Origin of the sequence: Pseudoalteromonas sp. CH_XMU1449-3 (assembly GCF_037027245.1) — a bacterium.
In the GTDB taxonomy this organism is placed as follows: Bacteria; Pseudomonadota; Gammaproteobacteria; order Enterobacterales; family Alteromonadaceae; genus Pseudoalteromonas; species Pseudoalteromonas shioyasakiensis.
The window spans coordinates 57,672-115,342 of sequence record NZ_JAYMDY010000011.1; the positions used below are offsets into that span (position 1 = coordinate 57,672).

The 57,671-nt window shown below is 39.9% G+C and carries 56 protein-coding genes and 2 pseudogenes (2 of these 58 cut by a window edge); 36 read left to right on the plus strand and 22 right to left on the minus strand.

Translation table 11 applies throughout. The annotated features are described in order from the left end of the window. The 16 genes from WA256_RS14275 to WA256_RS14350 form a co-directional block, all read left to right on the plus strand. Window positions 1-550, plus strand: partial view of a 2Fe-2S iron-sulfur cluster-binding protein gene (locus tag WA256_RS14275; RefSeq protein ID WP_045979604.1) — the end only. Its footprint begins 1,283 nt before the window's first position; the window shows 550 of its 1,833 coding nt (coding positions 1,284-1,833); the start codon falls outside the window, past its left edge; it ends in the stop codon at window positions 548-550. 24 nt (window positions 551-574) lie between these two features. Continuing rightward, window positions 575-922 carry a copper resistance CopC family protein gene (locus WA256_RS14280; protein WP_016708251.1) on the plus strand — a complete coding sequence of 116 codons (348 nt, stop codon included), beginning with the start codon at window positions 575-577 and terminating at the stop codon, window positions 920-922. 18 nt (window positions 923-940) lie between these two features. Beyond that, window positions 941-1,828 (plus strand): copper resistance D family protein, encoded by an 888-nt coding sequence (locus WA256_RS14285; protein WP_045979603.1) that lies wholly within the window; start codon window positions 941-943, stop codon window positions 1,826-1,828. 15 nt (window positions 1,829-1,843) lie between these two features. Further along, complete coding sequence (locus tag WA256_RS14290) at window positions 1,844-2,314, plus strand: YybH family protein (protein WP_008467847.1); 471 nt, start codon at window positions 1,844-1,846, stop codon at window positions 2,312-2,314. Between the two features lie 27 nt (window positions 2,315-2,341). Further along, complete coding sequence (locus WA256_RS14295) at window positions 2,342-4,165, plus strand: copper resistance system multicopper oxidase (protein ID WP_193522133.1); 1,824 nt, start codon at window positions 2,342-2,344, stop codon at window positions 4,163-4,165. Next, the gene (locus tag WA256_RS14300) at window positions 4,162-5,022 is read left to right on the plus strand and encodes a copper resistance protein B (RefSeq protein ID WP_016708246.1); all 861 of its coding nucleotides are present in this window, start codon (window positions 4,162-4,164) and stop codon (window positions 5,020-5,022) included. Before WA256_RS14295 ends, WA256_RS14300 begins: the two co-directional genes overlap by 4 nt. Before the next feature lie 673 nt (window positions 5,023-5,695). Then, window positions 5,696-6,118, plus strand: coding sequence for a hypothetical protein (locus WA256_RS14305; protein ID WP_004589264.1), 423 nt, complete (start codon window positions 5,696-5,698; stop codon window positions 6,116-6,118). A gap of 306 nt (window positions 6,119-6,424) precedes the next feature. After that, window positions 6,425-6,838: a MerR family transcriptional regulator gene (locus WA256_RS14310; RefSeq protein WP_335992464.1), complete on the plus strand. Its 414-nt coding sequence runs from the start codon at window positions 6,425-6,427 to the stop codon at window positions 6,836-6,838. Between the two features lie 101 nt (window positions 6,839-6,939). Beyond that, complete coding sequence (locus WA256_RS14315; RefSeq protein ID WP_193522135.1) at window positions 6,940-9,183, plus strand: heavy metal translocating P-type ATPase; 2,244 nt, start codon at window positions 6,940-6,942, stop codon at window positions 9,181-9,183. An 11-nt stretch (window positions 9,184-9,194) separates the two neighbouring features. After that, entirely contained in the window at window positions 9,195-9,548 is a 354-nt protein-coding gene (locus tag WA256_RS14320) for a cupredoxin domain-containing protein (protein ID WP_138627005.1), read from the plus strand. 4 nt (window positions 9,549-9,552) lie between these two features. Beyond that, window positions 9,553-9,900, plus strand: a complete 348-nt coding sequence (locus WA256_RS14325; RefSeq protein ID WP_138627004.1) for a P-II family nitrogen regulator — start codon at window positions 9,553-9,555, stop codon at window positions 9,898-9,900. Next, window positions 9,890-10,225, plus strand: a complete 336-nt coding sequence (locus WA256_RS14330; protein WP_063529849.1) for a DUF2933 domain-containing protein — start codon at window positions 9,890-9,892, stop codon at window positions 10,223-10,225. The genes WA256_RS14325 and WA256_RS14330 overlap by 11 nt, the downstream gene beginning before the upstream one ends. Next, complete coding sequence (locus WA256_RS14335; RefSeq protein WP_193522136.1) at window positions 10,218-10,883, plus strand: methyltransferase family protein; 666 nt, start codon at window positions 10,218-10,220, stop codon at window positions 10,881-10,883. Before WA256_RS14330 ends, WA256_RS14335 begins: the two co-directional genes overlap by 8 nt. Further along, window positions 10,867-11,289, plus strand: coding sequence for a hypothetical protein (locus WA256_RS14340; RefSeq protein WP_062566152.1), 423 nt, complete (start codon window positions 10,867-10,869; stop codon window positions 11,287-11,289). The genes WA256_RS14335 and WA256_RS14340 overlap by 17 nt, the downstream gene beginning before the upstream one ends. Window positions 11,290-11,299: 10 nt before the next feature. After that, window positions 11,300-11,671 (plus strand): hypothetical protein, encoded by a 372-nt coding sequence (locus tag WA256_RS14345; RefSeq protein ID WP_019677951.1) that lies wholly within the window; start codon window positions 11,300-11,302, stop codon window positions 11,669-11,671. Between the two features lie 50 nt (window positions 11,672-11,721). Then, on the plus strand, window positions 11,722-12,072 hold the full coding sequence (locus WA256_RS14350) for a hypothetical protein (protein ID WP_062566151.1): 351 nt from the start codon (window positions 11,722-11,724) through the stop codon (window positions 12,070-12,072). Window positions 12,073-12,288: 216 nt separating this feature from the next. Here WA256_RS14350 and WA256_RS14355 read toward each other — a convergent pair whose 3' ends face one another. Both WA256_RS14355 and WA256_RS14360 read right to left on the minus strand, forming a co-directional pair. Further along, a complete protein-coding gene (locus WA256_RS14355; RefSeq protein ID WP_016708238.1) occupies window positions 12,289-13,020 on the minus strand; it encodes a MauE/DoxX family redox-associated membrane protein in 732 nt (243 codons plus the stop codon). A gap of 1 nt (window position 13,021) precedes the next feature. Further along, a complete protein-coding gene (locus WA256_RS14360) occupies window positions 13,022-13,543 on the minus strand; it encodes a DUF305 domain-containing protein (RefSeq protein ID WP_008109672.1) in 522 nt (173 codons plus the stop codon). Between the two features lie 698 nt (window positions 13,544-14,241). On the opposite strand from WA256_RS14360, the gene WA256_RS21060 reads away from it, so the two are divergent. Together WA256_RS21060 and WA256_RS14365 are read left to right on the plus strand one after the other, a co-directional pair. Further along, a complete protein-coding gene (locus WA256_RS21060; RefSeq protein ID WP_353683143.1) occupies window positions 14,242-14,361 on the plus strand; it encodes a hypothetical protein in 120 nt (39 codons plus the stop codon). A 56-nt stretch (window positions 14,362-14,417) separates the two neighbouring features. Beyond that, window positions 14,418-14,558 carry a cupredoxin domain-containing protein gene (locus WA256_RS14365; RefSeq protein WP_229677580.1) on the plus strand — a complete coding sequence of 47 codons (141 nt, stop codon included), beginning with the start codon at window positions 14,418-14,420 and terminating at the stop codon, window positions 14,556-14,558. Window positions 14,559-14,649: 91 nt separating this feature from the next. Here the strand turns inward: WA256_RS14365 and WA256_RS14370 are convergent, their stop codons facing one another. The 7 genes from WA256_RS14370 to WA256_RS14400 all read right to left on the minus strand — a co-directional run bounded on the left by WA256_RS14370 (window position 14,650) and on the right by WA256_RS14400 (window position 22,824). Beyond that, entirely contained in the window at window positions 14,650-17,760 is a 3,111-nt protein-coding gene (locus WA256_RS14370; protein ID WP_016708236.1) for an efflux RND transporter permease subunit, read from the minus strand. A 54-nt stretch (window positions 17,761-17,814) separates the two neighbouring features. Then, complete coding sequence (locus WA256_RS14375; protein ID WP_016708235.1) at window positions 17,815-18,729, minus strand: efflux RND transporter periplasmic adaptor subunit; 915 nt, start codon at window positions 18,727-18,729, stop codon at window positions 17,815-17,817. A 2-nt stretch (window positions 18,730-18,731) separates the two neighbouring features. Beyond that, window positions 18,732-20,060 (minus strand): TolC family protein, encoded by a 1,329-nt coding sequence (locus WA256_RS14380; RefSeq protein ID WP_029216105.1) that lies wholly within the window; start codon window positions 20,058-20,060, stop codon window positions 18,732-18,734. 69 nt (window positions 20,061-20,129) lie between these two features. Then, window positions 20,130-20,492, minus strand: a complete 363-nt coding sequence (locus WA256_RS14385) for a hypothetical protein (RefSeq protein WP_016708233.1) — start codon at window positions 20,490-20,492, stop codon at window positions 20,130-20,132. Window positions 20,493-20,537: 45 nt separating this feature from the next. Beyond that, window positions 20,538-21,437, minus strand: a complete 900-nt coding sequence (locus tag WA256_RS14390) for a cation diffusion facilitator family transporter (RefSeq protein ID WP_016708232.1) — start codon at window positions 21,435-21,437, stop codon at window positions 20,538-20,540. Continuing rightward, window positions 21,430-22,158, minus strand: coding sequence for a transglutaminase-like domain-containing protein (locus WA256_RS14395; protein ID WP_016708231.1), 729 nt, complete (start codon window positions 22,156-22,158; stop codon window positions 21,430-21,432). Before WA256_RS14395 ends, WA256_RS14390 begins: the two co-directional genes overlap by 8 nt. Window positions 22,159-22,170: 12 nt before the next feature. After that, complete coding sequence (locus WA256_RS14400; RefSeq protein WP_016708230.1) at window positions 22,171-22,824, minus strand: cation transporter; 654 nt, start codon at window positions 22,822-22,824, stop codon at window positions 22,171-22,173. 82 nt (window positions 22,825-22,906) lie between these two features. Here WA256_RS14400 and cadR point away from each other — a divergent pair, with 82 nt between their 5' ends. From cadR to WA256_RS14435, 7 genes and pseudogenes are all read left to right on the plus strand, one after another. After that, a complete protein-coding gene (gene cadR / locus WA256_RS14405; RefSeq protein ID WP_016708229.1) occupies window positions 22,907-23,296 on the plus strand; it encodes a Cd(II)/Pb(II)-responsive transcriptional regulator in 390 nt (129 codons plus the stop codon). A 131-nt stretch (window positions 23,297-23,427) separates the two neighbouring features. Next, on the plus strand, window positions 23,428-24,003 hold the full coding sequence (locus WA256_RS14410; protein ID WP_062566150.1) for a recombinase family protein: 576 nt from the start codon (window positions 23,428-23,430) through the stop codon (window positions 24,001-24,003). 11 nt (window positions 24,004-24,014) lie between these two features. Then, complete coding sequence (locus tag WA256_RS14415) at window positions 24,015-25,775, plus strand: KAP family P-loop NTPase fold protein (RefSeq protein WP_075594017.1); 1,761 nt, start codon at window positions 24,015-24,017, stop codon at window positions 25,773-25,775. A 1-nt stretch (window position 25,776) separates the two neighbouring features. After that, on the plus strand, window positions 25,777-26,664 hold the full coding sequence (locus WA256_RS14420; RefSeq protein WP_075594018.1) for a hypothetical protein: 888 nt from the start codon (window positions 25,777-25,779) through the stop codon (window positions 26,662-26,664). Beyond that, a complete protein-coding gene (gene qatC, locus WA256_RS14425; RefSeq protein WP_100912783.1) occupies window positions 26,657-27,991 on the plus strand; it encodes a Qat anti-phage system QueC-like protein QatC in 1,335 nt (444 codons plus the stop codon). Before WA256_RS14420 ends, qatC begins: the two co-directional genes overlap by 8 nt. Continuing rightward, a complete protein-coding gene (qatD, locus tag WA256_RS14430) occupies window positions 27,988-28,719 on the plus strand; it encodes a Qat anti-phage system TatD family nuclease QatD (RefSeq protein WP_062566148.1) in 732 nt (243 codons plus the stop codon). Before qatC ends, qatD begins: the two co-directional genes overlap by 4 nt. Before the next feature lie 51 nt (window positions 28,720-28,770). Further along, window positions 28,771-29,332, plus strand: a pseudogene (locus WA256_RS14435) (manganese efflux pump MntP). Window position 29,333: 1 nt separating this feature from the next. Here WA256_RS14435 and WA256_RS14440 read toward each other — a convergent pair. From WA256_RS14440 to WA256_RS14470, 7 genes are all read right to left on the minus strand, one after another. Next, a complete protein-coding gene (locus WA256_RS14440; RefSeq protein WP_062566147.1) occupies window positions 29,334-29,552 on the minus strand; it encodes a GDCCVxC domain-containing (seleno)protein in 219 nt (72 codons plus the stop codon). Next, window positions 29,540-29,929, minus strand: coding sequence for an organomercurial transporter MerC (merC, locus tag WA256_RS14445; RefSeq protein ID WP_016708222.1), 390 nt, complete (start codon window positions 29,927-29,929; stop codon window positions 29,540-29,542). The genes WA256_RS14440 and merC overlap by 13 nt, the downstream gene beginning before the upstream one ends. 60 nt (window positions 29,930-29,989) lie before the next feature. Beyond that, window positions 29,990-30,367 carry a MerR family transcriptional regulator gene (locus tag WA256_RS14450; protein WP_016708221.1) on the minus strand — a complete coding sequence of 126 codons (378 nt, stop codon included), beginning with the start codon at window positions 30,365-30,367 and terminating at the stop codon, window positions 29,990-29,992. Between the two features lie 239 nt (window positions 30,368-30,606). Beyond that, the gene (locus WA256_RS14455; RefSeq protein ID WP_016708220.1) at window positions 30,607-31,071 is read right to left on the minus strand and encodes a hypothetical protein; all 465 of its coding nucleotides are present in this window, start codon (window positions 31,069-31,071) and stop codon (window positions 30,607-30,609) included. Continuing rightward, window positions 31,068-33,152 carry a hypothetical protein gene (locus tag WA256_RS14460; RefSeq protein ID WP_045979590.1) on the minus strand — a complete coding sequence of 695 codons (2,085 nt, stop codon included), beginning with the start codon at window positions 33,150-33,152 and terminating at the stop codon, window positions 31,068-31,070. The genes WA256_RS14455 and WA256_RS14460 overlap by 4 nt, the downstream gene beginning before the upstream one ends. Beyond that, entirely contained in the window at window positions 33,149-35,920 is a 2,772-nt protein-coding gene (locus WA256_RS14465; RefSeq protein WP_062566146.1) for a hypothetical protein, read from the minus strand. Before WA256_RS14465 ends, WA256_RS14460 begins: the two co-directional genes overlap by 4 nt. Further along, window positions 35,904-37,394, minus strand: a complete 1,491-nt coding sequence (locus tag WA256_RS14470; protein ID WP_075594024.1) for a tyrosine-type recombinase/integrase — start codon at window positions 37,392-37,394, stop codon at window positions 35,904-35,906. Before WA256_RS14470 ends, WA256_RS14465 begins: the two co-directional genes overlap by 17 nt. A gap of 85 nt (window positions 37,395-37,479) precedes the next feature. Here WA256_RS14470 and WA256_RS14475 point away from each other — a divergent pair. From WA256_RS14475 to WA256_RS14485, 3 genes and pseudogenes are all read left to right on the plus strand, one after another. After that, a pseudogene (locus tag WA256_RS14475) lies at window positions 37,480-37,737 on the plus strand (PhoH family protein); the annotation flags it as partial. 62 nt (window positions 37,738-37,799) lie between these two features. After that, complete coding sequence (locus WA256_RS14480; protein WP_335992480.1) at window positions 37,800-41,228, plus strand: response regulator; 3,429 nt, start codon at window positions 37,800-37,802, stop codon at window positions 41,226-41,228. Continuing rightward, window positions 41,197-42,120, plus strand: coding sequence for a diguanylate cyclase (locus WA256_RS14485; protein ID WP_063527271.1), 924 nt, complete (start codon window positions 41,197-41,199; stop codon window positions 42,118-42,120). The genes WA256_RS14480 and WA256_RS14485 overlap by 32 nt, the downstream gene beginning before the upstream one ends. A gap of 32 nt (window positions 42,121-42,152) precedes the next feature. Here the strand turns inward: WA256_RS14485 and WA256_RS14490 are convergent, their stop codons facing one another. Together WA256_RS14490 and WA256_RS14495 are read right to left on the minus strand one after the other, a co-directional pair. Then, complete coding sequence (locus WA256_RS14490; protein WP_054562759.1) at window positions 42,153-42,533, minus strand: DUF3192 domain-containing protein; 381 nt, start codon at window positions 42,531-42,533, stop codon at window positions 42,153-42,155. A 163-nt stretch (window positions 42,534-42,696) separates the two neighbouring features. Further along, window positions 42,697-43,641: a D-2-hydroxyacid dehydrogenase gene (locus WA256_RS14495; RefSeq protein WP_335992482.1), complete on the minus strand. Its 945-nt coding sequence runs from the start codon at window positions 43,639-43,641 to the stop codon at window positions 42,697-42,699. 94 nt (window positions 43,642-43,735) lie between these two features. Between WA256_RS14495 and zntR the strand changes: the two genes are divergently transcribed. The 4 genes from zntR (at window position 43,736) to WA256_RS14515 (ending at window position 47,044) form a co-directional block, all read left to right on the plus strand. Next, a complete protein-coding gene (gene zntR, locus WA256_RS14500) occupies window positions 43,736-44,149 on the plus strand; it encodes a Zn(2+)-responsive transcriptional regulator (protein ID WP_082401639.1) in 414 nt (137 codons plus the stop codon). Then, complete coding sequence (locus tag WA256_RS14505; protein WP_335992484.1) at window positions 44,133-45,413, plus strand: SO_0444 family Cu/Zn efflux transporter; 1,281 nt, start codon at window positions 44,133-44,135, stop codon at window positions 45,411-45,413. Before zntR ends, WA256_RS14505 begins: the two co-directional genes overlap by 17 nt. A gap of 155 nt (window positions 45,414-45,568) precedes the next feature. Beyond that, window positions 45,569-46,699: a 1-acyl-sn-glycerol-3-phosphate acyltransferase gene (locus WA256_RS14510; protein WP_054562756.1), complete on the plus strand. Its 1,131-nt coding sequence runs from the start codon at window positions 45,569-45,571 to the stop codon at window positions 46,697-46,699. A gap of 99 nt (window positions 46,700-46,798) precedes the next feature. Further along, window positions 46,799-47,044 carry a DUF1289 domain-containing protein gene (locus tag WA256_RS14515; protein ID WP_055021180.1) on the plus strand — a complete coding sequence of 82 codons (246 nt, stop codon included), beginning with the start codon at window positions 46,799-46,801 and terminating at the stop codon, window positions 47,042-47,044. Here WA256_RS14515 and WA256_RS14520 read toward each other — a convergent pair. After that, the gene (locus tag WA256_RS14520) at window positions 47,041-47,742 is read right to left on the minus strand and encodes a transporter substrate-binding domain-containing protein (RefSeq protein ID WP_244269405.1); all 702 of its coding nucleotides are present in this window, start codon (window positions 47,740-47,742) and stop codon (window positions 47,041-47,043) included. The genes WA256_RS14515 and WA256_RS14520 overlap by 4 nt on opposite strands. A 153-nt stretch (window positions 47,743-47,895) precedes the next feature. Between WA256_RS14520 and WA256_RS14525 the strand changes: the two genes are divergently transcribed. From WA256_RS14525 to WA256_RS14535, 3 genes are read left to right on the plus strand one after another with little or no spacing between them, the layout of a single operon-like run. Next, complete coding sequence (locus WA256_RS14525; protein WP_036966037.1) at window positions 47,896-48,096, plus strand: DUF3283 family protein; 201 nt, start codon at window positions 47,896-47,898, stop codon at window positions 48,094-48,096. A gap of 2 nt (window positions 48,097-48,098) precedes the next feature. Next, window positions 48,099-48,524 (plus strand): GNAT family N-acetyltransferase, encoded by a 426-nt coding sequence (locus WA256_RS14530; RefSeq protein WP_063527268.1) that lies wholly within the window; start codon window positions 48,099-48,101, stop codon window positions 48,522-48,524. Window positions 48,525-48,539: 15 nt separating this feature from the next. Beyond that, entirely contained in the window at window positions 48,540-53,045 is a 4,506-nt protein-coding gene (locus tag WA256_RS14535; protein WP_335992491.1) for an EAL domain-containing protein, read from the plus strand. Between the two features lie 22 nt (window positions 53,046-53,067). On the opposite strand, the gene WA256_RS14540 is transcribed toward WA256_RS14535, so the two are convergent. Together WA256_RS14540 and WA256_RS14545 are read right to left on the minus strand one after the other, a co-directional pair. Beyond that, window positions 53,068-54,021 carry an ion transporter gene (locus tag WA256_RS14540; protein ID WP_062566139.1) on the minus strand — a complete coding sequence of 318 codons (954 nt, stop codon included), beginning with the start codon at window positions 54,019-54,021 and terminating at the stop codon, window positions 53,068-53,070. 9 nt (window positions 54,022-54,030) lie between these two features. After that, window positions 54,031-56,700: a bifunctional acetate--CoA ligase family protein/GNAT family N-acetyltransferase gene (locus WA256_RS14545; RefSeq protein ID WP_274167466.1), complete on the minus strand. Its 2,670-nt coding sequence runs from the start codon at window positions 56,698-56,700 to the stop codon at window positions 54,031-54,033. A gap of 169 nt (window positions 56,701-56,869) precedes the next feature. Here WA256_RS14545 and WA256_RS14550 point away from each other — a divergent pair, with 169 nt between their 5' ends. Beyond that, window positions 56,870-57,586, plus strand: a complete 717-nt coding sequence (locus WA256_RS14550) for an SIMPL domain-containing protein (protein WP_335992493.1) — start codon at window positions 56,870-56,872, stop codon at window positions 57,584-57,586. Here the strand turns inward: WA256_RS14550 and WA256_RS14555 are convergent. Then, window positions 57,575-57,671 carry the final stretch of a lipopolysaccharide biosynthesis protein gene (locus tag WA256_RS14555; RefSeq protein WP_335992494.1) on the minus strand. Its footprint extends 1,160 nt past the window's final position, so 97 of the gene's 1,257 nt are visible here — the last part of the coding sequence; the start codon falls outside the window, past its right edge; it ends in the stop codon at window positions 57,575-57,577. The genes WA256_RS14550 and WA256_RS14555 overlap by 12 nt on opposite strands.

Sequence of the window (57,671 nt, forward strand, 5' to 3'; positions counted from 1 at the left end):
TGATGAGTTAATGTTTAATATCCGTTGGCAGACCGCAAAGAATGGTTTTAAAGCAGGAATAGGTTCAAGTTATTTAGGTTCACTCCAAGTAGGTGAAACGATAACTGCAAGAGGCCCTTTTTCTGATTTTTATGCCACTTCAAATAAAAAAGTTAGTCGCGTGTTTATAGGTGCGGGTTCAGGACTTGCACCACTGAGGTCTATTATTTTTGAACAGTTGAAAAAGCATAAAGATAAAAGTGGTTTGACTCTTATCTATGGTGCGCGAACTGAAGATGACTTGCTATACCATAATGAATTGAAGTCACTGAGTGAGAAGCATAAAAACTTCTCTTATATTCCTACTCTTTCTAATCCTTCAGAAGAATGGCAAGGGCACTCAGGCTATGTTCAAAAAGTACTTCTGCCGTATATGAACCAAAAAGCAGAACTGCATTTGGCTGAGTTTTACTTGTGCGGTCCAGAAGCAATGATGAGTGAAGTGGAAAAAATAATTACAGATGCTGGGATTCCAAGTAATCAAATTTTCAAAGATAAATTTAGTCGTTAATCCATTAAATAAATAGAGGTATATATGAAAACATTAATTAAACTTTTAACCATAATCAGTGTTGTTTTTAGTAGTGCAGTATTTGCACATGTGCATCTTGAAAAAAGCGTGCCTGCTGATAATGCAATGCTAATGAATACTCCAGAAAAATTGACATTGGGATTTAGCAAAGAGGTACGTGTAGTTAAAGTTACGTTGAAAAATAAAAAAGGTGAAAATATTAAATTTGACTTTAAACCATCAAAAGAAGCTTCCAGAGAGTTTTCATGGGAACTACCTAAATTAGCTCCAACAAACTATATCGTTGATGTGACCTATTTAGGTAAAGATGGACATAAAATGAAAGATAGCTTCGGCTTTATGGTTCATTAGTAAGGCTGTGTGATTGATATGGAAATGTATATCTGGAATACAGTCATTGTACTGTCAAAAATTGTATTTTACGTCGGCTTTGCCTGTATTGCCGGCTATACATTTTTCAGACAAATTTTTGAGCATAATGAATCTCATAGTAATGCTGTAATAGCGAATTTAACGTGGACAAGAACTTATATAGTTATGGCTTTGATCGCTAATATTACTTGGTTCTTTGCCAGTACTGGTGCAATGGCAGAAGAGGGAATTCAGGGGGCGATAGACGCTGATATATTGGCTATTATGTGGGACTCCTCTGTCGGCACTGGAGCTTTGCTTCGAGCGCTTGGGCTAGTTACCGCAATAATCGCTTTAGCTTTAAGGTTCAAACTCGCTGTGAACTCGTACTTAAAACAAAGCGCTTTAATGTTGAGTTTATTAATCCTTGCATACTCATTCACGTTACTGGGTCATATTTCTGAGTTAGGCACAATTGAAAAAGGCTTGCTTATTTTGCATGTGCTCGTTATGGCATGGTGGTTTGGGGCGTTATTGCCACTAAAACAGGCTTGCCATCAGCTAAGTTATGCAGAACTTCATTTGCTGATGGAAAGCTTTGGCAAACAAGCAAGTTTTACATTGAGCCTATTGTTGGTAGCAGGCCTCTGGCTCGTGATTCAATTGGTCGGAAGTCTTGATGCACTAATAAGCTCAAGTTACGGACAAACACTGTTGTTTAAATTGGCCCTTGTAGTGTCTATTTTGGCACTTGCTGCTAAACATAAACTAATACTCGTTCCACAACTTAAAAATAGTCAAGGCAGAGAGGCTTTATCTAAATCTATCTCGATAGAAATGGTAGTAGCTTTTGCCATTTTATCTGTAACGGCTGGGCTTACTAGTGTTGTTGGCCCTGCAAATTAAAACCTAAAAGAGAGAATGAAAATGAAAACAATAAATATATTACTCGTTTTATTAATGACGTTTAGTTTCGCAGCAAACGCTCATGGTGATAAGAACAAAGACAAAGGTTTGTTTAAAGGTATAGATACCCCAGCCGCAAAAGTTGTTTTGGCATTTCATCAAGCACTTGAAACTGGCAATCAAAAACAGGCTAGAGCGCAGTTAGCGGATGATGTCACCATTTTCGAGGGAGGCCGCGTTGAAAGGAGCGCTGATGAATATGCTCATCATCATATGTTGTCGGATATGAAGTATTTAGCAGCGATGAAGAGCGACACACTTGAACATCAAGTGACGATACTTGGAAATACCGCTATCTCTGCGTCGCGCAGTCAAACTACAGGTACTCATAAAGGTGTTGAACGCGATTATCAAGGCATGGAAACGATGGTGCTGGAAAAACAAAATGGTGAATGGAAGATTAAGCACATTCATTGGTCACATTAATTTATTGTTCAAACAACGGAGAGTAAAATGAGAAATAACAATCCATTACATCAAGTTTCTACGCCACGTAGACGCTTTGTACAAGGATTAGCTGCTGGCGGTGTATTAGCTGCTTTTCCAAGTGTTCTTCATGCAGCTTCATCTTTGCTTGCTGGAACTTCAACAGGTACTGCGCCCGAACTAAGTGGGGAAGTCATAGATCTGGTGATAGATGAGTCACCAGTAAACTTCACAGGTGTTGTAAGAATGGCTACAACAATCAATGGCTCAATACCAGCTCCTACCTTGCGCCTCAGAGAAGGTGATGACGTTACTATCAGGGTAACGAATAAATTATCAGTGCCGAGTTCAATTCATTGGCATGGGATCATTCTTCCGTATCAAATGGATGGCGTACCGGGTATTAGCTTTAAAGGTATAATGCCGGGTGAAACCTTTGTTTATAAATTTAAGCTGCAACAAAGCGGCACATATTGGTATCACTCACACAGTGGTTTTCAAGAAATGACAGGTATGTACGGCGCATTAATTATTGAGCCAAGAGAAAAGGATATTATTAGTGCTGACAATGAGCATGTCATCCAATTGTCTGATTGGACTGATGATGACCCAATGGATTTGTTTCGCAAGTTAAAAGTACAGAGCGATGTATTTAACTTTAATCAACCTACTGTTCCAGAGTTTTTTGATGACATTTCAAATAGCAGCGTTTCAAATGCGCTACAACGCCGGGAAATGTGGAATAAAATGAGAATGAACCCTACAGATCTTGCAGACTTATCAGCATCTGCAATGACTTTTTTAATGAATGGTTGTGCGCCTTTGACAAATTGGCGTGGAATGTTTAAAGCTGGCGAAAAGGTTAGGCTTAGATTTATTAACGGTTCTAGCAATACGTTTTTTGATGTAAGAATACCTGAGCTGAAGTTAACAGTTGTACAAGCTGATGGACAAAATGTTGAACCTGTGACAGTAGATGAATTTAGATTTGGTCCCGGTGAAACTTATGATGTACTTGTCGAGCCAAAAAATGACGCATATACGATTTTTGCACAAAGCATGGATCGCTCAGGTTATGCTAAAGGTACTTTATCAATGGCACCTAACGTTGATGCACCAGTACCTTCTTTAGACCCCGTTGAGTGGTTAACGATGACAGATATGATGGGCAATATGACCCATGATAGTGTGCATTCTACAATGGCTGATACGGCAGGTATGTGGGGCATGAATTCTAATAAAATGGATCATAGTGCAATGGGTCATGGAGCGATGGCAATGGATCATAGTAAACATGGAATGACTAAAAACCCATTAGCTGTTGCTAGCACTAAAGTGCGTCATGCAAAAACAGAGTATGGAGCTTCTGTTGATATGCGTGTTGATATGCCTAGAACAAACCTTGATGATCCCGGTATAGGTTTACGTAAAAATGGACGCCGTGTTTTAACACTTGCAGATTTACATTCTCTTGAGGGAATTACAAGCCAGCAAGAGCCTGAGGCTGAAATTGAATTACATTTAACTGGAAACATGGAGCGTTATAGCTGGTCATTTGATGGCTTGGAATTTGGAAAAAGCACGCCAGTTCACATGAAGCATAATCAACGTTTAAGAGTTATTTTACAAAACGATACAATGATGACACATCCAATGCACCTGCATGGTATGTGGAGCGATTTGGAGAATGAAAAAGGTGATGTACAGGTTCGTCGCCATACTATCCCTGTACAACCAGCGCAAAGAATTAGTTTTTTAACAACACCTCATGACGTAGGTCGCTGGGCATGGCATTGCCATTTATTATTCCACATGGATGCAGGTATGTTTAGAGAGGTAGTTGTATCATGAGAAAATTAATACTAACCAATACGTTAAAACTATTATTAATAGGTTTGCCCCTTATAAGTGTATCTGTATCTGCAAAAGATGAGATGACTGAGATGGGTGATTCTAAAATGCAAGCACAAGGTGGAGATGCACCTAAAGATGCTAGAGACCCTCATGCTTATGCCGCAGGTACAACATTGACTGAAGGTCCTTATGCACTCAATAGCGACAAACGACTGACTTTGGCAGATGAGCATTCATTTTACGCGCTACTAGGGGATCGTCTTGAATATAATGAGCAAACAAACGCAGGTGTTTTTGACTTTCAGGCATGGTATGGCACTACTTTTGATAGATTAGTCATCAAAACTGAAGGAGATTTTAGCGAAGGTAATTTAGAGGAGAACCAAACAGATTTTCTATGGGGCCACGCAATATCTGCTTATTGGGATACACAAGTCGGTATTCGACTTGATTACAATAACGAAGGTGAAAACCGCAAATGGCTAGCTTTTGGTTTACAAGGTCTAGCCCCCTACTGGTTTGAAATTGATATGACTGCGTATTTAGGAGAGCAAGGTAATAGTGCATTTTCGATCGAAGCTGAGTATGAGCTATTACTTACTCAAAAGTTAATTGTTCAACCACGAGCAGAGTTGACGCTTTACGGTAAGGATGACGTCCAAAATAACCTTGGTAGTGGCTTGTCTAGCAGTGCTATTGGTTTTCGGGTTCGTTATGAGTTTACCCGCCAGTTTGCTCCCTATGTTGGCGTTGAGTGGACAAATAAATTTGGTAATACAGCCGACTTTGCGAAGTTAAATGGGCAAAGTACTCGTGATACTGCTTTTGTTGCAGGTATCAAGTTCTGGCTCTGATGTGAAGAAATACTATATTGACTTGATGAGAGCTACCGCAACTATATTGATGGTAGCTTTCGTTTTTTGGGATTTAAACCATTTTAGTTATGTTAGGAAAGGCCTAGCTAATAGTTTTTTTGGAAAGAACTAAGAGCAGTAATAGTAAGCTACTTCTTGTTTTCAGTCGGTGCCAGTCTGGTGTATACCTATCAAGGTGGAATATCAGCTAAGAAGTAAAGTTGGCGAATGGTTAAGGTTAAAGAGTCAAGGCAAAAAACATCGCCATTGAAAGACCTACAATAGGCCATTTTATCACTTTTGATGAACGGGAATTGGATGTGCCCGGGATAGAACCGATTGTTGCAAAGTACAGCGCTTAAAGCTGAACAATTGGAAAAATGATCCCTTACTCAATACCTAATTATGAGCGTAGGGTTTTTATTTCTTTTAATGGTGCTCATGCTTGGCTTCAATCTCATGAGTATAAATTAGACACCCCTTTTATACTTGTGAAGTTTAAGCTGTTTAAAAAAGTAAAAAGTAAAAAGTAAAAAGTAAAAAGTAAAAAGTAAAAAGTAAAAAGTAAAAAGTAAAAAGTAAAAAGTTTAGGTTTTAGTTCAAAGGTTGATCAAGATCATAAAATTATTTTTATAAAGTGGCTAATATTGTAGGTGCTAAAGAAGGAATGATAATGTTTGGACTTTTCAGGTGGTTTAAAATAGTAATAATAACTGTGTTGCTTACGCAGCATGGCTTTGCTATTGCTAAACCAATGAATTGTGAAGAGCATCATAATGGCTCATCCGACACGCATATTATACAACCAAGCAAAAATATGCATCATCAATCAATGATTGACAATAGTCACTATCACACTGAAAATTCGCAAGATTCTAAAAACCGTCATGGTGATGAAGACTGTGAAAAATGTAAAGCTGGTGATTGTGTTTGTTGTGAAGGCGGTTTTTGTACAAGCTTTCATTTAAATGCCTATCTTGTGGAAGCGCAAGACGAAGGTATTTGCAATATTCATTCTGAGCTAATTCTACAGCGTACACCCCTACCAAAATCTGGTATCCATCTCTTACTTTATCGTCCACCAATTATTGGCTAATCACAGGATCAGTGCGTCTTTTTTTCGCCACTCCCATCAAAAATAGAATGACTTATTCATTGATTTAAATAATCAATTGTTTTGAACGATTAGTACGATATTTGGAAAGGCATTATGAAAATGCTCAAGTTATTGCCATTTACAGTAATTAATACTGTCGATTTTGGCCGAGATTCCTCTTTTTACCAAAAATTAGTTTTTAGCTTTTGCATTATTAATCACGAATAATCACTTGACCTGTGTCTTAGACACAGGTCTAAGCTGTAGGTGAGATTACAAACTTAGGTGAAGAACTAAGGAGTGAACATGAAAGTTGCAGAGCTGGCAAAAAGCCTTGGAACGACTGCTGATACGGTGCGCTATTACTCGCGATTGGGATTGTTAAAACCTGCTAAGTCAGTGAACGGCTACAAGTCATACTCGAATAAAGAAGTATCGAGACTTAAATTCATTTTAAGTGCCAGAAACCTTGGTTTTTCTGTTGCAGATATCAAGCAAATTCTTAATGAATCTGAAGATGGTAAAAGTGCGTGCCCATTAGTCAGAAGCCTGATCAAAGAGAGGCTTGAAGAAACAGAAAAACAGTTTCAAGCAATGTTGGCACTTCGAGGAAAAATGTCTTCAGCTCTTTCTCAATGGGAAGAAATGGAAGACAAAGCGCCGACTGCAAACATGGTTTGTCATCTCATCGAAAACTTTGAGCAAATTGAAAAGGCATAGGAGGAAAAATGGTGACTACTAATACAAATATAGAAACCGAATCAGGCTGTTGCTGTCAGGCAAAAGCTCAATCCTCTTCGTGTAAAAGTAAGGAGAATACGTTGGAGAAAGTATCACATAACCAACAGCTCATCATTGAAGGAGCTGGGTGTGCTAGCTGTGTAGGCAAAATTGAAGGGGCGTTAAAGGCAACTCTTGGTGTAGTCAGTGCGGAAATGAATTTTGCTGATAGGACTGTAACAGTTTCTGGGACAGCTAAGACAGAAGAATTGATCAAAGCTGTTGAGTCTGTGGGGTATAACGCGAAGCCAATTGATGATAGCTCGGCAGCAGATGCGCTTGACGAGAAAGAAGCGGCTGATTGGGCATATTATAAAAAACTAATGCGCGATACGTTTATTGCCCTTTCACTCGGTGTTCCTTTGATGATCTACAGCATTGTGGTTGGAGAAATGACGGTTGAAACAAACCTTGAACGCATGTCTTGGCTGGTTGTAGGCATTTTAACTTTTGGTGTTATGTATTTTTCAGGTAAGCATTTTTATGTTGGCGCTTGGAAAAGCTTTAAAAACCACTCCGCTAATATGGACACTTTAATAGCTTTAGGAACAGGTACAGCTTGGGTGTATTCGATGGTTGTCGTGTTTGCACCTGACGCCGTTCCATTAATGGCACGGCATGTTTATTTTGAAGCTACCGCCATGATCATTGGCTTAATTGATTTAGGTCTGGCATTAGAAATAAAAGCCAGAGGTAAAACCTCTGAGGCCATTAAGCGTCTTATCGGCTTGCAGGCCAAAACGGCAACCGTAGTTCGTGATAGCAAAGAAGTTCAGATTGGTATTGAGCAGGTTTTACTTAACGATATTGTAAAGGTAAAACCGGGCGAAAAAATTCCCGTCGATGGTGTGGTATTGGAAGGGCACACCTCTATTGATGAGTCCATGCTGACAGGCGAGCCTATGCCTGTTGAAAAAGCCGAAGAAGATGAGGTTGTCGCTGGTACTTTGAACAAATCAGGCATGATTATGTTTAAAGCCACACGTGTTGGAAAAGACACGGCGCTTGCGCAAATCATCAATATGGTGAAACGAGCACAAAATTCTAAACCGCCGATTGGCCGCTTGGCTGATGTTATTTCAGCTTTTTTCGTTCCTGTTGTCATGATCATCTCTGTGTTAAGTGCGCTAGCATGGCTTAACTTTGGACCTGAGCCAGCAATTGCTTTTGCCATCGTATCAGCAACTACTGTACTCATTATTGCCTGCCCATGTGCTTTGGGCTTGGCAACGCCCATGTCTGTCATGGTCGGAGTAGGAAAGGCCGCAGAAGCAGGCGTGCTAATTCGCAACGGTGAAGCACTGCAAACCGCCTCTAAAATCACTGCCATGATTTTAGATAAAACGGGCACTATTACTGAAGGGGCACCTAAGGTAACCGATATTGTTTTAGCAAAAGCTACGGACGAAAAAGACGTACTACAGCTTGCTGCAAGTTTAGAGAGCGGCTCAGAGCACCCTTTAGCGCAAGCGATTGTTGAAAGTGCGTTAGATAAGGATATTGAGTTACTAAAAATTGAAGCGTTTAACGCCATTACGGGTTTTGGTGTAGAAGCAAACTGCAACAATAAAGCCCTGCTTTTCGGAAACGATAAACTAATGAAGTTAAAAGGCATAGACCTCACAGGCTTTGTTGAACAAGCGCAGTCTTTAGCCAAAGAAGCCAAAACACCTATGTACTTTGCTGTAGATGGTGAACTTGCAGCAATCATTGCTGTTGCAGATCCTATCAAGTCAGACTCAATCTCTGCTATCAAACGACTTCAGGCTAATGGTATACGCGTCATCATGTTAACGGGTGATAACAAGGAAACCGCTGCTGCTGTTGCCAAAAAAGCGGGTATTAGTGAGTTTCTTGCTGAAGTGCTGCCAGAAGATAAAGCCAACAAGGTGAAAGAGCTACAAGAAGGCGGCGAAATTGTTGGTATGACAGGAGATGGCATCAACGATGCTCCTGCGCTAGCGTTAGCCGATGTTGGCTTCGCCATAGGCACAGGGACTGATGTAGCTATCGAAAGTGCTGACATTACCCTAATGCGTGGTTCACTTCATGGCCTAGCTGATGCCATAGCGGTAAGCAAAGCTACTTTACGAAATATAAAACAAAACTTGTTTGGCGCGTTTGTCTATAACGTAGCCGGGATTCCTTTTGCTGCGGGGGTTCTATATCCCTTCTTTGGCATTCTGCTTAGCCCTGTAATTGCAGGTGCTGCAATGGCGTTTTCGTCATTGACTGTAGTGTCAAATGCAAATCGACTTCGCTTGTTTAAAGCAAAAGAGCATTAAGGAGAAACACGATGATGTTAATTAACTTATTAGGCTTAGTGTTAATCGCACTGATTGTTTGGTGGTTTTGGCTATACAAACCCAATAAAACAATTGTTCAAGGTAATGAAGTACTCATTGAAGTGAGGGATGGCGTGTATTCACCATCCTCAATCCAAGTGTCTGCTAGTCAACCTGTCACTCTGAAGTTTATGCGCAAAGATCAATCACCCTGCGCTGAAACAATGCTTATTCCATCATTGGAGGTAAGCGAGCAGCTTAAATTAAATGAAATTACTCAAATTACCTTATTGAACTTATCACCGGGAGAGCATGAGTTTCATTGTCAGATGCAAATGTATCGCGGTGTCTTAAAGGTTGTTTAGGAGGATGAAAAAAGTGACCGCCATTTTCGATGAAATGGTGTTAACACGAGTAGAAGAGGCACTACTTTCACATGGCTATAAAGGCTTTACCATTCATAAAGCAACGGGCAGAGGTGCATATGCTGATACTTACAACAGAAATCACTTATCAGCACATATAGTTATGACAATTTATGTTGCTTTTGATGATGCAGAACATGTTGCTAAAGTTTTGCTTGATGCAGCGTATACCAACGTTGAAGGAGAAGGACTAGTTAGTATCTCCCCTGTGGATAATCTCTTCTGGATAAATTCTAAGTCTGAAGCTTCAGCGGAAAATTTAAGGTCAATAGGAGGCCAATATGAAAAATGAGCACCCTAAATTTTGGTCAACACCCACGGGTTGGGCTGCATTGGTGCTTATTGCCGCAGCCACCTATTTTTTAATCTTTGAACATGGACAGCATGTACTGCAATTTCTTCCTTATTTGATTTTATTGCTATGCCCGTTGATGCACGTATTTATGCATGGCAGTCATGGCAAACATGGCCACGATCATTCACATGCGCCTGATGAGAAAAAGGAAGAGAGCTTTCAAGAACTCACGGATAAAAATGCTGCCTATCGTGACGGCTACATACAAGGTTTAGAAGAAGGACGTAAGGAATCACATAAAAAGGAGAACAGTGATGAATGAGACATATGATTATGGCTTATGGTCAATGGTGATACTGAACTCAGCAATTTTTATCTTTTTTGCCTTTAGTTTTGTCAAACCAAAAACATCTACTGATTGGCGAAGCCTTGGAGCGTTCTCCGCCTTTATTGTTGCCCTATTTACTGAAATGTATGGCTTTCCTTTAACTATCTATTTTCTGTCGGGGTGGCTGACGGAGACCTATCCAGAAGTAAATTTCTTTGCGCATGAGAATGGGCATTTATTACATACTTTCTTTGGATTTCAAGGTGATGCCCATTGGGACCCATTTCATATAGTGAGTATGGTGTTTATTGTTGCAGGTTTCTTTATGTTGTCTTCAGCATGGAATGTATTGCATCACGCGCAAAAGCATCATCAATTGGCTACAACTGGATGGTATGCAAGGTGTCGCCACCCACAGTATGTAGCTTTCATTCTAATCATGTTCGGCTTTTTATTGCAGTGGCCGACAATCCCAACACTTGCGATGTTTCCGATCTTAGTCGTTGTTTACGTCAAGCTAGCGAAACGCGAAGAAGCACAGGCGATTGCTGAATTTGGTTCGGAGTACCACAGGTATATGGAATCGACACCAAGTTGGATCCCAAGTTTTAATAAAAGTGTAGAAGGTAAAAATCATGAAAACGTTAACTAAATCAATTTTATTTATTAGTTCACTACTGATAACCACTAGCTCATTTGCCCAAAACAATGAGCATAAACATGAAGGTGCGAACAAAGCTGATATGCATCAAGGCATGACAATACCACATGAGAACATGGGAGAAATGCATAAAAAAATGATGGAAATGAAAAAGGAAGTCCATGCCATTAAAACTGAAAAAGATCCTGACAAGCAACAGCAGATGATGGTTGAACATCACCGTTCAATGATGAAGATGATGCAATCCATGCACAAAAATATGGAAGAAATGCCAATGCATCAACAAATCAAGATGACTGAACATCATTTAGAAATGATGGAGAACATGATGCCGCAGATGAACCGGAAAATGGAAGAAATGAAAGATAGCAATCAACAGCATTCACACAAACATTAGGAGAAAAATTATGAGCGATTTAGATCATAGAGTTGGCGTTAGAGAGCAAAATTTAGTTGTTCGAAATCTAAAGCTTAGCAATGTCACAGAAGAAAGCTGTGACGAGTTAGTAAAAGAAATAGATCAGCTTTTTGGTATAGATGAAGTTAGTTACAACATCAAAGAAGGTGAAATACACCTTGCCTATGATGCCGCAAACGTAAGCCTTGATGGGATTGAGGAGGTAATCCGTAAGTATGGCGCAGATGTTCATGATGATTGGTGGACACATACTAAAGAAAGTTACTATAAATTTGTTGATCAGAACATCAAAGATAACTCTGTTCATAAGCCTTGGAGTTGTCATCAAGCACCTTCGGGGGCTGGCCGGAAAAACAAATGAATTCATAAAAAAGTGTATAGATAATTAGTTAGTCAAATGAGGTAACAGTGATGAAAACACCCTATATAAAAGCTCTTTTATTGCTTACATTCGGTTTATATTTAGTGGGTTGTTCTAATACCACTTTTTATCATAAATACATGATGAGAGGTCAGGTAGTAGAAAGTTCTGATAATCGAACTCTAATCTGTATTGGTGCTAAGCATGGCGCAGAGGTTGGGCAAAAATACAGTGTTATTAGATTCCATGAAAGAATAGTATTGAGTGAAGGTGACGATCCCTACACTATCGAAAAGGTAGGAACGGTACAAATTACTAAAATTGTGAATGATCATTTCGCAACTGTAAAGCTAGTGTCTGGTGACATTGCAGCGAAAGATATGGTGGAACTTGAAAACTAATAAAGTGGTGGCGAAAGCCACCACAAGAGCATAACAATAAAACTTAATGAAAAAGCTTTAGTGTTATTTTGTACAACCTTTGAGATTGTTTGCTCAGTTCTGGTTATCTTGATGCCAGTACGACAGAAAAAATGTTACATATGGATTAGAAAGGTGTGGGCTGGCATCCTAGGTCTAATCTTAACAGTTAAGGAGCCGCCGAATAGAGCTATACCTTTACATCAGCAGCATAATCAATGCTCCCGCGATCATAAATAAGTTTTCAGATAGCGATACAAATCCAAGTGGCACACTACTATCGCCGCCTACACAGGCACACTTTAACTGGCGTTTGTCAATGTAAACGGCTTTGAAAACTGAAATTGCTCCAACTGTGCCGATAAACAATGAAAATGGTGCCACTGCGAGAGGCTGTAGTTGGGCAACCATACCAATACCTGCATATGCTTCAATGAAGGGATAAATATAACCATATCTTATCCATCTCATCGCTAGTAAATCATAAGTAATAAACGAATTTGTGAAACTGTATAGGTCTTTCAGTTTTTGCACCGCTAAGAGCGTCATTGAAAAAGCTATAAATAGCATCAGTGTTCTGATGGAGATAAATGAGCCGGAAGCAAAATGTTGAGATGCGACAGCAAGAAGTGCAGCTATCGAGAAAATGGCTACAACTGGCGTGTAGGTTGTGCCAGTTTGACCTGCTTCATCTTTACCAAAATACTCTCTTAAGTCATCGTATCCTCCGACACGCTTTCCTTCAATAAAGGTTTGTGGCGTAGTTTTGACATCATGCTTATCTTTGAAGTCATCAGCTTGTTGTCTTGACGTGAGCTTATGATCTTCTACATCATACCCTTGCCTCTCCAGCAAATCTTTCGACCTTAAACCATAGGGGCAGATATGTTCGTCAGTGACCATTCTGTACAGGGTAGCTGTCTTAGTCATCTTAGTCTCCTTTGTTCAGTGTGCCTTCAAACTTTGGGAGCGGTCGTTGCTCAGCCTGAGCTTGTGAGCTGACCTTTCCATTTTCAGAAATATCCTTAATCAGCCATTCCATTTCTTTTATTTCTTTTCGTTGGGCTTTAATAATACCATTTGCCAATTCACGCACGCGTACATCCTCCAAAGTTGAATGCTCACTAGTAAGAATAGCAATGGAGTGATGAGGAATCATCGCTTTCATGTAGGCAGTGTCAGAAATTGTGCTTTGAGAGCGAACAAGATAAAGACATATGGCGAACAGTATTGTCGCCAATAGAAAAATAGCCATGTTGAGCTTCTTGTTACTGTACATGCCAAGCATAAAGGCCAGCATGATCATTGCCATACCTGCTCCCATATACAACGCCATATAGATACGCGTTTCACTAAACCATATATGTGATACTGCGTAAGTGTTGAGATACATCATGACAAACATAGCAATGGTTGAGGTGATGATCATTGCAGCAAATCTTGAGTATTTCATAAGTAATCCTTACATTGATAGTGTAAATATTTCCCACTGTTAGCCTATTATTCTCTACATGTGGTCATGTTCTCGAAAAATTGCAAGTAATGAGCCAGTATCAATAAGAGTATTTGTAATACGATTGACTCAATTTCAGCGCAATTATTGTGAATCAGTACTAATCTACACATTTCGGTGTAAGAGTTTATGGGCAAAAAATCTTCTTTGAAGGAGATCAAATCAGCTTATATTTAGAGTTTGAGTTTTGAACTTGTGATAGACACAGGCGGAATTGGCTTTAGTTAACAATCTAATGTGGGAACTCAAAGTACTACAAGCTGAGCTTCAACAAATGTAAGCTCGTGTACAAGTGAAGACACAGTTAAAGCATGTGGAAGAATTAATCTTGATAGTTAGAGTTGTCATTTATTTCACTTTTTAAATGAACGAATATTGATCTTTTATCTCGTTCATGTCCGAAAGCTAAAAGTTTCCTACACATGAAAGTGGTTTTGCAAGAGTATCTACTAGAGAACAAGATTTGAATGCTCAACTGTTCAGTTGGGCTATTATGGTTGTAAAAAAATATTATAAGGCAATGTGTCTGGTACTTCGGTTAGAAATGAAAAAAGTTAAAGAAGCTAATCGATTTCATCAGGTAGGGTGATGAGGTAATAGTTACTCGCCTTGATCGGCTAGGCCGATCATTAAAGTCTATTCTTGAGGACATTGAAAGTACTCACAAACGGGGCGATTGTTCAAAGATTATTAATGGTTCTGTCAGTACAAAAAATGATAATCCGTTTACCAGTTTCATTCATAATCTGCGCAATTAGCAATAATGACGTGCGTTCATAACGGTCATAAAGAGCAATCCCCCTGCGCTGAAATAATGCTTATTCCTTCATTGGATATAAGCGAACAGCTTAAGTTAAATGAAATTACTCAAATTACCTTATTAAACTTGTCACAGGGAGAGCATGAGTTTCATTGTCAGATACAAATGTATCGCGGCGTCTTAAAAGTAATTTAGTTTTAAATAGGTCTTTTTACACACCTGAACGAGCAAAAGTAACTTAACAAAAGGCTTCTCGAAAACATTACGAGAAGCCTCTAAATTAAAGTTAAGATTTGTATTTACTGTAAACAATTCTATATAGAACAGGCAAAACAACTAAAGTAAGTAAAGTAGAGGAAATAATCCCTCCAATTACCACCGTTGCTAATGGCCTCTGAACTTCAGCCCCAGTTCCGACGTTTAATGCCATAGGAATGAAACCTAAGCTAGCAACCAAAGCGGTCATTAATACAGGGCGAAGCCTGATAGTTGCACCTTCGATAATTGAGTTTATTAGCTCTCCTGTTTCAAGTAATCGCTGTTTAATGAATGACAGCATCACCAGTCCATTTAATACAGCTATCCCTGAAAGAGCGATAAATCCAACAGCAGCAGAAATTGAAAGAGGCATGTCTCTTAACCACAAAGCCAATACGCCGCCTGTAAGTGCTAAAGGCACACCACTAAATATGATCAGGGCATCTTTTATTGAACTAAATGCTATGACAAGCAGTGTCAAAATTACAAACAATGTGGCAGGTACTACGATGGATAATCTTTGCGTTGCACTCTCAAGTTGCTCAAATGTTCCGCCGTACTCAAGCCAATAACCAGCAGGCAATTCAACATTTTGTTGAATTTTTTGCTGTGCCTCTTGTACGAATGAGCCTAGATCTCGGTTTCTAACATTTGCTGTAATTACAATTCGTCGCTTACCATTTTCTCGGCTTATTTGACTTGGAACTGTCGTATAATTTAACTCTGCAACTTCGCTTACAGGTACAAACTCACCACTTTCTGTCGCGATTGGCAAATTACCTAGCTGATCAAGGTTGGCTCTCAACAGCTCAGGATATCTAACTACAATTTCAAATCGACGATCACCTTCGAATATTAACCCTGCGCCTTCACCTGACACGACTGTTTTTAACCAAGACTGTAAGTCGCTTGCATCCAACCCGTATAGCGCTAATGCTTCAGGCTTGGGGTTAACGGTAAAGATAGGCACGTCATCAACTTGTTCGAGCCGCGCATCAGCAACACCTGAAATTGTATTGAGTGTAGCCAAAACTTCTTGTGCAGAAATGACAAGTTGGGATAGATCATCACCGTAGAGCTTAATCCCTAAATCAGCTCTTACTCCGCTAATTAATTCGTTAAATCGCATCTGAATTGGTTGAGTAAACTCATAATTATTGCCGGGAATAGAGCTGAGATCTTTTTCCAGCCTTTCAACAAAATCCTCTTTCGTTAAATTAGGGTCGGGCCATTGCTCTCTCGGCTTTAATATCAGAAAAGTATCAGTCACATTTGGCGGCATCGCGTCTGTCGCAACTTCTGCTGTGCCCGTTTTTGAAAACACCGTAACAACTTCATCATATTTCATAATTTGTTGTTCAAGTACCTTCTGCATTTCTACAGCTTGGTCAATACCCGTGCCCGGAATACGCATCGCGTGCAGTGCAATGTCACCTTCATTAAGTTGAGGAACAAATTCAGATCCTAATTTACTACCAAGTAATATGCTAAATGTCACAAGTAAAGCAGCGCCGCAAACAACTAGCCAACGTAGTTTTAAAGCCCACTTCAAAACAGGACTATAAACTGACTTAGCGCCGACAATTACTGGACTTTCTTTTTCGCTGATTTTGCCTTTCAAGAATAAAGCAACCGCAGCGGGGACTAGCGTGAAGGTAAATACCATTGCAGACAATAGAGCGATTATCACCGTTGCGGCCATCGGATGAAACATTTTGCCCTCGACACCCGATAAGGTAAACAAAGGTAAATAGACAATCGTTATGATCAATACGCCAAAAACACTAGGTCGTATAACCTCATTGGTAGCAGAATAAACAATGTCTAGGCGTTCTTTCAGGGAAATGACAGAACTATTTCGTTTTTGGCTTTCTGCTAACCGCCTAATGCAGTTCTCAACGATTATTACCGCGCCATCGACAATCAATCCAAAATCTAAGGCTCCCAGACTCATTAAATTCGCAGAGACTTTGCTTTGAACCATGCCCGTGATTGTTGCCAACATTGCCAAAGGAATTACTGCGGCGGTAATCAAAGCGGCGCGTATGTTACCCAGTAATAGGAACAATACGAAGATAACCAGTAATGCACCTTCAATAAGATTTTTCTGTACGGTGCTAATTGCTTTATCAACCAGAGTTGTCCTGTCATATAAGGGAACTATGGACACGCCTTGAGGTAAACTGTTTTGGATTTCACTAAGCTTGTCACCAACAGCCAATGCCACCGAGCGTGAATTTTCTCCTACCAGCATCATTGCGGTGCCAATCACACTTTCCTTGCCTTCCAGTGATGCAGCTCCTGTCCTTAGCTCTTTTCCTATCGCAACTTCGGCGACATCTTTAACTTTTACAAGTGTGCCGTCGTCGCTTTTTATAATGACGTTTTGGATGTCTTGAATAGATTGCAACTGAGCTTGTGAACGAACAAGAATTTGCTGTCCGCTTCTTTCGATGAATCCAGCCCCTTGATTTGCATTATTTCGCATTATTGCATTTGATAGTGCTTCACTGGTAATACCGAAGTGCAACATCCTTAACGGATCGGGATTGATATGGTATTGCTTTTTATAGCCACCAATTGCATTGATTTCCGTAATCCCTTTAACCAATGCAAGTTGTGGTTTCACTACCCAGTCATGGATCTCCCTTAACGCCATCGCATCATAGGGTAAGCCATTATTCTGCTTTGCACTTTCGTCGGCAGTTATACTGTACATGTATATTTCACCGAGGCCCGTAGCAATTGGTCCCATTTCTGGTTCAATGCCAAACGGTAGTTGCTCCTTAATTGCGCTAAGTCGCTCATTGATTAGGTTTCTGGCAAAATACAAATCTGTGCCTTCTTCAAACACAACAGTCACTTGCGACAGGCCATATCGAGAAAGTGAACGGGTATAATCCAGCTTAGGTAAACCTGCCAAGCCCGTTTCGACGATAAACGTAATCCGTTGCTCTGTTTCCAAAGGTGAATAACCTTGAGCCTGCGTGTTTATTTGTACCTGTACATTGGTTATATCTGGCACAGCGTCAATAGGTAGCTTCTGATAGTTCCATATTCCTAAAGCGATGATAAACAAGGCCATAAGCAACATAGTACCACGTCTACGGATAGATAATTCTAGTATCCAAGCGATCATATTTTCACCTCGATAATACTGAAGCCAATATGTAGAGGACAAAAAGGTCGGAGATTAGTGTTCATGTCCAGCCTCCGATTTTTTTAGATCAGCAACTAGCAGATAACTGTTCTTTACAACCACACTTTCGCCGACGTTCAAACCGTCGATGATAGCAATATTGATAGCGTCTGAAGCGCCAGTTTTTACGGCGCTAGGGTGGTATTCATTGCCTTCTTTAATAAAAACAACATCTTTGCCTTCAAACTCTTGAATGGCTCCTTTTGGCACAACAACTGGAGCAGAGTGTTGACTGGTCGTAACCGCACCTTTAATTACAGTGCCAAGCGGCCACTTGTTGGTTTTGTTATCCAATTTTACAAATGCCAATGAGTATGGCTTGTCGTTTAGTGATGGTGTTAAATAGCTAATTTGCGCACTTTGATTAAATTCAGTGCTATGAATTAGCACCTGCTGGTTAGCGTTAACCTTACTTAGCTGAGTAGGAAACACTGATAGTTGTGCCCAAACCACGTCAAAATTGGCTATTGTCAGCAAGTTTTCACCATTTGTAAGCTCGCCAATATTGGCTTGCCTAGCGACTATACGCCCAGACATTGGTGCTTTTATCGAATATTGATTTAAGCTCTCATTGGATTCAATCACTACCAACGTTTCACCTTTTTTGACCTCTTCGCCGAGATTGACTTTTACTTCCTTAATAACACCATCGAATCTAGCGTTAACGTGCGCAAGTGAGGCAGGATCGGCAACGATTTTTCCATATACAACTTCTTCGTTATGAATAACACCGCTAGTTGCTGCTACTGTTTCAATGCTGTTTTGTTTAGCCATCTCAACAGACATAGAGACTATTTCATCTTTGTGTTCTTCACTGGCTGAGGTCGTGATGGAGGTGAAACCAATTACAGCAACAAGCATTAATTTGAAAAGGCTGATTGGTGAATTTAATATATTTTTCTTTTTCATGATTAATTCTCAATAAAGCTTGAAAGTTGGCTTTCTGTATTGCCGGAAGAAATTAATGGAATGCCTGATAAGGACTCAATGGAGGCGCTTTGTTTGTGAACCTCACTTGCGGCAAAAATAAGCGCATATTGCATCTCAATAAGCTCTTTTTGAACTGAAACTAGCTCTAAATAACTAAAGCGCCCGTCCGAATAGGCTTTTTGCACTAATGACAAAGCACTTTCTTGAGGCGGAATAATACTGGTTTGTAAGGTTTCAACCGTAAGGCGAGCCTCTTCCTGAGCCGCATAAAATGTCGCTAATTGGCTGTAAATTGCTCGCTCACTGGCTTTCCGTTGCTGCTCAACTTCATCGAGTTTTGCTTTTTGAGATTGATAGCTGCCTCTATTTCTATCACTCGTAAACAGAGGGACGCTAATTCCTGCAACCAACGCAGTCTCATTGCTACCTTCAAGTCTTTTCACACCTGCGCTCCACGTTATATTAGCGTGGCTTTGTGCGTTGATTGATTGTAATTGAGCTTGCTGAATTCTCGATTGCTCTGCATAAGCTAATATATGAGGACTTTGAGAAAGTTGAGCCATGATGTATTCGAGTGATATTGTTTTGGGAAGTGCAAATAAATCGCCTGATACACGAGAGAATTGCGGTGATTGTTCTCCCCACATAATAGCTAACTTACGAACACTGGCCTCTAACTGCTTGGAAATGGTTAGCGTCTTTAGTCGAGCTGTTGCTAAAGCTGCATCAGCTCGTTTTTGCTCTGATGACGGTGCCGAACCAACACGAACTTTTTTGGAGACAGTTTGATAGGTTTCTCGTGCTAGCTTTTCTGCATTTTCATTGACGAGCATGATTTGCTGTAACGTCAAAACATCGATATAGCGAGCTGCTACTTCACCCAAAATATCGAGTGTTTGTATTCTTTTTTCAACAGCTATTGCTTGCTGTTGGGCATTAACATAAAGCTTTCTGCTATTTACCTTATCTCCCAATTCCACCACGGAAGATATTGATAAGGTAAGTTCAGCGTCGCTGAATCCAGATACATCACCTGTACCTGCAAAGTTTTCCAATTCAGCGCTGACGTTATATTCAGGTTTTAACCCTGCGGTAGCTAACTCGCCGTCTAAACGCTTTTGTTTGTATTTAAAAGCTGTTAGCTGTGGGTTGTTTGCAAGTGTTCGTTGTATTGCCTCTGACAATGAAACTGAATCAACAGTTAAGTCATTTGCAAATACATTATTAGTTGTCACTAAAAACGACAACAGAAGCAACCGTTTTACTTTCTTCCAAGCAAGTACGGGGGCCTTAAAATAAGACATATTCATATTTTGTCCTGTTTATTTTATGAAACGAGCGTTGGCTTCACCGCCTAACGCGCCAATTAAATAAAAGGACTAACTTTTGGGAGGTCGAAGTAATCTGGAAGGGGGAGCTTCAATGACTACTTTTAAATAATCAAATACCTGACTTGATTTGAAATCAATGTCTCTACTGATGTAAACATGCGTAGCAAACTGTACATGCGAGCCATTGCAGTGTCCGCAATGATGACAATCAGCGGGGTTGTGTTGGTCATTATCTGCTGATGATTGTATTAATTTTTCAGAAGAAATGTGGTCATCTAAAGCATGAACATGCTCGGTTTTTATATGCTCGGAATCAACAATATGAACATCAGCAACTTTTGCCACAGCAGAAAATGACTGAAGTAATATCAGCACTATCATGATGTATGCAGGGAATTGTTTAATATTCATTTCGTTTCAACTATCTCTTAGTTATGCCAATGTTAACACTATCGTTTAGCTTGCGTCACGACATTGCTCGTCTATGAACTCTATTTCAATTGTTGTATGAGCAAAATCAAACTCTTTAAGCTCCTGTCGCAACTCTAGCTTGTACGATTTCAGCTCTTCGTTAGATATTTCAGTGTTTAAAACAATATGGGCGGTTAAAACGTTGTGTTCACCATCAAGTGACCAGATGTGTAAGTGATGTACTTCACCCACAATGGCTTTAGAAACTATTTTCGATTTAATATTTTCAATAAGATCAATATCTGGTGTCGCTTGCAAGAAGAGCATAAGTGTCGTTTTCAGTGTTCTTACAACATTAAATAAAATAAAAAGGGTAAACCCAATTGATAAAATAGGATCGAGTATGGGCCATTCAACAAACATCAATACGATTGATACAATAAATATAGCTATCCAACCTAAAACGTCTTCAAGCAAGTGCCAGTTTAAAACTCGTTCATTTAAGGTCTTTCCATGACTTAGCTTATAGGCAGCGTAACCGTTTACCACCATGCCAAAAATAGCTAATAAAAGCATTCCTTCGACTTGAGGCATTTCGGGGTTAGCTAATCTTGGTATGGCCTCAATTAGTATAAAAACAGAACCAACAGTTAATACCAAACCGTTAATCAATGCGCCAAGCAATGAAAAGCGCTTGTAACCATATGAAAACTGGCTAGAGGCAGGCTTGTTACTGAGCTTATTTAATCCCCATGCGGTGCCTATGGAGATGCTATCTCCTAAATCATGGATAGCATCTGCCATGATTGCCGTACTATTGGTTAACCAACCTCCGATAAATTCGATGATGGTAAACGTGAGGTTTAGAAAAAAAGCCCAGCCAATGCGTCTCGAAGCGTCCTCATCATTGTGAGGGTGATCATGACCGTGAGAGTGGTTATGCATGTTGAGCCTCGGCGGTTACATTTTTTCTTCTAAGCCTTTGTACATTCCAATTAATGATATGACGGATAAAGTTTTGGTACGCCCAACGTTTAATACCCGTTAGATTGGTTCCCTGCTCAGCATAGAATTCATCGGGTGAGTCATAAAAGCCAAAGTCGTCGTGTATGCCTTCTTTTTGAATATAAGTATCTTTACCAACCCAGTTCGTCTCTGGGTTACTTATGCAGGTAGTAGCTATTCCATAACCACAAAAATTATCTTTAGCTTGACTGAATTTGGATTGAATTGAACTTAGGTAAGCTTCGTCGAGAATGAAGCCTTCTAAATTGATCCACTTACCTTCATAGAGCACTTCTACCCAGCTATGGATAATGGATTTTGGGGCAAGCCAAAATACATAAGAAGGAATAGCGCCTTTCTGAAGCTGTTGGTCAATCGTGAAACCATGAAATCGGCACTGAATACCAAGCGCTCGGAATAGAGCCATTAACAAGTTTCCCTTGGTATTGCACTGTCCATAGCCATCCGCTAAAACTTCACTCGCAGATATATCATCGCTGCGGTTGTAACCAAACTGAATCTCATCTTTAACAAAGGTGTAAGCAGCTCCTATTGTGTTGTATTCATCCATTGTATTCCAATTCCGATCTGCTATTAGAGATTGGATGCTGTGATCATCTAAGTCTAATATTTGTGTTTTCTCTAAATAATTAGCACTCATTATCCATCTCCTTTAAGAACATGATTTTGATTTACTTCCACTACAGCTATTGTTTTCGCTTGTTAACTCTGCGTTGCTCAGCTCTTTCTTCGCATCAGTAATAATCAGGTAAGCCCCTCTTAAAATTAGGGTTGCAATCACACTACCAATCACAATGTCAGGCCAGCGAGAATCAAGTAGCATCACTAAAACACCAGCAGCAATGACCCCCAAGTTTGCGATCACATCGTTGGCTGAAAATATCCAGCTTGCACGCATATGGACTTCACCATTGCTTTGCATTCTGATTAAAACTAAACAAATGACGTTTGCTATTAATGCTACAAAACCAAAGCCGATCATGAACCAAGAGTGAGGCTCACCTTCTCCGAGTCTTCTTACTATGTCAAAGATTACCAGTATTCCGAGTGTCAGCTGAAAGTAACCGCTGATAAGGGCTGCATTGGCTTTATGCTTTAAAGATCGGCTCACGGCATATAGAGCAATACCATAGACAATTGCGTCAGCCAGCATATCCATTGAATCTGCTATCAAAGCCGTTGAGTTTGCATATAGGCCCACAGTAATCTCAACGCAGAACATAACCGCATTAATACCTAGCAACCAATACAGCACATGTTTTTGTTTCGCATCTTTTAGTTCGACTTCGCAACCACAACCACTCATTGCACGGCCTTAGTTATTTGCTTGATAACTTAACTATAAAGTCTATAGTGACTATAGAGTCAAGATTTAGGACTAAAGTTTTATGAAGATAGGTGAACTTTCAAAAACGACAGGGTGTTCGATACAAACAATTCGGTATTACGAGAAAGAAGGGTTGCTTTCAACTCCTGAACGTACTGAAGGGAATTACAGGTTATACGGTGAACGGGCTTTAAAAGAATTAGAGTTTATAAAGCATTGCCGAAGTTTGGATATCCCTCTAACAGATGTTAAACGCCTTATGGAACTGAAAAATAAGCCAGAAGAAAGCTGTGCAAGTGTTAATAAGCTCATTGCTCAACAATTGGCCTTAGTTAACAATCGAATGAGAGAACTCAAAGCACTAAAAGCTGAGCTTCAACAAATGGCAAGTTTGTGTACAACTGAAAACACCATTGAAGCGTGTGGAATAATTAAGTCACTTGATAGTTAGAATTGTCATTCATTTTCTATCCGCGTTGTGTACGAATAACTATATTTTATTACGTTCATGTACGAAATTTATTTAATGTACTTTCGTTCACTTGATTGTTAAGATGTACGAAAGTTACAGGTTTCGTACATATGAAAGTTGGTTTTGCAAGAGTCTCAACTAAAGAGCAAGATTTAAATATTCAACTGTCCAAGTTGGACGCTCATGGCTGTGAAAAAATATTTCAAGGAAAACAGTCAGGTGCTTCCATTAGAAATGAAGAAAAGCTAAAGGAACTCATCGATTTTATCAGGGAGGGTGATGAGGTAATTGTTACTCGCCTTGATCGGCTAGGCCGATCATTAAAGTCTATTCTTGAGGCTATTGAAAGTATCCACAAAAAGGGGGCTTGTTTAAATATTATCGACGGCTCTCTCAATACTAAAAATGATAATCCGTTTGCCACCGCCATGATCAACCTATGTGGAGTATTCGCTCAACTTGAGCGGGATCTTATAAAAGCCAGAACCGCAGAAGGTCGCGAAGAAGCGAAGGCTAAAGGCAAACATATGGGTAGGTTGCCTGCTTTATCAGACAAACAAGCGAAAGAATTATATAAAGATAAATTAAATGGTGAATCGATCTCTGCATTAGCGAAGAAATATTCTGTTAGCCGCCCGACGGTTCATCGAACTATTGAAAGAATGGAACAAAAAAATAATAAATAAAAGGAGATGTTATGTGGTCTGATAAAGAGTCAAAAATTGACTTCTTAAACTTTAATGAAACGGCTGAGTCGATTAAAGATCTTATCACTGAAAAGGAATTAATGCCTATTAGTATAGGTGTCTTTGGTGATTGGGGCGCTGGAAAATCCACGATTCTTGAACTTACCAAAGCATCTTTGGAAACTGATGAACAAGAATATATACAAGTGCATTTCGATGCATGGACTTTCCAAGGATACGATGACGCTAAAGCAGCGCTATTAGAAACAATTGCATCTACTTTAGTAAAAAAAGCAGCAGACGATAAAAATCTAAGTGCAAAAGCAATAGAGTTTGCTGGACGAATAGATAAGATCAGACTGATGGGACTGCTAATGGATGGTGGTGCAGCATTAGCTGGTATACCGACTATGGGTGGTATACAGAAGATCATGGGACTATTCAGTGGTGGTGACGATGGTGAACTTGATGTTGATGATGTAAAAGGTGCTGTCGATGGCGCTAAGGATGTTGCGAAGAAAAACAAAGGTTTGATCAAAGATAAGAAATCATTCTCACCTCCTAAAGAAATTAAAGAATTCCGAAAAGCATATTCTGATCTGTTAAAGGAGTTTGATAAGCCACTTATTGTCTATGTCGATAATTTAGATCGCTGCTCTCCATTTAATGCCATTTCAACACTTGAGGCGATCAGATTATTTCTATTTTTACCAAATACCGCATTTGTCATTGCCGCCGATGAAGACATGATCCGTTTGGCAGTACCTGAATATCACAAAGGTGCATCTCAACGACATCAAACTGATTATTTAGACAAGCTTATTCAAATTCCTGTGCATGTACCAAGGCCCGGTGTTCTTGAGATAAGGGCATATTTAATGATGCTCACCGCTCAAGACCACGGAGTGACAGATGCTCAGTTAGAAGCGATAAGATGTGCCCTTGAAGAATCATTAAGGCTTTCTTGGAAACAACCACAAATTACCGTTGATGAGCTTCTTCAGGATCACGATATCGAAAAGCATTCAGGACTCAGAAGCAAATTTGTAGTTGCTGAACAGTTAGCTCCACTATTAGCTGAATCCACAAACATTAACGGTAACCCTCGCATAGTTAAGCGATTACTCAATCAAGTTAAGATGAGAAAGAAAACGGCTCACCGTCGAGGAATGCAGCTTGACGAGAAAACTATCACTAAGCTGGTAATTTTTGAGAGGTGCTTAGGCACTCAGGCTACTAACAAGCTTTATGAATTAATTGATAAGGAAAACGGATATCCAAAAGTTTTAGCGGATCTCGAAAATTCAGAAGTTGAATTTGATGAAATAAAGTTACCTGAAGAGTGGAAACTCGACCTAGCTTTTATTGATAAATGGTCAAAATTACCTCCAATGTTTACTGAGATGGATTTGACTCCAGCGGCGTATCTGAGTCGAGAAAGCATTCCAATGGGCGCTGTTAATGCGGTAATGTCAGGAGCCGCTCAAAAACTTGTAGAAGACTTAATGAAGCAAAAGGTAAGGGTCAGTGGCGTTAACTCTACTGCGATTACCACAACTCCTAAGGAAGAATACATGTCAGTCATGGATGGTTTGATTGAAAACTTTAAGTTGATTGGTGATTGGACTGAAAGACCTACAGGCATTTATGGAGCAGTGCTACTTGCCAAGCAGGATGATAAATGTTGTTTAAGTCTTCTTACATTCTTAAAAAGCTTGCCCCGACAAAGGTGGCTTAATCCAATTTTAAAAGAACTAGAGGGAACTAAGTAAAATGGGTACGTCCGCATCGTCAACAGGACCGAATAACAAGAGTCCGCTAATTCCATCGTGGGCAGAGCAAGGAGACCCCGTCACGATAGAACCTGCATCAGGTACTGATGGGGATGATCAAACAGGCTTTGACAGTGGTCAAGCAGATGATCAGAATGACAATAGTAACGATATTGACAATGACAAGGTTCAACAAGAAATCGGCGGTTCACCAACAGCAACACCGCCTCCAAATAGGTTTGCTAGTGCAAGAAGAGCATTTGGTAAGTACGCTCAAACAGGTGGATCAACTTCGGATCTAAGGCGTTCATTAAAAAGTTACTCTAGAAAAGGCTCTGGTGGAGGTAAGAGTACTAGCCGGAGACTAGCAAGCGGCATAACTGCTGGTTCTGGATTGCTTGGTTTCATGCGTGGCGACACAGTAACGGTTAATAATCAAAGCTTATCATTAGGTGATCTAACTGGGCTATCGACTGACCAAGCAATTGACAAAATTGCTAGCCATTTAGCGCCTCATAATGCCGATTCGGATGCTGTAAGAGTTGCGTTGGATTACGCACTAGAGGAAGCATTACCCGATACTGAAGAGTTTGATCCTAACAGTTTTACCGACGAAGTTATCCAAGAAGCCATAGGTTGTTATTTAACAGATCTTATATTTCAGGATGTGGTTGAAGGCATGGGCAGAGCTTGGTTTCATGTAGAGCCAGCAAGCAAGCATCATCAAATGGAAGTTGAATTAAGGGAATTAATAAAAGTGATCACACAAGAACAGTTAGACAAAGTAACTAATGGCAACCCCAGTACTATCAGTAAGGAAAATATTACTAAAATTCAAGCCGATGCTATTGCCATGACAGTTGATGAGTGGGAGAGCTTTGATGACTAATTTTTATTTTAATCATGACCCAGCTAACTTGCCTGATTTTTCTAATGATTGTCATCCTGTCCAGATGTTCCATACGCATCAAAATGACATCACTAAGCACAGCTTAGTGTCAAAACAACTACTACAAACAGTTCGTGATTTGGGATTGAATGTAGATGCTGATGCAATAGATCTGATAACAATTGCAACCGCTGTTACCGCCGCTGATACATTTGAATTGAGGGATAATGCAGAAAATGCATGGGCTAGAAAAATGCATTTACATGTTCCTGTTACCGATGAGGATATGTGGAATACTGTTGAGCCTGAACTAAGTTCTTTGCTCAACTTTCTAACGGGCGATCAATGGCAGTTTACTTTTGAAAAAACAACTATGCCGATGCCGACTCCTAAAACAAGTGAGCAAGCGAAAGCAAAAGCAAAATCATTAATTGGACTCAACTCAGTCTGCCTTTTTTCAGGAGGTCTTGATAGCGCAGTTGGTGCAATTGACATTTTAAACGGAGAGTCAGCCTTAAAACCGCTTTTGGTTAGTCACGCTTATCGTGGTGATGGCGCAAAACAGGAAGATATTAAGCATTTATTGTCCCCGCCATTCGGCGAATTGTCCTATTCAATGTCTCCTCATATTATCAAGCAGTTAGAAGGTAAAACTGACATTAGCATGAGGGGAAGAAGCTTCAACTTCCTAGCTATGGCGGTACTTGGTATATCAGCCTTAAGAAATGCTAATTGCGATAGCAGTATTGAAACTATTGTCGTCCCTGAGAATGGCTATATTTCTATAAATCCACCGCTTACCAGAAGACGGATTGGTAGCCATAGTACTAGAACTACTCATCCTAATTTTCTAAGCAGGCTTGAATCTTTGCTTAGAGACACTGGGTTTCATGTCAAATTTGTAAACCCCTATCAATTCAAAACTAAAGGTGAAATGTTAGCGGAATGTGTTGATCAAGACGCAATTAGAAAAGCAGTTCCTCTGAGTGTTTCTTGTAGTCATTGGCACAGAGAGCATAAACAGTGTGGGCATTGTGTACCTTGCCTTATTCGAAGAGCGTCAGTTTTTCATGCTGGTTTTACACAAGATGCGCCATACAAGACAAAGCGGTTGAGAGGTCTTATTAAAGAAAAAGATACTCGCGATGATCTCCAAGCGGTTCAAACTGCCATTATTAGATTGAAACAATCCGATAACTATCGTTCTTGGCTTCGAAAGTCAGGACCAATACCACAAGAAAAAGATATACGAGAAAAATTAGAATCAACTATTAAGCGAGGATTGGCAGAGGTTGAATTATTTCTCCAAGCGGATAAATCATCATGATGGATCTTCATTGCCATGTTGATTTATATCCAGATTATCAAGAGGTATTGAACGACATAAAAAGCAGTAATTATTACGTGCTATCAGTAACTACGGTGCCGTCAGCTTTTGAAGGTACTGTCCAGTTAACAAGTGACATAAAACACTGTAAAACGGCTTTGGGTCTGCACCCTCAACTTGCTCATTTAAGGAAAAATGAACTACCTCTATTCGATAAGCTAGTTGATAGAACTAGATATATTGGAGAAATTGGGCTGGATGGCTCAAAAGGTTATGCTGATTACTTTGATGATCAATTAGAGGTTTTTACGCATATTTTGAAAAAATGTGAAGGCTTTGATAACAAAATATTAACTATCCATAGTCTTAATGCGACAGGTGAAGTACTTGAACAACTTAAGTTATACCCCGATGCTGGTACTTCTATTCTTCATTGGTTTTTAGGTACTAAGAAGCAAGTTCTAGAAGCCGTCGAGCTAGGCTGTTTCTTTTCTATTGGGCCAGCCATGCTTACTTCAGCCAGAGCTAAAAAAGTAATATCGTGGATACCTCAAGATAGGATTTTACTCGAAACTGATGGCCCTTTCGCCAAAGTGGCGGGGAATATTCTGTTTCCTTCAAGTGTTGGCACTGTTACTGAATATCTGGCTGAAATTTGGTGTAAAAATAAGGCTTCGATAATTGAGCAACTGTCAGCAAACCTTAGGTGTTTAACATCAGTCAAGTAACTAATTATACGTCACGTAATCTTATAACAATTTTATTCAGGTTTAATCGATTTGTTTGAAGTATTTGTATTAGCTATAGCACTCAGTATGGACGTGTTTGCAGTATCCATAGGCTTAGGTTCTAAAAAAGTAGCAAATGCTGAAAAACTCTTTATTAAAGCCGTTGCTTATTTTGGATTTTTCCAAGGCTTTATACCTCTTTTAGGCTATTACAGCGGTAAAGGATGATCATCTTGGATTGAAGATTATGCACCTTGGATAGCTTTTATTTTGCTATTATTTATCGGTGGCAAAAATGATTTATGAGTCCCAATCTGAAGGAATTGAAGAAGATATTGCTAATGTTACTCATCGTGTGCTATTTGTTCTTGCTATTGCCGCCAGTATTGATGCAATGGCGGCAGGTTATGCAATCACATTGCTTGAGGTAGATATAGCCGTAGCTTGCTTGATAATAGGCGTCACGACGTTTGCCTTTAGCTAGATTGGTGTGAATATCGGCGAAAGAAGTGGCGTATGGCTGGAGTCTAAAGCTGAACTATTTGGTGGTTTAGTGTTAATCGCAATCGCATTTAAGATATTACTTGGTTGGCACAGAACCACCGAATACTAGGCTACTTACCTGAGCAACATGCATTGCCTTCTTGAATAGGAGGACACTTAACTGTTCCATAAGAGCAGTAAACGCAACAATCACCTTTGAACGGTTTAAGTAGTGCTTTACAGCTTTCGCATTCGTAATACCATTGGCAAGCGTTTGTAGGCATGGTTTCAACTTTGCTAAATCCACATTCAGGGCAAGTTATCTTAGATTTTAATTCTATACCTTGCATACTGGTTCCTTAATGGGCTTAACAATATCTAAAATAGACATTACGACCATCCAAATGATCCCAAAGTAAAATAAGTAAGTGCTCCAGTCGTATTGCCATAAAGGATAAAGGGTCAGCAATACTGCAATTGGGCCAATGACACTTAAAATGCCTCTTAATGACTCTCGATGTTGATACCAATTATAGAAATTAACTAACAACGCTAGTGAAGCAAATAATGGCAATAAGGTGTTCACCGCTATCCCTTCAAAATGTGAAAGAAAACCTAACCCAAGAGCAGATGCCAATGAGCCGAGCGCAGGAAAACATGCTGTGCAACTAAGGGCGGCTAGCCAAACGCCACCAGAACCTACTTTATCTAGAATTTTATTGATCATAACTATCTACCTCAATTTTTAAGGTAGTATAAACTCCGTACATAAGTACGGGGTCAATAGCTATTTAAGTGAATTTATTACCGGGCAGGATTGAGGGTCTTGATTGGCCTTGCAAGAATCTGTCATATCTTGAATTACTTTCTCTAACCGCTGTAAATCAGCAATTTTATTACGGATGAGATTAAGTTTTTGCAATCCCATCGATTCTATATCAGCGCAACTGCTACTTAGTGACATCAGTGATTCAATTTCTTTCAGCGTAAACCCTAATGCTTTAGCTTTCAGAATAAATTTGAGTTGATTAGCGTGTGTCTCGTCATACTTTCGATAACCTGATTCGGGTTTTGGAGGCTGCTCTATTAAACCTTGGCGCTCATAAAAGCGGATCGTTTCAACATTGATATCTAAATCTTTTGCCAGTTTTCCAATGGTTCTCATAATCATACTCTTTAGAAGCAGAGACATCATTATACAATTAATGCGGATTGCCTAAACTCAATTTTATTGCATGAACGGGGTCGCTAAGCGTCCGCTTTGTAGAATTAAGTTCACATATCCAGATCACTCTGACCGTCTCTTGTTCGCTCTTGCTGCCTGTCAGGTGAAGTCTAAACCTAATCAACAAAACTGTAAGATGAGATATGAGCTACTACATCTAATCTACTACTACATCTAATCTATTGTTTCGTTGAAACTAATTCAATAATTTCACCAGTAGACGTATCCACTCTTATTTCTGTATGTTGCCCTGAGTGCTGAAGTTGATTTTTTAAATCAGCATTAATCAGTTTGAGCTTATCTATTTCAGCGTACATTTCTTGTAATCGCACCAGTAGCTTTTCAAAATCCTTATCGATTTCCTTAGGGTCAATCTCGTTTTTTTGCTTTTCTTTAGCAAGCTTGCTTTTTAGTTCGGCTACCTTTGTTCTGAGTTGTTTTATTAAATTATCTTTATTTTTTTCTTCCCAAGTTAATTGAGCTTTTTCAATATTTTCTCGTAACTTTACCCATTTTTCTTCTTCTTTAGATAGATTTGCAATATTTCTTTTAGCTCTCGTTGCTACTGCATTTTTGGTTATCTTGCTGCCATCAGATTTCATCTCTTCAAAAGCACGTTTTATATCATCGTATGCGCTACTCATGCTTGTTCTCCTTGGTTTGTATGCGCTTTGCCTTCATCTAATACATAGTCAGCTGCTGCTATATTATTTTTCCAGTGAATAGCAAATAGCTCGTAATCTTCTTGCTCTTCTTTGGTTAATGCCGCATATGCCTCTAGTTTCTGCGTTGCTTCTTTTTTTATTATTTGCCAATTGACCTTGTGGCGTTTGGTAATGATTTTACTACCACAATACACACAGCCACTAGGGATTCCTGCTCCTTTTATCTTGCAAGCTTCTCCCGCAGTGCAGTACCCCGTAGGTAAGCCACGTATGTTTTTAATATTTTTGACGAGAAATTTTTTCAGTTCTTCAATTGAACTGAAATGGATCTGCTTAATCACAGTCGAATCTTTACTTTGACTATCAGTAATACCTATTATCAGATCTTTAGATGTTTTATTAATTTGCTCACCAGCACCACCTTTAAGTGATTGTGACTCGGCTTCATCTATTAACTCTTCTGCAACACGGTCAATTAAAATCTCATTAAACTCTTCAGTAGTTTTAATTAAAGTTGTTGAGGCCAAAAATGCTCTTCGAGTATAAACAAACGTCATTAGGCTAGTTAAATGTTTAAATTGATATCTAATATCATCAAGCTCACCTAATTTATTGGCAATGACAAAGTAGGCCAACGTATGTCGAAACATGTGAGCGGTTAATCTAAACGTATCGCCTTCTTCGTATGGGACACCTCTATTCTCTCCTCTAACCTCTTTGTAGTTAGATTCAAGGCGTTCAAGCTCTGCTATATCATCATCGTCTAGAGTTAAGTCAAAAAGCTCAATGTTTTCACTGTTTTTAACCTCAAATTTTGTGAATCGCCCAGCATCGCTAAAACTAACACTACAGCTACTATGTGAAACCCCGAAAAGACGGTTTCTTTCTAACCCTTCTTTCAAATTGTGTGCTTGACTACTTGTTATATTGGCTCTGCATGAAGAAAGTACAGCTTTTGCCCTTTCTTGCATACCGATCACATATTTTTCGTAAATACCAACACACTCATGTACTTCAGCGTTTGAAAACCATTCCATCTCAACCTTACTGTTGTCGGTTTTGGTCATAATTGCCGTAATGTAATAAATATCATCTTTGTAATTGGCACAGCCAACCTTGCATGTAAGTACTTCGTTATATCTCATACCTGTATAGGCCAAGATATTAATGTATGTGGCTAATTTTAAATCTTCTAATTCTTCGGATAATTGAATGAATTCCTCTTCATTGGGTAAGTTTCTTACATGTTTTGCTATTAGCTCACCTGTATTCATTTTGGGCGGTGGTTCAATGGAGCCTTCATGTAAACTATCTATTAAGCGTGCATTTAATTCTAGCCATCGTTCTATCTTATCCTTAGAGTTTTCAACTATTTTTTCTGCAAACTTCAGAATTTTTTTCATTACTTTAGTAGGAATGACAGGGTGCGAATAAGTGACTGGTCTCGGATGGTGTAACTCGTTTAGTTGGTTAAGCACATTAATAAAAACACTACACACCTTAGGGCCAAAAAGACGAAAGCTTCGTTGCACGTCAAATAGTTTAGTAAATGAGTGTGATTGTCTGTAAATAGCTATTTTCCCGACTTCATATAAATAGTCTTTTATGAGATTCCTAATAACTAAGTCAGATTTGAACTCCAACTCATGAAATGAGTGATAACCTCTTTGTCTTAAGAAGGCTGCAATTAAATTTAGATACGTTACATCATTTTGAAGTGTAGAGATTTTTAGAGGTTTACCGCCTACAACATCACCATGTGTGAGTTTAATTAGTGAATAAATTCGAATTTGATATGCTAATTCATCAACACCTTTAAAATTCACATTTCTTTGCGTTTCTTCATAGCTTATCCAAGTGTCATCGCCAAAGTGAATAGTGCCATGTTTAGCAATATTCAATGCTCTGTTTTCCCACAAAGCAATCGAATTAAAAGCGCTAGTATCATCAACTTTAAAATCTTCTAACACCTGAACCAAAGGTTTTATAGTGATTTGACCTGTATGTGTTTTTACAACAGCGATATCAAGTAGTTTTGTTTTAGTTATCTCTTTGGTCATAGCAAACCTGTGTTTTTCCAATGAGGATGAATACCCTCTGTTCTCAATAATTCTTTTCCATCAATCACAGCTTGAGCATTAAGCTTGGCAATATCAGTTAATATTTCGTTAACTCTATTTTTCAACTGCTCTATGTTTTCCAGTTGCTCTGTTACAGAGTCAAATGTTGCGGCTGAGTTTTCCATATCAGCAACAACAAAATCCCGGTATGACAAAAGTTTCCAAACATGCAATGCGTCAGCAACACAGCGATAGAACGGACACCACAAGCATGCGTTAAAGTCGGCACATGCATGCTCGTTTGTATCTCGCTGGTCTAATAATTTCCTGTTTTGAGATTCGAATGCCACTACTGCGGATTTATCTTTTGAGTTAATGCATGTGCCATTCGGGACTTTTTTACCGTCTTCTGGTGGAGTCTGCAAAATGATTACTTTGTCGGTAACATCGCGAACAAAATAGTCTGCCATTGTTTTTGTCGCTCTGTTGATTGTCATTGCAACATCTTTGTTATCTTGCATTAAATAATGACGCAAGAACGTTTCATAAGAGTGCTTGCCAGCTTTTTGATACCACTTAAATTCTTTGGCAACTTTTCGGTAAATGTAGTTAAGCCCTGATTTTCTGATCTTTTGCGAATTAAATACGATATCACACCCAAGCTCAGTCAATATCCTATCTATAGTGGTCTTGAAACGTGATGCTGTTAATAATTGAATCTTTACTTCTCCAATACTATTTACTTTGGGAAAAACAAAAATTCTTTTTGATAGGTTCTCAATAGAAGGGCGGTAAATAGACGTAAGTCTAGTCGCAGCCTTAATATCAAATATTACTGGTTCGACAACGTCGCCGTATAAGACGCCTTCTTTTTCTAGATCTTCGGCTTTAATTTCAAATTTATGCCATTGAGTTTGATAATTAGCTCGGCGTTTAAATAAACGAAGAGCAGGAGTTTTACTTGAATGTAATGGCGTGTTAAAGAAAAATAAGTCGTCAGTATCAAGCTCTAGCGTAGGAGTTGAATTCCAACCAGTTTTCAATATGACTTTTGCTGCATAAAGTGTAACTTTGTCTTTAATTGTGAGTAAGGTCTCAGAAAGCCCTTTTTCTATGTAATATGCTAATTCTACTACTTCTCTATATGAGTAGAGTTTATCTTGATTCTGAGATAGTTGCTCTTGATGTTGTGCAGTTAATTCGGTGTTGACCGGAAAGCTTTTAATAGTATCTAGACCATAAAACGATAGTAATTTGTCGATAGCGCTCTGATATTGATTACCAACAAAAACCGACAAATCGCCTTGTTTTGATTTTAGTTGAATTGCCTCTCTTATAGCCTTTAGTATCTCACAGTTATTTTCAACAAAAGCATGAACCCCATGACTGGCAATAAGCTTCATTTGTTCATCTGTTAATGATGATGCATTTTCTTTCAATGCTCTAGCCATACTACCTATGTAACCTTTGAGAGTGACGATACCTATGCTCTCGCCATCAATTCGCTTTGTAAAAACTTTATGGTATTCGACTAGGTTTTGATAAAATTTATAGGCATTGTCATATACCCACTCATGCTTCTGCCATTCGGTAGTGTCACTTTCTTTAAGGTAATAGCCCAATGAGTAGGGTAATAAACTTTCCTTTGCGATTTTTTCACCCGTAACAAAGTGGTAAAGGTCCAATGCAGCGTTTAGTAGCAGTAAAAACTGCTGGTTATTTTGAGTTTCTTCTTGGTAATGCTTATAAAGGTATTTAAATCCCTGAAGGCCATTTTCTGCAAACCCTTGAATTCCACGCTCACTAAGCAGCTTAATTATTGGTGATGCTACGCTACCAGCACTATTCAACCACCTTGGAAATGATAAAGTTGAGGATCTAACTCTTGTTGTATTAGCTTCCGAAGCGCTTGCTATCTGATTTTTCAAAAAAGCATCAACTTCATTGCCAAATTTGGATGATATGCTTTGTGCATACCCTATTACTTCGGCTTCAGTTTTAAATTGATTGACTCTAGCTTTACCCCACACATCGGGTAGTATAAATTTTAAAAAAGTACGGAAGTTGTGATTGCATATAAATGATGAAACGAATTCCCTATCCTGTAATGTTGCCAATAATGGCAGTTTGACGCGTTCAGTATTCTTAAAAGTATCATGTAGACAAAGATTTATAATAGCTGTCGCAGTTTTGAGGATATTGTCCCCAATAGAAGAATCTTTGAGGCTTAATTCTGGAAGGACGAGATAGTCCAGATATTTATTTAGTAATTTACGAATCTCTTTTACTTGATGGAATTCAAGTTCGAATAATTTAGTTATGTCGATTGAAGTAGCCCCATTTACTAGCCTAAAAGGAGCGTTGATAGCGTTATCATAAAAATGAAACTTAGCTAAGTTTTCTAAGGCTTCTTCTATACGAGTAGCATAACTAGGTAGCTTGACATCATTTATTTCATTAATGCAAAAGTATTCCAGTTCTTGCCAAATTTCAAAGTCTGATAGAGCATTTAATCCCGAAGTTTGAATTGATGTCGCAGTATCTGTACTAACCTTATTAAGGGCTAGAGGAAGAGTGTGTTGTAAACTGACACAAGCATTCCGCAAGCGACTCATTGAAATAGCAGTGTCGTCATCTGCGCTAATATTGTTTTCTTTGTCATATGCCCTGTTAAATAAAACGTCTAACTGTTTGGCTAGAACAATTGAATGAGGTTTAAATCTAGCAGGAATACGATTGGACTTCCGCGTTTTAACTTGCTGCTGCATCTTCAGCCTCACGCATCAGTAATTCGTCAACATCACCGTAGATATCTTTCACCCACTCTGACATTGCTCCGTATGCATCCACTGCTACACTTTTGGCAAAGTCGATGTAACGTTTGGTTGTTTTAAAACTTTCGTGACTCATCAAGGTCATTAGTGTCTGTCTGATGGAACTCTCCGATTCACCTTTGTCAATTAGGTATTTAGCGACATAAGTAGCAAAGGTAGCGCGTAAGTCATGGAATGTGCGTAATAGTATTTCTAATCCCTGCTTCCTTTGTTCTTTTCTAACTATGGAAATAGTATTCCCCGGTGTATCTTCGCTTATCCGCGATCCTGAACTATTCATAAACAAAGGAAGCGGATGTTCACTATTGTCCATACCATGATTAGTCTCATGTTTGGTACGTCGCTTCATATTTTGAATTGTCAAAGTGTGATTGTACAAAAGCTTCATTAGAACTCGCGCTATTGTTAATCTCACTGGCTTATGTCCTTTTCGTACAATGTTCAATTTTGGAATACGTTTCTCGTTTTCTTTTTCATCAGGATCAAAAAGGTCTTTCTGGTCGATGGCTGAAATCTCAAAAGAACGAAGTCCACCTAGCAAAGCACATTGCAAATAAAGTTTATAAGTCTCTTTTTGAGCTGTATTCGTCTCCAGTAACTGTTTAAGTTCTTTTGGAGAATATGGTTGTAGACCTTTGTCTGGTGAGTCTTCTTTTTGTTTCAATGTATTTGGAATGCTCAAATTACTGACCCATTTCCATAAGCCCCCAGAACGATTGTTGCTGGTAGGTAATTGAAACAACGAACTGACACCTGATTTAGCTTTTGTTTTAATACGTACCTGTTTATATTCGAGCGAAAAAGGGAGGCTATCTATAGCCCCGCGTTTATGACTCCATATATAGAATGCTTTAACCGCTCTAATTCGTTCTTGAGCACTGTTAAAGCTTATGCGTTTAGACTTATCTTTGGTTTCGATTCTTTCACACAAATGCTCGTGATATCTCCACACAGGTAACCTAGAAATCTCATCATCTACAGACTGTTTCGAAAGTGGCGCGGCTATTACTTCAAAATAGGATGCACCATCTTTATCCAACCAATCTAAGAAAGCTTTTAAGTGCTTAGCTATACTGCGAACAGACTTAACATCTAATGGCTTTCCCGGTTGGCTGGCATGATAAGCGTCACTAAAAGCCTCATTGTCTATTTGATTCTTTTTGAGACTGAAATGACCTTCAAAGCGGTGCATTAAAAATAAGTTCATTTCTTGGCATTCTGTGAAGCGAGTCGGGTGATATAGCACTGGAAAATTAGGTTCTATTTTATCGTGCCTATATGAGTGAGTTCTGATGCCTTTTTCAGTCTTAATAGGTTGCCCTGATTTATCGAGGTGAAAAGACATTCCTTTTCCAAAGTTGACTGATGTTTTAATTATTTTAGTTTTTGTTGTATTTCGAAGTATCATTTTCGTTCACCTTTGATTCTTAGCTAGAGTATGTGTGTAAAAACTTTTTTGTTCAAGTTTATTAAGGGTATGATAGTATTATATCAATTCGGGGGTGATTTTGGATGAAAGTCAAAACTTAACCGCTTCACAGCTGAAAACCATTATTACTCGCTGCGGTGAAGGCACTAAACTCATTTGCTCAGGTAATCTAGCGCAAATTGATAGTAACTACCTCACGCCAGTTACCTCAGGCTTAACCTATATTGTTGAACGTTTTAAAGATTTTCAGGGCAGTGCTACCGTTAATTTAAACGGTGTGGTACGTAGCCGCTTAGCCAGCTTTGCTAAAGAAAATTTATAACTTGCCAGTATTCCTATGCCTCGTTAACCTAGCTGTTATCGAGGTAAGGTACTTATAAGCCAGTGAATTTTTTACCGTTAAAGCATTACTATCGCTCTTTAGCAGTGGCACTTATTGTGCCGCTGCTAGTGGCGTTTTTTTTGTGTTTACATCTATATAATTTAAAACTTGAACGGGCGATAGAAAGCAGGCAAAACGGTTTTAATAATATTTCAGCTCAGCTTAGCCATGCTATGCGTGCCGCAGATGGCCTTATAGACACCATGTTCAAGCTCTATGAGCAGCCACTGTCATATGATTTTGATCCTAGTTGGGCACGCAATGTAAATCAATACGATCACTATTACTATCAAAGTGTTGGCGATGGAGTTGGGGAGATAGTCGGGCAAGGAAAGTTTGCCTCAACCGCTTATGCAATTAATCAATGGCGACGAGTTATTGCCCTCGGCCCGTCTTTTAATACCACGCTGTCGCTAATTCAATCTTTAGAGGCGGTTGCTTATGTTAACGAGCAAGGCTTTGTTTATATTAAGCGCCGTAGCACAGCAAAAAGTGAATTTCTGACCAGTGTGTTAGATAACAAATTTCGACCTTTATCAATAAATAGCAACAAGCTTGCTTCAAGTTCTGTATTGACGATTAATGGTCATGCTTACTTTGCTATTGGCAAGCAACGTGCTGCCAATAGTCGTGATTACATCGTGTTGATTTATGACCTTAAAGCAATTTCTAACTGGTTAAAAAAAATAGCGCCTAACTATGGTGAGTATATTTTTATCAACCAAGATAACCAAGTGATTGCCAGCTCAAAAACAGCACTTAATACTGCCATAAGCGCCAGCGAACATTGGCCGAATGTCGCGATAGATATGAGTAAGAATAACCACAGTCATTTAGTGCAAGAAGCAACAAACTTACCTATTTACACTCGTTTCTATGAATCAAAGCAAGCCCTGAGTGAACCTGTAGGCTACGACATCTTTTTAGAATTCGCATTTTTGAGTGTGTTTTTAGTGATGATGTTCAGCGCTGTTTTTTGGTTAAGTCAGCGTATTTTTGTAAAACCAATGACGCACTTAATGAATTATCTTGAGCAGCATGATGAAGGCAAACAAGCATTAGTTCATTATCGTATTCCAGTTGATTGGCAGCCTTGGTTCAGCCGTGTGAAAAAGGTGTTTAGCCGTAATGAAGAGCTCGTTCAGTCGTTACAAGAGGCAAATAAAGCGCTTGATTCGCAAGTGCAGGTAAAATCAAAACAATTACGCCGTAGTATTGATGCGAAAGAGCGTCACTTAGCGCTATTAAATACCATGCTCAATAACGTACCGGATCTAATTTATTTTAAGAATATTGATGGTTCGTTTTTAGGCTGTAATAAGGCGTATGAGCGCTATATCGGCTTGCCACAAGAGAAGTTAGTTGGGCAGCAATTATGTGATATTAGCGATGATAATGGCGAGTTAAACGAGCTTGAAAAGCAAGTACTCAAAGACCGCCAAGCTTATCAAAAAAGATTGACCACAGAAGATAACAGTTATCTGTTTAGCATTGTGCCATTTTACAACGAACATCAGCAGTTTCTTGGCACCATGGCGATTGGTCGTGATATTACCGAGCAGCATAATGCGCTCAATGCATTACAAAGCTCCGAAGCAAAATTACGAAGCGCCATGGAATATGCCGCTAATGGGGTGCTACTGGTATCACTTGACGATCAGGTGCTGCAAGCAAATAAAGCGGCACGCAAAATCTTTGCAATTGAAAACGCCAATGACCTCCTACTAATAGACTTATTTGCTGAGACGTCTTATCAGACATTAAAAAATACCCTGACAGAGCTGTTGCATGAGAAGAAAAAAGTTTATCACTTTAGTCTTGAGCAGCAAGATCTACAGCGCTGGCTACAAATTAGTGTGTCATTAGTTTGGAATGCTGAGCAAACACCTGATTACTATGTTGTTCATGTACAGGATGTGACGGATTTAGTAAAAGCAAAAGATGATGCTGAGCGGGCTACATTAGCTAAGAGCCGCTTCATTGCAAACCTTAGTCATGAAATACGCACACCACTCAATGCTGTACTAGGCTTAATTGACGTGATTGCATTGCAAGGTTTAACACAGCCGCAGCGTAATCATGCCGAACAAGCAAAATCAGCAGCCAATAGCTTGCTTACTTTATTGAATCGTATGCTCGATTTTGCCCGCGCTGAAAGCTCGCAAGTACAACTTAATAAAGCCCCTTTTAGTGTGCCTGATTTAATCGACTACTGTCAGGGAATAACAGCCCCTTTATGCGCAAATAAAGATATCGAGTTTAAAGTCGAATGCGATAAAAGCATTAGCGATAACTTAGTGGGTGATCAAATTTGCTTGCAGCAAGTACTGGCTAATTTACTGACAAACGCTGCCAAATTCACCGAGCAAGGCACAGTGACATTAAACTTAATGCTGGTAGAAGAGTCAGCTGAGCAGCAACTCATTTGCTTTACTGTTAAAGACACCGGTATTGGTATTAGCAAGGCAGATCAAAGCCGCTTATTTGATGCATTTACTCAAGGTGATGAATCATTAACGCGCTCTCATCAGGGGGTTGGCTTAGGCTTAGCGATTGTTAAGTACGAAGTTGCGCTAATGGGAGGCGAAATTAAGCTGGAAAGCGAAAAAGGTAAAGGCAGTGAATTTTGCTTTTGCTTACAGCTAGATAAAGCCGCGGAGCCTGTGAAAAAAGAGCTGGTTTCATTGCCTTCTAGTACTGATTTATCTGGCATGTTAGTGCTGGCTGTGGATGATAACCCGCTTAATTTAAGCATTATTAAGAGCATTTTAGAGCAAATTGATGTCACCGTTGTGTGTGCACATAGTGGTGAAAAAGGCATTGAACTGGCAAATAGCTTAAGGCCCGATCTCATTTTTATGGATATTCAGATGCCAGAAATGGATGGTTGTCAGGCCACGCGTATTATTCGTCAGTCATTCACCAAAGAACAAATGCCGATTTACGCACTCACTGCACACAGTGAAAGCGAAGATATTGAGCATTCAATCGCGGCGGGTATGAATAAGCATTTAACTAAACCGATTGTTGCTAGTAAGTTGTTTTTAGCAATGAGTGAACTTGATAACACAAAAGAAGTCTTTTTTGATCAAGCTTTTATACTGTCTCAGTTTGCAAACAATACTAAGTTAGTATTAACTATGTTGTCGAAGTTTGCGACTATGGCAGCAGAGCAGTTATTACAAATCTCTACATTAAAAACTACCGATGAGTTGGTCCGTGTGGTTCATAATGTAAAAGGGTCAGCCGGAAATCTCGGTTTTAAGCGATTGTCAGCGTGCGCTCAGCAATGTGAAGCTAGGCTTAAAGCAGATGGCGAACTGCCCGTACAATTAAATGATGAGTTGCAGTGGCAAATAAAACAGGTCATCGCATTTATCATCGAACAAGGATCTACTGATGTTGAAAAGAGCCAAGGTACTGATTGTTGATGACGATCCGTTAAACCGCTTGGTATTAGAGAAAACATTGCAGCAAGACTATGATGTTTTTTGTGTTGAGAGTGGCGAAAAAGCACTGACGTTTTTAAAAACGCAGATTGTTGATTTGTTGATCTTGGATATTGTGATGCCAGGCATTGACGGCTATGAAGTGCTTACTAAGTTAAAAGAAAGCGCAACTACCAGTATGCTGCCTGTAATATTTATTTCTGCCAATACCAGTCACGATGATGAAGCGAAGGGCCTTGAATTAGGCGCGATGGACTACATCACTAAACCATTTAGTGCTGCTATCGTGCGTGCTCGAGTGCGTAATCAGCTGCTGATCAAACAAAAAAATGACTTACTCGAAATGCTCGCCTCAATTGATGGCCTAACCGAGATCCCAAACCGACGTTATTTAGATGAAAATTTAGCGCGAGAGTGGCGTCGTTGCCGTCGAGATCAAACCCCGTTATCTGTGTTATTGATGGATGTTGATCACTTCAAGCGTTACAACGATTGCTATGGTCACCGAGCAGGTGATGATTGCTTAAAACAAATTGCTCATGCCTTAGTTGGATCTTGTGAACGAGGCAGTGATTTTGTTGCTCGTTATGGTGGTGAAGAGTTTGCTGCGGTGTTACCCAATACTTCAGCTAAAGAGGCTATATCGTTTGCAAATAAACTTCGCAATGCTGTGAATGATTTAAACATCCCACACAAAGCGTCGCTAAATGCCGACCATGTCACAATTAGTATTGGTATTGCGACCACAGAAAATGGTCAGGTTTATGCAGAACAAACTTTGCTTGAAGAAGCTGATTTAGGTCTTTATCAGGCTAAAGATGCCGGACGAGATCAGATAGTATCGAGAATGATCGCAGTAAATGAACATGAGTAGGCAAAGCCTACTCACCCGTTTCAAACTATTTATTAACCATTGCTAAGTGATTTATAAATCGTATCACCCACGCCAATTAACTTATCATTTTTAAATACGAGTGGCGTACACTCATCTTTAGTCATCTTGCCATCAGAGTGAATGCTATGCGTTGCATAGAATAATACTTGATAAACATCATCGCCTTGCTTTAATAGCTCGGTAAAGTTAGGTGTATTTAGTTTATTTAATACAGTTTGGTAGCTCGTATCTAATGCAAGATTAGAAATCACTTCACGGTTATTTTTATGCTGTTTTTGCCAGCTAGAAGAGTTACCAGCCCAATGTGTGTCGGCTTCACCGTCAGAAACAGCAATGACACAACCAGTTAAAAATGGAGCAGTTAGCGCGGCAATAAGAAGTGCTTTTTTCATGTTATTTTATCCCGAAGAAATTGTTTTATAGTTATTCACTTAATAGCAAACTGCTTGCCAAACTTACAAATCACAAATGAATCAATTGGTTAGGTTATTTTTAGTCAATGGGCTAAGTAATAAATTACTAACTACTTAGCTCTATTGACTAATAAATTGCGATTTAGACCAACCTGTTACGTGTTTCGCCTTGATTAAATGCTTGGATATTTAACGCAATTTCGTTAACTAAGCGCACAATAGATTCTTGGCTCGCCCATGCAATGTGTGGGGTAAGTAATAAGTTTGCACCTTTGTATAGTGCCAGCGGGTTTTCTTGCTCTGCGGGTTCTTTACTGAGTACATCAACACCAGCTCCGGCTATGACATTATTAGCTAATGCGTCAGCTAAATCGGCTTCATTGATGATCCCACCACGAGCAGTATTAATGATGATAGCTGACGGTTTCATCATGCTTAATTCTGCCGCAGCGATTTGGTTGCGTGTTTCATCAGTTAGCGGGCAGTGAACAGTAATAATATCGGCCGTGGTTAGGGCATCATTGAAACTAACACGACCTTCACGAGGCGTTTGGCCTTTTCGTTCACTAATGATGACATCGGCACCAAAGGCGCGTGCTACATCGGCAACGGCTTTACCCAGTGAGCCATAACCAACAATAGCCAGTGTTTTGCCGGCAATTTCATTAAAGCTGTAATCTAAACGGCAAAACATCGGGCTTTGCTGCCATAAGCCTTGCTGGCAATCATTAATGTATCTGTGAGTATTGCCCAGTAAATTAGCGATAAGAGTAAAGGTATGCTGCACCACACTCGGTGTTGAATAGCCCGCTACATTTGTCACTGCGATGTTATGCTCTTTGGCTGCTACCAAATCAATATTGTTAGTCCCTGTCGCTGCAACGCATATTAATTTTAAATTAGTTAATTTGCTCATGGCGTGCTGATCAATCACCACTTTATTACTGATAACGATATCGGCATCTTCGCAGCGCTCAACAACCTGTTCTTGAGCGGTTAAATCGTAACAGGTTAACTTACCTAATTGCGCTAAGGCATCTAACGAAGTGTTGGCTAATGTCGCTGCATCAAGGACAGTAATATTCATGTGCTTTCCTTTTTTAATTTATTGCTTGACCTTGGGGTGTACTCCAAGGTTTATAGTGAGCATAATAAATAAACGCTTCACAATGGAGACGGTGATGAAAATAGGTGAGTTTGCCCGTCAGTTGGGTGTCTCAACAGATACGCTACGGTACTACGAAAAGCATGGTTTGTTAACGCCTAGTTCGCGTTCAGACGTGGGATATCGTTTTTATTCTGAGAATGACTATAAACAAATGGCGTTTATTCTCAGAGCAAAGAATGTTGGCTTTAGTCTGGCTGAGATCAAAGAACTACTGCAAATTAAGTTTCATAAAGATCAGCATTCTTGCCATGAAGTTAAAGAGATGACGATACAAAAACGTGATCTCGTTGCACAGCGAATTGCAGAGCTTACTCGCTTTTATGACTCACTATCATTATTAGCAGATAAATGTTGTGGCGGAGAAGAGCCTGCTGAAAACTGTTCAATACTAACGACGCTGGAGGATATCGATGGACTTACTCAATAATTTTTGGCATCTGTTTTTACTTTCAGCGCCTTGGTTAATGTTGGGCTTATTCATAGCTGGTCTTCTCAATGTGTATTTGCCTGCTAACTTTCTTAACCGGCATTTAGGCAAAGAAGGGTTATGGACCACAGTTAAAGCAGCCTTTATTGGTGCCCCAATGCCCTTGTGCTCATGTGGTGTGATCCCTGCGGCCATTGGTTTAAGAAGGGCAGGGGCGTCAAAAAGTGCTACCACAGCATTTTTAGTTTCAACCCCTGAAACTGGGGTCGATTCGGTTTCGGTTTCGTATGTGTTACTAGGTCCATTTATGGCGGTAATACGTCCTATTGCCGCCGTGTGTAGTGCCATTGTGGCCGGTGTATTAGTGGGGAAAGACAGTGAACTTCATCAGCATCAAAATACAGCATCAGATGAAAAAGACTCAGAATCAACATCTTGTTGTAGCAGTAAACAGCCTGAGCCTGTGACTACAGCGAGTTGTTGTAGCAAAGAGGCATCTACTAAGCCCGCACAAAGTTGTTGTAGTAAGCAATCACCTCAAGAACTTGAGCCTGCTAAAACAACAAGTTGTTGTAGTAGCAAAGAATCGCAACCAACACAGGAGCCGCAACACAGTTGCGCAACTGAAAAAGCAGCACCTTCGCAGAAAAGCTGTTGTAGCACTGAGCAGTCAACTAAAGCCGTTGAAAGTCGTTTTAGCAAACTGAAACGCGCGGTGAGCTTTAGTTGTAACAAGCTGCTTGAAGACACTATGATTTGGCTAATGATTGGTTTATTTTTTGCGGCTCTAGTTCAAACTTATGTACCAGAATCTTATTTAAGCCAATGGGGTAATGGCATTCTTGCGATGCTGGTGGTTATTTTAATCAGTATTCCTATGTATATCTGTGCCACAGCATCGACACCTATAGCGGCAGGCTTATTACTCAGTGGTGTGTCTCCGGGGGCGGTGCTAGTGTTTATGTTAGCTGGGCCGGCAACTAATATTGCAACGCTTGGTGTGGTTGGTAAAGAGCTTGGCAAGCGTGCGGTATTTGCTTACTTAATAGGGGTGATTGGCACTGCATTAGCATTTGGCTTTTTAACCGATTATTTAGTGGCGCAATACGGTTTTCTGGTGGCGCCGATGATGGGCGAAGAGCATGAAGTTCTACCACATTGGTTAAGCCTTGGGGCAGGTATTGTGTTGGCAATTTTAATGCTTAGATTACTGCTAAAAATGGTATTAAAAAAGGCGTCGCAAACTGGTAAGAGCATTGCTTAATTATTTGTTATAGATATATATTTTCTACATTAATTGGCATTTAATTTGGTTAACTATCGCGTCTCGGTTCGCATTTAAAATTGCCTGAGTTATAATCCGCCAATTATTTTTAACGGCACGCTCTGCGTGCCGTTTTTTAACTTAAGTAGTTTTTAATGAGTGAAAGTGTGGATAAATACGCCGACATAAGACCTTACAATGATGATGAAGTAGCTGATTCAGTAGCGCGTTTGATTGCTGATAATGCCTTTGTAGATGTAATCGCTAAGTATAACCTACCGCGCTTTTTATCGAACTTCCCATTTATTACTCGCCCATTAGTGCGCAGTCAGCTGCGTAAAAAGTGGGGCAACACCGCATCGGTTGAGCAAGTTCAGCATGAAGTGGCTGATTATTTAAATAAACTAATCACCCGTACGACTTCAGAAGTAACGTTTTCGGGCATCGATAAACTAGACCCAAAACAAGCTTACTTATTTATCTCTAATCACCGCGATATCGTGCTTGATCCTGCACTCGTTAACTGGGGCTTGTTCAAGCACAACATGCCGACAGTTCGCATCGCAATTGGTGATAACTTACTGCAAATTCCGTATATCACTGAGTTAATGCGTTTAAACAAAAGCTTTATTGTAAAGCGCTCAGCGAAAGCTCCGAAAGAGATGTTAAAAGCGCTGTCGCAGCTGTCAGCTTATATCTATGACTCACTTGCTGAAGGCCACTCAATTTGGATAGCGCAAAAAGAAGGCCGAGCAAAAGACGGTTTTGATCAAACAGATCCTGCCTTACTTAAAATGTTGCAGTTACAAGGTCGTAAGCAGAAAAAAGAATTTGCTGAGTACGTACGCGAATTAAAAATTGTGCCAGTGTCTATCTCTTATCAATACGAGCCATGCGCGATTGCTAAAGCGAAAGAGCTTTATCATAAACAGCAACATGGTCAGTATGTGAAACAGCAAGGTGAAGATATTGCTAGTATTGTTGAAGGTTTTAGTACAGCTAAAGGGCATGTACATTTAGCGTTTGGCGAACCAATTGAATCGGGCTGCGAATCACCTGAAGAGCTGGCAAAAACCATTGATCAGCAAATTGTTGATTCGTTTTTCTTACACCCTGGTAACTACATAGCGGGTGGTTGTACGCAAGCTGTGATTGACGAAAAAGATGCTGCTGCATTTAACGAGCGACTAGCAAAAGTGCCAGAGGAGCTAAAACCTTTGGTATTAGCTATGTATGCTAAACCTTTTCATCGTAAAGCAGAACTTGCCACAAGCGAATCTGAGTAAGCGAATCAGATAGTTTAAGAAGCCACTTTTTAAAGTGGCTTTTTTTATGGTTAATTTTCAGGCTATACTTTTAATATTCTTTATTAACCGGCATTTGTGATGCAACAGATTGAAATATTTGAAATTCCAAGCCCTTGCAAAGGAATATGCCAAGTTAATAACCGAGGCTATTGTAAAGGTTGCTACCGAAGTCGCGATGAGCGCTTTTATTGGAATAAGTTTACCAATGCAGAAAAACGTAAAGTCATTAGCTTATGCCAACAGCGCTATAAACGTTTCCTTCAGAAAAAACAGCAGGCAGAGCAGCAACAAACAAATCCTGAGCAAGGCGGTTTTGATTTTTAAAATTTACTGAGGTTGTATTTCGATTTTAAAAATTGCACCGTGCCGTTTTCATCAAGCTTTTTAAGTACTTTAGTCAGTTGCGGAATTATCGCTTTATGCCGTTTATGCACAAAGTGAAAGCTCTGCATCGGCATTAGAATCTGTTTATGAAAGGCCGTTTGGTCAAACCCCGGATGCTTAGTCGACAGTAAAAAGTCTAGTAATATTGTCCCTTCAACACGTTTTTGCGTGAGTAAATTAAGCTGCGCGGTGACATTTCTGACCTTGATCACATCACCATCAAATGGGTGGTTATCGATATAACTCTGGGCTGCCGGGTAGCTTGACTGAATTGCTAACGATTTAAGCTGTTCATATTGACATTGTCGGCAATTTTTCAGTAGCACTAAATTAAAATCAAAAAGTGGGTAGTCCACCTTCAATAAATTAGGATAATCATCTTTAACATCAGCAATACGGCCTAGCTGTCCATCGAGCACACCTTGGTTTGCAGCAACCAGCGCATTTTGATGATTAAAGTCGATTATATGGATCTCATAGCCAATTTCTTTGTATGCCATTCTCATTAAATCAATAACATAGCGAGCTTGAGGTGTATCGGCAGGGCGATTAAAGATCAGTAAATTGGTGCTGGCACTACTTGAGAAGCAAAAAAACAGCAAAAATAAGGCAAATCTGTTACTCAGATACTTCGACAACGTGCGTTCCTTGCGTACATAAATTGCTCGTTAATTTACTGATATGTGTTTCCAAAATCAAGCTTATCCGTGGGCTTTTTTAGCTAATAAAAGGGATTAAAGCCTGTTAATTTTGTTATACTTGCAAAATCAAAAATTTATTGCTGAGAAAGTATGAGTTTCAATTTATGTAAATTGCCACGAGAGCAAAAATATCAAATTCAATTGGATTACGAAGCGTCTTTTTGGGCTTATCAAATAAAGCGTGGTAAGAACACCCGCGAAGGTGTTTACACTGCAATAAATAATCGCCCTATGTCTGAGCAAGCTTTTCTTAAGCAGCAATTTGAGCATTACCTTTCGCTAATGAGCTAACCATGGCTGCGTTTAGATTTTGTTTACTTGAGCCAATTAAAACGCCGTTAGTAAACAAATTTTATGATAAACACAAGGCTCGCGGCCGAGCGACCAAAGCTGACCAAGTATGGGTTGCTTACAAAGAAACAGAAATAATTGCAGCATGCCGAGTTCAAAACCAAGCTGGGCTGTTATTTTTGTCTACCCTTTATGTTGATGAAGTATGGCGGGGTCAAAAAATTGCCTCACAATTACTTGCGGCTGTCACCGCTGCACAAAAAGGGACAGTTTTTACCTTCGTGTACCAAAATCTGATTGATTTTTATCTACAAAATGGGTTTAACTATGCATTAACATTACCCAATTCTTTGCAATCGTTGTTTGAGGTATATGCGCATCGAAACGTAGTTGCGATGCACTTTACGCGTGACACAGTGCCAAGTTAGCAATTTGGAACGTCAATGACTAAGTTCTTCTCCAGTATAGCGTTATTTTTTATTCTGACCTGTGGCTTATTTAGCCATCCCGCTATCTCGCAGGTAAAACGTTTATCAACCAGTGAAGGCTTATCGCAAAGTTATGTAAACACCATGCTTATCGATAACAGTGGCTACTTGTGGTTATCGACTGAAGGTGGCCTCAATCGCTACGATGGTTATCAGGTGGTTCACATAAAAGGCCCTAATGGTGAGCTTGAAGATGCCATCATTGACCGTATTTACCAAGACCCTCAAGGCTATATCTGGATAGCTTCACTACAAGCGGGTTTATTTCGCTATGATCCCACTTCCGATACTTATCAGCAGTTTATTGCGAAACCAACTACTGAAGAGCAAATTTTTATTGAATCGGTGTTTAGCATGGTGGCTGTTGATGACAAAACACTTTGGCTAGGGCGAGGTTGGGATTTTGCCAAATTAGACTTAGAAACGAAAAAAATCACCTCTATTTTTGAAATACCTGAACGCGTAAAAAGTAGTGTTATTCGAGAGCTTTTCGCGTACCAAGGTTATATTTTTATGGGCACTAGTAATGGTGCTTATGTCTATGAGCTGGCATCAGGAAAAGTCCGTAAACTTGAACATCTCCAAAATGAGCCAAGCCATATTTATCAAAATTATGTGAAATCGTTCGCTATTATCAATGAACAAACATTGCTAGTGGGGGCTGTTAGAGGCCTTTATCAGGTTGATATTAGCAATTTAAAAGCAATGTTTGAGACCCCAGATATTGCCTTTAAAAATAAAACGCTCATTAGTGAATTAAATATTTGGAAGATTATACCTGAGGCTAACTCTATTACGCTTGGCACTGATAAAGGGTTATTTGAATATAACCTTGAAACGGGTGAGTTAGCTAAGAATATGCGCCTAAAGGAAAGTGGTTACACACTAGCTGACACCAGCATTATTGATATTGTGAAAGACCGCTCTGGTGGAATGTGGCTGGCAACCAAAAATGATGGTGCATTCTATCAGTCATACGACAATTACAATTTTATCAATGTAACAGCCAACTCATTAACAGGCGATGGGCTATCGCATCATTCAATTTGGAGTATCACTGAGTTTCAAAATCGTCTCTGGCTTGCCACCCATAATGGTTTAACAGCGGTTGATTTAGAAACCTACGAAAGTGAAGTGTTTTTAAAAGATTATCAGGTTGACCTGATTACTACTGAGTTCAGTATTTACCAAATCATGCCCTACAAAGATAAGTTATGGCTGCATACTAATCGCGGTATATTAAGCTTTGATCCGAAAACCGGGCAGGCCACCCCAGTCAAAGCCGCAAACCCCGAGAGCCAGGTTTTAATTAACGATTGGGTGCATGGCATATTGTTGATGCCATCGGGGGATCTTTACTATGTTCACCCTGATTACGGCATGTTTGTTTATAATATCGATAGCCAAAAAGTGACCCGACTAGGCGGTAAGTTTGATGAATTTGAGCCGTTTTTAGCTTATGGGTTTTTACCTGCGTTATCTTCAAAGCCAGATGCGCCATTATTTTATAATGCGGGTATTCTGTATCAAGTTGATCCCGAAACTTACGAGCTCTCGACGATATATAAAGTGCCTGAACAACATGAAAATGTTGCTGTGAATGTGATGTCTTACATCATAGATAACAACAATGTGTTGTGGTTATCGCTTTCAAACTTTGGCCTAATCGGCTTAGACGCCAGCACTTACGAGCATATTTATACCATCGACCTTGAGAAGAATAAGTTAGGTACTTTGTTATACGACATGGTGCTTGATGAAGCAGGTATGATCTGGATGAGTAGCCACAAAGGACTTTGGCGACTGAACCCTGATAATTTACATTTTCAGCAATTTACTGGCTCAGAAGGGTTATTCTCGACTGAGTTTAATAGTGGTGCATTTACTAAGCTTGAGTCAGGGCAAATTGTCTATGGTACGCTAAAAGGCTTTACCTATTTTTACCCTATGGATAACCACTATCAGCAAGCTTTAATTGATCACGTAAATATTACCAACCTTGATTTGATGTCTCGTGATTTACCCGCTGAGCTAAAACAGCCAATCGACAGTGTTATCCTTGAGCATGATGATATAGGCCTCGAAGTTGCCTTTTCGGCGATGGCATTTAACTATCAAGAACGTATCATTTATGAATACCAGCTAGGTGATGGTCAAAAAACTTATACCCGTAATAACAACCGGGTGCTCTTCCCAAAACTCAGTGCAGGAAAATACCACCTTAAGGTATGGGCAAAAGATCCATTAACCGGAGAGTTAACGCCGCCGGCAATTTTAAATATCGAAGTGAAATACCCACCTTGGCGTGCGCCACACTTTATTGTTTTATATGTGATTTTGGTTGCACTGTTTGTTGCTGCTTGGGTATTTAGACGTAACCGTATGCAACAAATATTGTTAGCCGCCCATAAAGAAAGTAAAGAGAGTGAAGCACGATTGAAGCTTGCTCTTGAAGGCAGCCATTCTGGAGTGTGGGATTGGTCATCGCAAAGCCCGATTATTTATCAGCCGCGTCTTAAAAATGAGTTAGGTTATGAAACTGACAGCGTTAATTTAGATGATTATTTAGCAAAGATTCACCCTCATGATAAACAAACTTTCAGGTTAGAGTGGTTAGAGTTTTTATCTACACAAAAAGGCTATTTCAATTGCACTTACAGACTACGTCATGCTGATGGTAATTGGCGCTGGTATAAAGACTTTGGCAAAGTGGTTGAGTGGCAAGACAGCGCTCCTGAAAAAGTAGCGGGCACCTACACAAATATGACCCGTGAACTGGTATTTGAAGAAAATGCCCGCTTGTTTGGTGCAGCATTTGAACAAACTCGCGACTGGGTGTTTATCTTAGATAAAAATCTGCGTATTCGCGCTACCAATAAGTCATTCCAAGATGCCTTTGGTTTTCCAGCAGAGCCTCGCTCTAGTCGCTCGCTCACACTTGGTATGCCTATCTCTACCCGTATTCATTACTTACGCATTATGCAAAAGCTTGAGTCGGGTGAGCACTTTTCAGCAGAAGATGTGGTTGAAGTTGCTGGCGGTGAAAAGCGCCAAGTATTAATAAAAATAAGTGCGGTTGCAGGCAATAATCGCCAACTTGATAGCTATGTGATTATAGTTACTGATATTAGCGCGCAAAAGTTGGCTGAAAACGAGCTGCATCTACTGGCCAACTACGATGCTTTGACGGGACTGCCAAATAAAACCTTGTTCAACGACCGAGTCGTTCACGCTATTGAACAAGCTGATTATCATCAAACAAAAGTGGCGTTATTAAACGTTAATATTAAGCGCTTTAAGCACTTTAATGATTCGCTTGGGCGTGAAGAGTCTGATGAATTAATTAAGCGAGTTGCTAAGCGTTTAAAGCAGGTGTTGCGCCCACAAGATAGCGTGGCACGTTTCGATGGTGACGAGTTTGTTATCCTTGCCGAAGATTTTAAACAGCTTGATGAGTTACTGCTGTTATGTGCAAAAGTGATGGATTGTGTCGATACTCATATTGAACTGAGCCAGCAAGCTGTAAAGGTGAACCTGAGTGTTGGTGTTGCTGTTTACCCTGATGATGCAAAGGACACCAAAGCTTTATTGAAAGCCTCCAATGTCGCACTGTACCACGCGAAAAGTCATGTTGAAGGCTGTTATCAGTTCTATAAGCAAGAAATGAATTTACAAGTGCAGCGTACTTTGCACCTTGAATCACAGTTAAGTAAAGCTTACCAAGAACATGAGTTTTGTAATTTTTATCAGCCAATTGTGAGCGCTGAGACTCGCCAAGTGGCGGGGCTTGAAGTGTTGTTACGTTGGCCGAGTAATGATGAATATAAACCAGAAGACTTTGCAAATGCTGCAGAAAGCTCCGGGCTAATTACCAAAATTATGCTACAGACTCTATCAAGAGCATTGATTGAGCTGCGCCAATGGCGTACCACGCATTCTGATTTATATATTTCGATTAATCTCTCAGCTCTTGATTTTGAAAGCGAAAATCTGGTTGAGAAAATACATCAATCAATAAGCGCAATTAAGGTTCCTGCGAGCGCATTAGTGTTTGAGATCACCGAATCAGTGATGATGCATGATTCAGATAAAGCGCAGCAAAGTATGGAAAAACTCAAAGCGCTAGGCTGTCGTATTTATATGGATGACTTTGGAACGGGTTATGCCTCACTGACCTACTTGAAACGTTTTCCGGTTGATGTGCTGAAAATAGACAAAAGCTTTGTTAATGACATTGGGGTCGATAAAGGTGATGAAGCGATTATCAACTCAACGCTTACCTTAGCAAAAAGTTTGGGTAAAGAGTGTGTAGCAGAAGGAGTTGAAAACCGCACTCAATTGCAGTTCTTACGCTCTTTAGGTTGTGAGTATTTCCAAGGTTACCTGTTTAGCAAACCTGTAGCGGGTGATGAAGTGAAAGCGCTTTTAGATACCCAATGGGATGATGAGTTTTCAGGGTAAAGCTAAAGCTTTACCCTTTTCGTTAATCTTGGCGTTTACCACAGTGGCGGCAATACAGATTGCGATTGCGGTTTTTAAGCTCGTTATGAATCGCTTTATTCGCCTCTTGCTGACTTAAACCCAGTTTATACCGTAAGTTTTCTAAGTGCTCTTCTTCAACAGGTGATAAGTGCCCATCTTCAACGGCTTCGTGGACTGCATCGGTAAACACTTGTCTGCGTTTACGTAACTGCTCAGAAAAGCTTGAGGCCAACAAACCGGTTGGAATAGCCACCATACCCATACTAACTAGTGTAATAGCACCACCAAATAAGCGACCAAGGGGAGTCACAGGCACGACATCGCCATAACCAACAGTTGTTAATGTCACCATTGCCCACCACATTGCAGCAGGGATAGAGCCAAATTTATCTGGCTGTACATCGTGTTCAATTAAGTAAATACCGCATGAAGCAATGATCAGCACTACGGCCATAATAAAAAATGCCGCAAGTAGTGAACTGCTTTCTTCTTTGAACGAGTTTAATAATAGCTGCATCGCCCTTGAATAGCGTGTCAGCTTAAAGATACGCATTAACCTAAGCACTCGTAAGAAGCGTAAATCAACACTCACAAAGACCATCAGAATGGTAGGTAAAATCGCGATCAGATCAATCAGCGCCATGGGCGAAAAGAAATACTTAATGCGAATTTTTGAATTTGTTAACGGGCTTTCTTTATGCACGCTTTTATCAACACAGCACCAAAGCCTGAGCACATATTCTAAGGTAAAGATACCGACAGAAATCAGCTCAATCATTAAAAATTCGTGATGATATTGCTTTGCTAAAGGGCCGACTGACTCCAACACAATCGCCACCACATTAATCATGATCAACGACATTAAAAACACGTCGAGAGCGCGTCCTATACGTCGATATTTACCGTTACCTTCAAAAACTCGTGCAGTGTAATTTCTTAAACGATGCAAAATAATGATCCAGTTTTAGTTAAGTTTTAGCACCATATTAATGCTGCCTTCTTCAAAGTCGCGGGTGATCTTAAACCCGAGTTTTCGTGCCAGTTCAATCATGCCAGTGTTTTCTGGCAAGGTAATACCAGCAATTTGTTTTACGCCTTGGTTTTTACAATGCTCAATTGCCGCATTCATTAATATTGTGCCAAGCCCTAAACCTTGGCAATCAGAGCGCACCACAATTGCAAACTCAGCATCGAGTTTGTCTGGATCCATCAATACACGAGACACCCCTAATGTACAGGCTGAACCATTTTGCTCTTGGCTGACAATAAACGCCATTTCTCGGTCATAATCAATTTGCGTCATTTTCGCGAGCTGATCATGGTTAAATTGCGGTAATTCACCGAAGAAGCGTTTATATCTGTCTTCTTTACTCAATGATTGATCAAACTCTAAGTGAGCTTGCTCATCTTCCGGTTTAATTGGTCTTAGCTGTGCTTGGGTATTGTTTTTAAGGGTTACTTCTTTAACCAATTCAATTGGGTAGGGGCGAATGCACAAGCGTTTACGGTTCGCTTTTGCTTTATAACGGCTAAGGCCGATAGTCGCATCAAGGACCAAAAACTGCCCATTGCTGGCTAAAATAGGGTTTAGCTCAACACTGGTAATGTCAGGTTGGTCGATAACAAGCTGCGAGATGCGGGTGAGTAGGGCGCATAAACGGTATTTATCGACCTTTTCTGGTAGTACGCGGTCTTTAAGTACGCCTTTATCGTGCGCCGCAGCAATCAGGTATTTTGCCAAGTTCATATTCAGTGGAGGTAATGCCACTGCAGCTTGAGCGAATTCAAGTCCGGTGCCTGCTTCACCCAGTAAGATCACAGGGCCAAAGTTCGGCTCTGTTTTAATAGCGATTCGTAGCTCATTAGCACCTGCTCGCGGCGCCATCTTTTGCAATGAAAAGCCTTCAATATGGGCGTCAGGGTAGGTGTTTTTGATTCGTAGCAGCATGGCAAAGGCTGTTTGCTCAACTTCTTGTGCATCATTTAAATTAAGGACCACACCACCGACTTCTGATTTAGAAGGAATACTAGGGCTAATTAGCTTTAACGCTACCGGAAAACCCAGCTCAATGGCTTGCTCTTTGGCTTCTGTTGGTGTGTAAGCAACCTCAGTTTGAATACAATCAATACCATAATGAGTGAGAATTTGGCTTGCTTCATGGGTTGATAAATAGCTTTGCTCTTCGGCTAAAAACTCATTCACAACAGTGCGTGCTGCGTCTTTATTTATCTTTGCATCATCGGTGTTTGATTCTGGCGTTTGCGTTAAATGCTTTTGGTTACGGCGATAACTTACCAAGTGCATAAACGCACCAACCGCACCTTCAGGTGTACGGTAGGTCGGAATGGCATTATTAGCGCAGACCTTTCGCGCAGCATACGCGGCATCTTCACCCATAAAGTTCGTCATAACATAAGGGCGAGCCATCTTCGGGATTTTTTCTAAGGTTTCGACAATAATCTCAGCATAGTCTTCACTCGGTGCAAGCGCAGAAGGAGTATGAATGATCAGCAGGTTTTTAACTTCTTTGGCTTGCAGCAAAATTTCTAACGCTTGTTGGTAGCGTCTTGGCGCTGAGTCACCAAAAATATCTACCGGATTCGAGGTCATTTCTGATTGCGGAATAACTTTATTCAGCGCTGCTCTGGTCTCGTCGCTAAGCTCTGCCAGTTTCCCTGAGCTTTGCAAAAGCGTATCAACCGCCATTACACCTGGGCCGCCGCCATTGGTTAAAATAGTCAGCTGTTCGACTTTAAGTAGTTTGGGGTGCATTGCCAGTGTTTGTGTCGCAGCAAAAAGCTCTCGTAAGTCATTTACCCTTAGCATACCCGCTCGCTGGAATAGCGCATCATAGACCGCATCTGAGCTTTGTTTGCCACCAGTGTGTATTTCTGCAGCAAGGGCTCCGGCACTGGTTTTACCGGTTTTAATGGCAATGACGGGTTTACTAAACGCAGCGGCTCGCGCTGCAGAAATAAAGCTACGAATATCTTCTATATTATCGATATACAACAAAATAGCCTTGGTTTTTGCATCGCGGCCTAAAAAGTCGAGTAACTCATCAAAGTCGATATCAAGGCAATCACCCACAGACACAAAATATGAAAAACCAATCTCTTTATTTTTCGCCCAATCAAGAATGGTTGAGCAAACAGCCGCTGATTGCGATACAAAAGCGAGCTTTCCGGGGCTTGCAACTGTATGCGAAAAACTAGCATTTAAGCCAATATGAGGAATAAGTAAGCCCAAACAATTAGGCCCAAGTAAAGAGACATTTGCCTCAGCAGCTGCTTCTTTTAATGCGTACTTTTGGTCGGCGTTTAAGCCCGCCGCAATCACCACTGCATGTTTACAGCCAAGCTCCCCAAGCTCGTTAATGATGTTGATTAAGGTGTTTTTATTAGTACAAATAACCGCAAGGTCAGGTACTTTTGGAAGTGCAGCAATGCTCGGATAGGCTAGTACGCCGTGTACAGCGCTGTGATTTAAACTAACAGGCATGATTGGGCCTTTAAAGCCCCCTTGTAAAAGGTTGCGCATAACCACAAACCCCGCTCGGTTAGGAGAATTTGAGGCGCCAATGACCGCGACTGATTTAGGGTTAAAAAATTGGCTAATACGTTTAACGCTCATGCTGTTTCCTTCGCTTGCGCTGTTTGTTAAAACTTCAGGGTCTGTTAAGTTTAATACACCCAAACTAGAACCGACACGCTTCTAAAGTATTAAAAGTTATACTCATAAGATAACCTGTTTATAACTACTTTTCGAGTCAAAAACAGTGACCTACATCAAGGAGAAAAGCATGAATAAAGCGCAACCATTTAATATCGTTATTGCAGCGTGTGCATTGGCGGTTGGTTTGCTTGGATTAGGTTTTATTTTGAAAAGTGCAGCCCTAGATGTGAAAGGCATGGAGCGCACTGTTCACGTTAAAGGGTTAGCTGAAATGGAAGTGCCAGCCGACACCGTAATTTGGCCGTTACAGTTTTCTGATGCCGATAACAACCTTGAAAATTTAGTAGGTCGGGTTGAAGAGAAAAGCGGTGCAGTCGTCGCCTTTTTAAAGCTACATGGCTTTAGTGATGAAGAAATTAGTCTTGGTAGTCAGTCAATTATTGATAAACAAGCCCGCGAATATGGCGGCGAGAATCAGCAGTTTCGTTATATTGCCCGTAATAATGTTATTGTTTATTCAAATGACATCGAAAAAGTGCAACATGCGTTAGGCGCTGTAAGCCAGTTAGCCAAGCAAGGCATTGCGATAGTACAAGACAATTACGAAACGCGTATTCAATATTTATTTAATGGTTTAAATGAAATTAAGCCAAATATGATTCAAGAAGCAACCGAAAAAGCCCGTGAAGTGGCAATGAAATTTGCCAAAGATTCACAATCTAAATTAGGTAAAATTAAAACAGCGCGTCAGGGGCAGTTTTCAATTTCAGATAGAGATTCAAACACACCTCAGCTGAAAAAAGTGCGTGTTGTTACCAGTGTTGAATATTATCTATCTGACTAAACCCAATACCACAGATAAAGGCAGCCGCATGCGTGTACATACAATCACCATGCGGCAAAGCGCACCGAGCATAAAGCCACCACTA

Bases quoted from the DNA above. Each gene is read 5' to 3' on its own strand.
- WA256_RS14280 (WP_016708251.1), top strand. From the start codon at position 575: ATGAAAACATTAATTAAACTTTTAACCATAATCAGTGTTGTTTTTAGT.
- WA256_RS14285 (WP_045979603.1), top strand. From the start codon at position 941: ATGGAAATGTATATCTGGAATACAGTCATTGTACTGTCAAAAATTGTA.
- WA256_RS14290 (WP_008467847.1), top strand. From the start codon at position 1,844: ATGAAAATGAAAACAATAAATATATTACTCGTTTTATTAATGACGTTT.
- WA256_RS14295 (WP_193522133.1), top strand. From the start codon at position 2,342: ATGAGAAATAACAATCCATTACATCAAGTTTCTACGCCACGTAGACGC.
- WA256_RS14300 (WP_016708246.1), top strand. From the start codon at position 4,162: ATGAGAAAATTAATACTAACCAATACGTTAAAACTATTATTAATAGGT.
- WA256_RS14305 (WP_004589264.1), top strand. From the start codon at position 5,696: ATGTTTGGACTTTTCAGGTGGTTTAAAATAGTAATAATAACTGTGTTG.
- WA256_RS14310 (WP_335992464.1), top strand. From the start codon at position 6,425: ATGAAAGTTGCAGAGCTGGCAAAAAGCCTTGGAACGACTGCTGATACG.
- WA256_RS14320 (WP_138627005.1), top strand. From the start codon at position 9,195: ATGATGTTAATTAACTTATTAGGCTTAGTGTTAATCGCACTGATTGTT.
- WA256_RS14325 (WP_138627004.1), top strand. From the start codon at position 9,553: ATGAAAAAAGTGACCGCCATTTTCGATGAAATGGTGTTAACACGAGTA.
- WA256_RS14330 (WP_063529849.1), top strand. From the start codon at position 9,890: ATGAAAAATGAGCACCCTAAATTTTGGTCAACACCCACGGGTTGGGCT.
- WA256_RS14335 (WP_193522136.1), top strand. From the start codon at position 10,218: ATGAATGAGACATATGATTATGGCTTATGGTCAATGGTGATACTGAAC.
- WA256_RS14340 (WP_062566152.1), top strand. From the start codon at position 10,867: ATGAAAACGTTAACTAAATCAATTTTATTTATTAGTTCACTACTGATA.
- WA256_RS14345 (WP_019677951.1), top strand. From the start codon at position 11,300: ATGAGCGATTTAGATCATAGAGTTGGCGTTAGAGAGCAAAATTTAGTT.
- WA256_RS14350 (WP_062566151.1), top strand. From the start codon at position 11,722: ATGAAAACACCCTATATAAAAGCTCTTTTATTGCTTACATTCGGTTTA.
- WA256_RS14355 (WP_016708238.1), bottom strand. From the start codon at position 13,020: ATGACTAAGACAGCTACCCTGTACAGAATGGTCACTGACGAACATATC.
- WA256_RS14360 (WP_008109672.1), bottom strand. From the start codon at position 13,543: ATGAAATACTCAAGATTTGCTGCAATGATCATCACCTCAACCATTGCT.
- WA256_RS14365 (WP_229677580.1), top strand. From the start codon at position 14,418: ATGCTTATTCCTTCATTGGATATAAGCGAACAGCTTAAGTTAAATGAA.
- WA256_RS14370 (WP_016708236.1), bottom strand. From the start codon at position 17,760: ATGATCGCTTGGATACTAGAATTATCTATCCGTAGACGTGGTACTATG.
- WA256_RS14375 (WP_016708235.1), bottom strand. From the start codon at position 18,729: ATGAAAAAGAAAAATATATTAAATTCACCAATCAGCCTTTTCAAATTA.
- WA256_RS14380 (WP_029216105.1), bottom strand. From the start codon at position 20,060: ATGAATATGTCTTATTTTAAGGCCCCCGTACTTGCTTGGAAGAAAGTA.
- WA256_RS14385 (WP_016708233.1), bottom strand. From the start codon at position 20,492: ATGAATATTAAACAATTCCCTGCATACATCATGATAGTGCTGATATTA.
- WA256_RS14390 (WP_016708232.1), bottom strand. From the start codon at position 21,437: ATGCATAACCACTCTCACGGTCATGATCACCCTCACAATGATGAGGAC.
- WA256_RS14395 (WP_016708231.1), bottom strand. From the start codon at position 22,158: ATGAGTGCTAATTATTTAGAGAAAACACAAATATTAGACTTAGATGAT.
- WA256_RS14400 (WP_016708230.1), bottom strand. From the start codon at position 22,824: ATGAGTGGTTGTGGTTGCGAAGTCGAACTAAAAGATGCGAAACAAAAA.
- cadR (WP_016708229.1), top strand. From the start codon at position 22,907: ATGAAGATAGGTGAACTTTCAAAAACGACAGGGTGTTCGATACAAACA.
- WA256_RS14410 (WP_062566150.1), top strand. From the start codon at position 23,428: ATGAAAGTTGGTTTTGCAAGAGTCTCAACTAAAGAGCAAGATTTAAAT.
- WA256_RS14415 (WP_075594017.1), top strand. From the start codon at position 24,015: ATGTGGTCTGATAAAGAGTCAAAAATTGACTTCTTAAACTTTAATGAA.
- WA256_RS14420 (WP_075594018.1), top strand. From the start codon at position 25,777: ATGGGTACGTCCGCATCGTCAACAGGACCGAATAACAAGAGTCCGCTA.
- qatC (WP_100912783.1), top strand. From the start codon at position 26,657: ATGACTAATTTTTATTTTAATCATGACCCAGCTAACTTGCCTGATTTT.
- qatD (WP_062566148.1), top strand. From the start codon at position 27,988: ATGATGGATCTTCATTGCCATGTTGATTTATATCCAGATTATCAAGAG.
- WA256_RS14440 (WP_062566147.1), bottom strand. From the start codon at position 29,552: ATGCAAGGTATAGAATTAAAATCTAAGATAACTTGCCCTGAATGTGGA.
- merC (WP_016708222.1), bottom strand. From the start codon at position 29,929: ATGATCAATAAAATTCTAGATAAAGTAGGTTCTGGTGGCGTTTGGCTA.
- WA256_RS14450 (WP_016708221.1), bottom strand. From the start codon at position 30,367: ATGAGAACCATTGGAAAACTGGCAAAAGATTTAGATATCAATGTTGAA.
- WA256_RS14455 (WP_016708220.1), bottom strand. From the start codon at position 31,071: ATGAGTAGCGCATACGATGATATAAAACGTGCTTTTGAAGAGATGAAA.
- WA256_RS14460 (WP_045979590.1), bottom strand. From the start codon at position 33,152: ATGACCAAAGAGATAACTAAAACAAAACTACTTGATATCGCTGTTGTA.
- WA256_RS14465 (WP_062566146.1), bottom strand. From the start codon at position 35,920: ATGCAGCAGCAAGTTAAAACGCGGAAGTCCAATCGTATTCCTGCTAGA.
- WA256_RS14470 (WP_075594024.1), bottom strand. From the start codon at position 37,394: ATGATACTTCGAAATACAACAAAAACTAAAATAATTAAAACATCAGTC.
- WA256_RS14485 (WP_063527271.1), top strand. From the start codon at position 41,197: ATGTTGAAAAGAGCCAAGGTACTGATTGTTGATGACGATCCGTTAAAC.
- WA256_RS14490 (WP_054562759.1), bottom strand. From the start codon at position 42,533: ATGAAAAAAGCACTTCTTATTGCCGCGCTAACTGCTCCATTTTTAACT.
- WA256_RS14495 (WP_335992482.1), bottom strand. From the start codon at position 43,641: ATGAATATTACTGTCCTTGATGCAGCGACATTAGCCAACACTTCGTTA.
- zntR (WP_082401639.1), top strand. From the start codon at position 43,736: ATGAAAATAGGTGAGTTTGCCCGTCAGTTGGGTGTCTCAACAGATACG.
- WA256_RS14505 (WP_335992484.1), top strand. From the start codon at position 44,133: ATGGACTTACTCAATAATTTTTGGCATCTGTTTTTACTTTCAGCGCCT.
- WA256_RS14510 (WP_054562756.1), top strand. From the start codon at position 45,569: ATGAGTGAAAGTGTGGATAAATACGCCGACATAAGACCTTACAATGAT.
- WA256_RS14515 (WP_055021180.1), top strand. From the start codon at position 46,799: ATGCAACAGATTGAAATATTTGAAATTCCAAGCCCTTGCAAAGGAATA.
- WA256_RS14525 (WP_036966037.1), top strand. From the start codon at position 47,896: ATGAGTTTCAATTTATGTAAATTGCCACGAGAGCAAAAATATCAAATT.
- WA256_RS14530 (WP_063527268.1), top strand. From the start codon at position 48,099: ATGGCTGCGTTTAGATTTTGTTTACTTGAGCCAATTAAAACGCCGTTA.
- WA256_RS14535 (WP_335992491.1), top strand. From the start codon at position 48,540: ATGACTAAGTTCTTCTCCAGTATAGCGTTATTTTTTATTCTGACCTGT.
- WA256_RS14545 (WP_274167466.1), bottom strand. From the start codon at position 56,700: ATGAGCGTTAAACGTATTAGCCAATTTTTTAACCCTAAATCAGTCGCG.
- WA256_RS14550 (WP_335992493.1), top strand. From the start codon at position 56,870: ATGAATAAAGCGCAACCATTTAATATCGTTATTGCAGCGTGTGCATTG.